The organism is Haliea salexigens DSM 19537, from assembly GCF_000423125.1.
Lineage (GTDB): Bacteria > Pseudomonadota > Gammaproteobacteria > Pseudomonadales > Halieaceae > Haliea > Haliea salexigens.
On the sequence record NZ_AUHJ01000014.1, the window covers coordinates 55,283 to 112,629 of the forward strand.

Annotated in this window: 50 protein-coding genes, 1 other RNA gene and 1 riboswitch (2 of these 52 running past the window's edge); of the genes, 36 read left to right on the plus strand and 15 right to left on the minus strand. The window is 63.1% G+C overall.

Going from position 1 to position 57,347, the window contains the following annotated elements; genetic code table 11:
• The 3 genes in view from G533_RS0115235 to G533_RS22245 are tightly spaced (at most 33 nt apart) and all read right to left on the minus strand, a layout consistent with a single transcriptional unit that may run on beyond the window.
• Positions 1 to 158: the beginning of a D-sedoheptulose-7-phosphate isomerase gene (locus G533_RS0115235; protein WP_051230428.1), read on the minus strand. It extends 445 nt beyond the left edge of the window; only the first 158 of its 603 coding nucleotides appear in the window; its start codon is at positions 156 to 158; its stop codon lies beyond the left edge, outside the window.
• 23 nt (positions 159 to 181) lie between these two features.
• Positions 182 to 541 (minus strand): YraN family protein, encoded by a 360-nt coding sequence (locus tag G533_RS0115240; RefSeq protein ID WP_027950709.1) that lies wholly within the window; start codon positions 539 to 541, stop codon positions 182 to 184.
• Positions 542 to 574: 33 nt separating this feature from the next.
• Positions 575 to 2,389, minus strand: a complete 1,815-nt coding sequence (locus tag G533_RS22245) for a penicillin-binding protein activator (protein WP_084639038.1) — start codon at positions 2,387 to 2,389, stop codon at positions 575 to 577.
• Between the two features lie 83 nt (positions 2,390 to 2,472).
• Here G533_RS22245 and rsmI point away from each other — a divergent pair, with 83 nt between their 5' ends.
• From rsmI to mutT, 22 genes are all read left to right on the plus strand, one after another.
• A complete protein-coding gene (gene rsmI / locus G533_RS0115250; protein WP_027950710.1) occupies positions 2,473 to 3,306 on the plus strand; it encodes a 16S rRNA (cytidine(1402)-2'-O)-methyltransferase in 834 nt (277 codons plus the stop codon).
• 84 nt (positions 3,307 to 3,390) lie between these two features.
• Positions 3,391 to 3,736, plus strand: an RNA gene (gene rnpB / locus G533_RS23630) — RNase P RNA component class A.
• 361 nt (positions 3,737 to 4,097) lie between these two features.
• On the plus strand, positions 4,098 to 4,553 hold the full coding sequence (gene mraZ, locus G533_RS0115255) for a division/cell wall cluster transcriptional repressor MraZ (protein ID WP_027950711.1): 456 nt from the start codon (positions 4,098 to 4,100) through the stop codon (positions 4,551 to 4,553).
• Between the two features lie 9 nt (positions 4,554 to 4,562).
• Positions 4,563 to 5,480, plus strand: a complete 918-nt coding sequence (rsmH, locus tag G533_RS0115260) for a 16S rRNA (cytosine(1402)-N(4))-methyltransferase RsmH (RefSeq protein ID WP_035528445.1) — start codon at positions 4,563 to 4,565, stop codon at positions 5,478 to 5,480.
• Positions 5,480 to 5,797, plus strand: a complete 318-nt coding sequence (gene ftsL / locus G533_RS0115265) for a cell division protein FtsL (protein WP_084639039.1) — start codon at positions 5,480 to 5,482, stop codon at positions 5,795 to 5,797. Before rsmH ends, ftsL begins: the two co-directional genes overlap by 1 nt.
• Positions 5,794 to 7,521 (plus strand): peptidoglycan D,D-transpeptidase FtsI family protein, encoded by a 1,728-nt coding sequence (locus tag G533_RS0115270; RefSeq protein ID WP_027950714.1) that lies wholly within the window; start codon positions 5,794 to 5,796, stop codon positions 7,519 to 7,521. Before ftsL ends, G533_RS0115270 begins: the two co-directional genes overlap by 4 nt.
• Positions 7,518 to 9,005, plus strand: a complete 1,488-nt coding sequence (locus tag G533_RS0115275) for a UDP-N-acetylmuramoyl-L-alanyl-D-glutamate--2,6-diaminopimelate ligase (RefSeq protein WP_051230432.1) — start codon at positions 7,518 to 7,520, stop codon at positions 9,003 to 9,005. The genes G533_RS0115270 and G533_RS0115275 overlap by 4 nt, the downstream gene beginning before the upstream one ends.
• On the plus strand, positions 9,002 to 10,351 hold the full coding sequence (locus tag G533_RS0115280; RefSeq protein ID WP_027950716.1) for a UDP-N-acetylmuramoyl-tripeptide--D-alanyl-D-alanine ligase: 1,350 nt from the start codon (positions 9,002 to 9,004) through the stop codon (positions 10,349 to 10,351). Before G533_RS0115275 ends, G533_RS0115280 begins: the two co-directional genes overlap by 4 nt.
• 1 nt (position 10,352) lies before the next feature.
• Positions 10,353 to 11,435, plus strand: a complete 1,083-nt coding sequence (mraY, locus tag G533_RS0115285; protein WP_027950717.1) for a phospho-N-acetylmuramoyl-pentapeptide-transferase — start codon at positions 10,353 to 10,355, stop codon at positions 11,433 to 11,435.
• A gap of 19 nt (positions 11,436 to 11,454) precedes the next feature.
• Positions 11,455 to 12,816, plus strand: a complete 1,362-nt coding sequence (gene murD, locus G533_RS0115290) for a UDP-N-acetylmuramoyl-L-alanine--D-glutamate ligase (RefSeq protein ID WP_027950718.1) — start codon at positions 11,455 to 11,457, stop codon at positions 12,814 to 12,816.
• Positions 12,813 to 13,967 carry a putative lipid II flippase FtsW gene (ftsW, locus tag G533_RS22250; RefSeq protein WP_051230435.1) on the plus strand — a complete coding sequence of 385 codons (1,155 nt, stop codon included), beginning with the start codon at positions 12,813 to 12,815 and terminating at the stop codon, positions 13,965 to 13,967. The genes murD and ftsW overlap by 4 nt, the downstream gene beginning before the upstream one ends.
• Positions 13,964 to 15,064: an undecaprenyldiphospho-muramoylpentapeptide beta-N-acetylglucosaminyltransferase gene (gene murG, locus G533_RS0115300; protein ID WP_027950719.1), complete on the plus strand. Its 1,101-nt coding sequence runs from the start codon at positions 13,964 to 13,966 to the stop codon at positions 15,062 to 15,064. The genes ftsW and murG overlap by 4 nt, the downstream gene beginning before the upstream one ends.
• Positions 15,057 to 16,493 (plus strand): UDP-N-acetylmuramate--L-alanine ligase, encoded by a 1,437-nt coding sequence (murC, locus tag G533_RS0115305; protein WP_027950720.1) that lies wholly within the window; start codon positions 15,057 to 15,059, stop codon positions 16,491 to 16,493. Before murG ends, murC begins: the two co-directional genes overlap by 8 nt.
• Positions 16,490 to 17,419 (plus strand): D-alanine--D-alanine ligase, encoded by a 930-nt coding sequence (locus G533_RS0115310; protein ID WP_027950721.1) that lies wholly within the window; start codon positions 16,490 to 16,492, stop codon positions 17,417 to 17,419. The genes murC and G533_RS0115310 overlap by 4 nt, the downstream gene beginning before the upstream one ends.
• On the plus strand, positions 17,412 to 18,251 hold the full coding sequence (locus G533_RS0115315; RefSeq protein WP_051230437.1) for a cell division protein FtsQ/DivIB: 840 nt from the start codon (positions 17,412 to 17,414) through the stop codon (positions 18,249 to 18,251). Before G533_RS0115310 ends, G533_RS0115315 begins: the two co-directional genes overlap by 8 nt.
• Before the next feature lie 22 nt (positions 18,252 to 18,273).
• Positions 18,274 to 19,512 carry a cell division protein FtsA gene (ftsA, locus tag G533_RS0115320; protein ID WP_027950723.1) on the plus strand — a complete coding sequence of 413 codons (1,239 nt, stop codon included), beginning with the start codon at positions 18,274 to 18,276 and terminating at the stop codon, positions 19,510 to 19,512.
• Positions 19,513 to 19,574: 62 nt separating this feature from the next.
• Positions 19,575 to 20,732: a cell division protein FtsZ gene (gene ftsZ, locus G533_RS0115325; protein ID WP_027950724.1), complete on the plus strand. Its 1,158-nt coding sequence runs from the start codon at positions 19,575 to 19,577 to the stop codon at positions 20,730 to 20,732.
• Positions 20,733 to 20,798: 66 nt separating this feature from the next.
• Positions 20,799 to 21,710, plus strand: coding sequence for a UDP-3-O-acyl-N-acetylglucosamine deacetylase (gene lpxC, locus G533_RS0115330; protein WP_027950725.1), 912 nt, complete (start codon positions 20,799 to 20,801; stop codon positions 21,708 to 21,710).
• Positions 21,711 to 21,846: 136 nt separating this feature from the next.
• On the plus strand, positions 21,847 to 22,779 hold the full coding sequence (locus tag G533_RS0115335) for a M23 family metallopeptidase (RefSeq protein ID WP_027950726.1): 933 nt from the start codon (positions 21,847 to 21,849) through the stop codon (positions 22,777 to 22,779).
• An 83-nt stretch (positions 22,780 to 22,862) separates the two neighbouring features.
• Complete coding sequence (gene secA / locus G533_RS0115340) at positions 22,863 to 25,583, plus strand: preprotein translocase subunit SecA (protein WP_027950727.1); 2,721 nt, start codon at positions 22,863 to 22,865, stop codon at positions 25,581 to 25,583.
• Positions 25,584 to 25,612: 29 nt separating this feature from the next.
• Positions 25,613 to 26,839: a bifunctional glutamate N-acetyltransferase/amino-acid acetyltransferase ArgJ gene (gene argJ, locus G533_RS0115345; RefSeq protein ID WP_027950728.1), complete on the plus strand. Its 1,227-nt coding sequence runs from the start codon at positions 25,613 to 25,615 to the stop codon at positions 26,837 to 26,839.
• The gene (mutT, locus tag G533_RS22255; RefSeq protein ID WP_051230439.1) at positions 26,840 to 27,253 is read left to right on the plus strand and encodes an 8-oxo-dGTP diphosphatase MutT; all 414 of its coding nucleotides are present in this window, start codon (positions 26,840 to 26,842) and stop codon (positions 27,251 to 27,253) included.
• A gap of 26 nt (positions 27,254 to 27,279) precedes the next feature.
• Here mutT and coaE read toward each other — a convergent pair whose 3' ends face one another.
• From coaE to pilB, 4 genes are read right to left on the minus strand one after another with little or no spacing between them, the layout of a single operon-like run.
• Positions 27,280 to 27,918, minus strand: a complete 639-nt coding sequence (gene coaE, locus G533_RS0115355; protein WP_338035409.1) for a dephospho-CoA kinase — start codon at positions 27,916 to 27,918, stop codon at positions 27,280 to 27,282.
• Complete coding sequence (locus G533_RS0115360; RefSeq protein ID WP_051230441.1) at positions 27,915 to 28,781, minus strand: prepilin peptidase; 867 nt, start codon at positions 28,779 to 28,781, stop codon at positions 27,915 to 27,917. The genes coaE and G533_RS0115360 overlap by 4 nt, the downstream gene beginning before the upstream one ends.
• A gap of 12 nt (positions 28,782 to 28,793) precedes the next feature.
• Positions 28,794 to 30,011 carry a type II secretion system F family protein gene (locus tag G533_RS0115365; protein WP_027950731.1) on the minus strand — a complete coding sequence of 406 codons (1,218 nt, stop codon included), beginning with the start codon at positions 30,009 to 30,011 and terminating at the stop codon, positions 28,794 to 28,796.
• 34 nt (positions 30,012 to 30,045) lie between these two features.
• Positions 30,046 to 31,764 carry a type IV-A pilus assembly ATPase PilB gene (pilB, locus tag G533_RS0115370; RefSeq protein WP_027950732.1) on the minus strand — a complete coding sequence of 573 codons (1,719 nt, stop codon included), beginning with the start codon at positions 31,762 to 31,764 and terminating at the stop codon, positions 30,046 to 30,048.
• 412 nt (positions 31,765 to 32,176) lie between these two features.
• Between pilB and G533_RS0115375 the strand changes: the two genes are divergently transcribed.
• From G533_RS0115375 to ald, 5 genes are all read left to right on the plus strand, one after another.
• The gene (locus G533_RS0115375) at positions 32,177 to 32,626 is read left to right on the plus strand and encodes a pilin (protein ID WP_027950733.1); all 450 of its coding nucleotides are present in this window, start codon (positions 32,177 to 32,179) and stop codon (positions 32,624 to 32,626) included.
• 140 nt (positions 32,627 to 32,766) lie between these two features.
• Positions 32,767 to 34,701, plus strand: a complete 1,935-nt coding sequence (locus G533_RS23620) for a hypothetical protein (RefSeq protein WP_144079905.1) — start codon at positions 32,767 to 32,769, stop codon at positions 34,699 to 34,701.
• Positions 34,701 to 36,581 (plus strand): tetratricopeptide repeat protein, encoded by a 1,881-nt coding sequence (locus tag G533_RS0115385; protein ID WP_027950734.1) that lies wholly within the window; start codon positions 34,701 to 34,703, stop codon positions 36,579 to 36,581. The genes G533_RS23620 and G533_RS0115385 overlap by 1 nt, the downstream gene beginning before the upstream one ends.
• Positions 36,582 to 37,454: a glycosyltransferase family 2 protein gene (locus tag G533_RS0115390; RefSeq protein ID WP_027950735.1), complete on the plus strand. Its 873-nt coding sequence runs from the start codon at positions 36,582 to 36,584 to the stop codon at positions 37,452 to 37,454. It begins immediately after the preceding gene.
• A gap of 102 nt (positions 37,455 to 37,556) precedes the next feature.
• Positions 37,557 to 38,681, plus strand: coding sequence for an alanine dehydrogenase (gene ald / locus G533_RS0115395; RefSeq protein ID WP_027950736.1), 1,125 nt, complete (start codon positions 37,557 to 37,559; stop codon positions 38,679 to 38,681).
• Between the two features lie 30 nt (positions 38,682 to 38,711).
• Here ald and G533_RS0115400 read toward each other — a convergent pair whose 3' ends face one another.
• Both G533_RS0115400 and G533_RS0115405 read right to left on the minus strand, forming a co-directional pair.
• Positions 38,712 to 40,889 (minus strand): malate synthase G, encoded by a 2,178-nt coding sequence (locus G533_RS0115400; protein WP_027950737.1) that lies wholly within the window; start codon positions 40,887 to 40,889, stop codon positions 38,712 to 38,714.
• A gap of 135 nt (positions 40,890 to 41,024) precedes the next feature.
• The gene (locus G533_RS0115405; protein WP_027950738.1) at positions 41,025 to 41,987 is read right to left on the minus strand and encodes a LysR family transcriptional regulator; all 963 of its coding nucleotides are present in this window, start codon (positions 41,985 to 41,987) and stop codon (positions 41,025 to 41,027) included.
• A gap of 164 nt (positions 41,988 to 42,151) precedes the next feature.
• Between G533_RS0115405 and G533_RS0115410 the strand changes: the two genes are divergently transcribed.
• Complete coding sequence (locus tag G533_RS0115410) at positions 42,152 to 43,921, plus strand: acyl-CoA dehydrogenase (RefSeq protein WP_027950739.1); 1,770 nt, start codon at positions 42,152 to 42,154, stop codon at positions 43,919 to 43,921.
• Between the two features lie 8 nt (positions 43,922 to 43,929).
• Positions 43,930 to 44,409, plus strand: coding sequence for a ribonuclease E activity regulator RraA (rraA, locus tag G533_RS0115415; protein ID WP_027950740.1), 480 nt, complete (start codon positions 43,930 to 43,932; stop codon positions 44,407 to 44,409).
• 18 nt (positions 44,410 to 44,427) lie between these two features.
• Here rraA and nadC read toward each other — a convergent pair whose 3' ends face one another.
• Positions 44,428 to 45,264 (minus strand): carboxylating nicotinate-nucleotide diphosphorylase, encoded by an 837-nt coding sequence (gene nadC / locus G533_RS0115420; protein WP_027950741.1) that lies wholly within the window; start codon positions 45,262 to 45,264, stop codon positions 44,428 to 44,430.
• Between the two features lie 122 nt (positions 45,265 to 45,386).
• Here nadC and ampD point away from each other — a divergent pair, with 122 nt between their 5' ends.
• The 4 genes from ampD to G533_RS23625 all read left to right on the plus strand — a co-directional run bounded on the left by ampD (position 45,387) and on the right by G533_RS23625 (position 49,905).
• Complete coding sequence (gene ampD / locus G533_RS0115425) at positions 45,387 to 45,953, plus strand: 1,6-anhydro-N-acetylmuramyl-L-alanine amidase AmpD (RefSeq protein WP_027950742.1); 567 nt, start codon at positions 45,387 to 45,389, stop codon at positions 45,951 to 45,953.
• Positions 45,950 to 46,789 (plus strand): regulatory signaling modulator protein AmpE, encoded by an 840-nt coding sequence (gene ampE, locus G533_RS0115430; RefSeq protein ID WP_027950743.1) that lies wholly within the window; start codon positions 45,950 to 45,952, stop codon positions 46,787 to 46,789. The genes ampD and ampE overlap by 4 nt, the downstream gene beginning before the upstream one ends.
• Before the next feature lie 117 nt (positions 46,790 to 46,906).
• Positions 46,907 to 48,487: a sigma-54-dependent transcriptional regulator gene (locus G533_RS22265; protein WP_051230447.1), complete on the plus strand. Its 1,581-nt coding sequence runs from the start codon at positions 46,907 to 46,909 to the stop codon at positions 48,485 to 48,487.
• On the plus strand, positions 48,484 to 49,905 hold the full coding sequence (locus tag G533_RS23625) for a serine/threonine-protein kinase (protein ID WP_027950744.1): 1,422 nt from the start codon (positions 48,484 to 48,486) through the stop codon (positions 49,903 to 49,905). The genes G533_RS22265 and G533_RS23625 overlap by 4 nt, the downstream gene beginning before the upstream one ends.
• A 1-nt stretch (position 49,906) precedes the next feature.
• Here G533_RS23625 and G533_RS0115445 read toward each other — a convergent pair whose 3' ends face one another.
• The gene (locus G533_RS0115445) at positions 49,907 to 50,830 is read right to left on the minus strand and encodes a 2-dehydropantoate 2-reductase (protein ID WP_035528451.1); all 924 of its coding nucleotides are present in this window, start codon (positions 50,828 to 50,830) and stop codon (positions 49,907 to 49,909) included.
• Positions 50,831 to 50,915: 85 nt separating this feature from the next.
• On the opposite strand from G533_RS0115445, the gene G533_RS0115450 reads away from it, so the two are divergent.
• On the plus strand, positions 50,916 to 51,398 hold the full coding sequence (locus G533_RS0115450; RefSeq protein ID WP_027950746.1) for a YajQ family cyclic di-GMP-binding protein: 483 nt from the start codon (positions 50,916 to 50,918) through the stop codon (positions 51,396 to 51,398).
• Positions 51,399 to 51,447: 49 nt separating this feature from the next.
• On the opposite strand, the gene G533_RS0115455 is transcribed toward G533_RS0115450, so the two are convergent.
• The 4 genes from G533_RS0115455 to G533_RS0115470 are packed head-to-tail and all read right to left on the minus strand — an operon-like array spanning position 51,448 to position 55,311.
• A complete protein-coding gene (locus G533_RS0115455; RefSeq protein WP_027950747.1) occupies positions 51,448 to 52,308 on the minus strand; it encodes a phosphotransferase in 861 nt (286 codons plus the stop codon).
• Complete coding sequence (gene pnuC, locus G533_RS0115460; RefSeq protein WP_051230448.1) at positions 52,293 to 52,928, minus strand: nicotinamide riboside transporter PnuC; 636 nt, start codon at positions 52,926 to 52,928, stop codon at positions 52,293 to 52,295. The genes G533_RS0115455 and pnuC overlap by 16 nt, the downstream gene beginning before the upstream one ends.
• Entirely contained in the window at positions 52,925 to 53,182 is a 258-nt protein-coding gene (locus G533_RS0115465) for a YkoF family thiamine/hydroxymethylpyrimidine-binding protein (RefSeq protein WP_027950749.1), read from the minus strand. Before G533_RS0115465 ends, pnuC begins: the two co-directional genes overlap by 4 nt.
• A gap of 20 nt (positions 53,183 to 53,202) precedes the next feature.
• Positions 53,203 to 55,311, minus strand: coding sequence for a TonB-dependent receptor (locus tag G533_RS0115470; protein WP_027950750.1), 2,109 nt, complete (start codon positions 55,309 to 55,311; stop codon positions 53,203 to 53,205).
• 50 nt (positions 55,312 to 55,361) lie between these two features.
• A riboswitch (TPP riboswitch) is annotated at positions 55,362 to 55,463 on the minus strand.
• A gap of 143 nt (positions 55,464 to 55,606) precedes the next feature.
• Here G533_RS0115470 and G533_RS0115475 point away from each other — a divergent pair.
• On the plus strand, positions 55,607 to 56,749 hold the full coding sequence (locus G533_RS0115475; protein WP_027950751.1) for a sensor domain-containing diguanylate cyclase: 1,143 nt from the start codon (positions 55,607 to 55,609) through the stop codon (positions 56,747 to 56,749).
• A gap of 21 nt (positions 56,750 to 56,770) precedes the next feature.
• Positions 56,771 to 57,347: the 5' portion of a carbonate dehydratase gene (gene can, locus G533_RS0115480; protein ID WP_027950752.1), read on the plus strand. Its footprint extends 71 nt past the window's final position; only the first 577 of its 648 coding nucleotides appear in the window; it begins with the start codon at positions 56,771 to 56,773; its stop codon lies off the right edge, out of view.

A 57,347-nucleotide genomic window follows, 5' to 3' on the forward strand; every position in this document is an offset into this window, starting at 1 on the left:
CCATTGCCGCAAGCCATCACCTTGCCCTCCCGCAATAGCGTCGCCACCATACTGGCGGCGGCCCGCTGAATGGGGTCGGCCAGCTCATCTACCGCCATCGCCAGCGTGCTGATGGTGTCCTGCACGGTATCGGCGATCAGCCCGTAGTCATCATCCATGCACTATGTCCGTCGCTGGGGAGTCAGGCACTGAAAGCGCTGCGAATCCACTGCGGCGCCGGTTCAGGCAGGGATTGTCGCGGGTTGAAGGCAAGCACGTCAAATCGACAGGGCCTGGCTTGCCAGTGCGCGTTGTGTTGCAGGAATACGCGGGCGGCACGCAGCAGTTTGCGCTGTTTTCGCCTGTCCACCGATGCGGCGGCGGAGCTGAAGCGTGGGTTGCTGCGCGCGCGTACTTCCACGAACACGAGGCACTCGCCGTCGAAGGCGATAATGTCGATTTCCCCCAGTTTGCAGCGAAAGTTGCGCTGCACCACCTGCCATCCCCGCGCACAGAGCCAGCGTGCTGCCGCGTCCTCATACCAGTCTCCCGGGCTCTGCATACCGAAGCCTCCCTGCCTCGGTGGCAGTATAGGTCACGGCTGGGCCAGGTCGCTGCCATCAAATACCGCCAATACAGGCTCACGCTGCAAGCGCAGGCTGGGGTCCAGTCGCAGCAGCCCCGTGTCCCCTCGCAGCAGGGCATCGGCGCCGGCCTGCAGCTGGGCGAAGCGGGACTGCACCAGCCACGCATCCGCCCCCAGTGCGTTGAGGCGGGCGAGACTGTCGCTTCCGGTGTCGCCGGCGGCAATGGCAACCCGCAGCCCCGGGTTGCTGCCGAGCAGCCAGGGTATCTCGGCGAGACGCAGGCCGTTCAGGTCGCGATCTTTCGGGTCGGGAACTCCGCTGTAGGCGCTGGATGTGGCGTACACGGGGACTGTACCCGCATAGTGAAATGCCAGCAGGGGCTTGAGGGAGCGCGCCTCAACCGGGGAATCCGCAAGCAGGAAGATGACATCGATATCCTGTCGCCGGCGCGGGGTGAATTCGATGTTGGTGGCCAGCATACTGCGGATGTCGCTGGCACGCTGTTCGCTGGCGTTGAGGTTGAGCGCATTCTTGATGTTGTCAGAGTAGGCCTCGGCACTGGCGTAGCTCGCGGTGCTGACAGTCTGGCCCCCCAGTGCCTGCCAGCGTTCCTGCAGGACGTCCTCGAGCCGCGCGCCGCGCTCGCCGGCGGGGCGCAGCAGCAGTGCCTTCCGCGCACCGGAACCGTAGGCCAGTTCGGCGATGCGTTGTGCATCATCCTCGGGTGCCAGCGACAGCTGCACCAGTGCGCTGCCACTTTGCAGGGCGTCACTGTCGGTGCGGTTCAGGGCCAGGATGGGTACGGGGCGTTCGGGTATCTGCCCCAGCTCAGCGACCGCTTCCTTGCTCAGTGGTCCTACGACGATCTCCGCACCGTCGGCAATTGCCTGGCCGTACGCGGCGGCAGCGGATTCATGGGCGGTGGTATCGATGACGTCGAGCGTATAGGGGGTCTCCCCGCGCGCCCGGGCGGCAAAGTAATGGGCCAGGTAGCCGTCCTGCACCGCTCGTGCGGCAGGCGCCAGGCGCCCACTGAGTGGCAACAGCAGTGCCACCTTCCGCGGTGCGCGCACGCCCCGGGCAATATACTCAAGGCCTCCCGGCAGCTGCATGGCAGCGGGGTGAGAGGGGTGTTGGTTGCGCCACTCTAACAGCGCTTCCTGCAGAGATTGCGGGTTTTCGGCGCGCCGGTCCCGTAACGCCAGTTCCAGCCAACCGCGCCAGTCAGCGTCGGGCGCGTCGGCGAGGGCTGTTGCCATAGCGGCCTCGCTGCTGCGGTTGAGGTCGCGCCAGATAGCGCGGCGCAGACCTGCATCGGCGGGTTGCTGCGTCAGTATCCCTGCCCCAATCCGTGCGCTTGTTAGCCAGTCCCCGGCGAGCTGTGCAATCTCCCGGGTGAACTCGGCCTGCTCCAGGCGCAGTGCCGCGGGAACGTCTTCCTCTGGCCCGGCGGTGAGCAGGGCGTCTGTGCGCTCGAGGTCGCCGCGCAAAAATGCCGCACGAGCAAGCAGGAAGTCCCGTCGGCTGCGGTCAGCCGCGTCCAGGTCCTCTGGAAGGCTTGCCAGGGTCTGCTCGGCAGTCATCCAGTCGCGCGCCCGCAGAGCGGCGCGGGTCTGCTCGAAGGTCGTGTCCCAGCGGCTTGTGGGCATGGGCGGGAGCAACGTGGGCGAGGGCTCCGCTGGAGCCTCTGGCACCGCTTCCTGTGCGCCGGGCGCGACCGGCTCAGGGGGCGCGGTGGTGCAGCCAGTGGCCAGGGCCAGCAGCAGAATGGCCGCCGCTGCTGCTTTGCCGCCCGCGGTGGTCTGGGTCATTGTACGCGTCATGCTATCCTTCCGGCTGCAACGGGACCGCAGCCACCAGCGGTGAGGTCCATGCCAGGTAAATGATACAGGGCCAGGGGTGATCAGTGGAGTCCGGACTATATGTTGTTGCCACGCCAATCGGCAACCTGGGAGATATAACCTCGCGTGCCCTGGCGGTACTTACTGCGGCGGATATTGTCGCAGCAGAGGATACGCGGCACACCGCGCGCCTGCTGCAGCATTTTTCCATCACGGCGACGCTGTTGGCTTACCATGAGCACAGCGGCGAGCGGGCGCAGGCGCGCATATTGGAGTGCATCGCCGCTGGTGGGGTGGTGGCGCTGGTGTCGGATGCCGGCACACCACTGATCTCCGACCCCGGTTATCGCCTGGTGCGCGACGCGCAGGACGCCGGTCACCGAGTGATTCCACTGCCCGGACCCTGTGCCGCGATCGCCGCGCTCAGCGCCTCTGGCCTGCCCACTGACCGCTTCCTGTTTGAGGGCTTTCTGCCCGCCAAGGCGGGCGCCCGTGCGCGCCGCCTGCAGGACCTGGCGGCGGAATCGGCCACTCTGGTGTTCTATGAGGCACCGCACCGGGTAGCAGAGACCCTGCAGGACATGGTGACGGCTTTTGGTGACCAGCGCGAGGCGCTGTTGGCGCGGGAGTTGAGCAAAACCTTCGAAACGCTGAAGCGGGCGCCCCTGGTTGACCTGGCGGGTTTCGTGGCAGCCGACAGCAACCAGCAGCGTGGCGAGATTGTGCTCGCTGTTAGCGGCCAGCGCGGGCGCGATGAGGCGCTCACGCCCGATGTCACCCGTATGCTGCTGCGACTGGCTGAAGAGTTGCCCGCCAAGCGCGCTTCCGCTGTGGTTGCCGATCTCACCGGGCTGCGCAAGAAGGCGCTGTACGACTATCTGCTGGGGCAAAAGGGCTGACCACAACCCCGGCGCTCCCCACGCACCCTTCGCGCCAGGGAAGTTTGTGTTGCCCGGCGGCCGCGCAGCGGGTAGGCTTGCCGCCGAGTCGGTCAGGCGATCGCTTCTGGTTTCGGCCAGGGGAGGAAAGTCCGGGCTCCACAGGGCAGGGTGCCAGGTAACGCCTGGGGGGCGCGAGCCTACGGAAAGTGCAACAGAAAGGATACCGCCCGGCGCGAGTCGGGTAAGGGTGAAAAGGTGCGGTAAGAGCGCACCGCGCGGCTGGCAACAGGCGTGGCGATGGTAAACCCCACTCGGAGCAAGACCAAATAGGAATCCGTATGCTGCGGCCCGCAGTGGATTCGGGTAGGTCGCTACAGGCCGGCGGCGACGCCGGTCGCAGATGAATGATCGTCCACGACAGAACCCGGCTTATCGACCGACTCACTTATCCCCTTGCCAACGCGGCGGCACCATTTGCCGCCGCGTTGCTTGCGCCCCACGTTGCCGCTTATGTTTTTTTCTACTAAAACGTGGCTGCTGGCAGAAGAAAATAACCTTTAACTTAAAGTGAATCCTTAATATACGATGTTAGCGGTCTGTTTTAACGTATTTTTTGTTTTCACGTACCCTCTCAGAAGCTGAAGAATCATCCGTCAATCAGCGCTAATTAGCTGAAATTAAAACGTTTTTCGCGACTGGCTCGCTTGACACTCCAATTGCTGCGCCCCTATAGTGTCGAAAAGTGGGAAGAAGTGGATATATCTGGTTTTTTGTGGTTTTTAAGGGCCGGATAAGCGGGGGAAACTGGCGTGTTTCGCGGGGTACAGCACATCAATATGGACGCCAAGGGGCGACTGGCCATGCCAGCGCGCCAGCGCGAGCCGTTGCGTGCCCTCTGTGACGGCCAGATCGTGGTGACCATCGACACGCAGGCGAAATGCCTCGTCATCTATCCGCTGCCCGACTGGGAGCGCATCGAAAAGCACATACAGGCCCTGCCCGCCCTGAAGCAGGCGGTCAAGCGCTTCCAGCGCCTGGTGCTGGGCTACGCCACTGACATCGAGATGGACAGTAACGGCCGCTGCCTGCTGCCTCAGCCGCTGCGTGATTACGCGCATCTGGACAAGAGGCTGGTGCTGGTGGGGCAGGGCAACAAGATGGAGTTGTGGGCGGAGGAGCTGTGGCTGGCAGAGTGCGAACAGGCGCTGCTGGAGTCCGGTCCCGAAGCGGAGTTGCCCGACGAACTCGTGTCTCTCCCACTGTAGGTGAGCGACATGCATCAAACAGTTTTGTTACGAGAGGCGGTGGATGCTCTGGTGACGACAAGCGATGGTATCTATGTCGATGGCACGTTCGGTCGTGGTGGTCACAGCCGCGCCCTGCTGCAACAGCTGGCGCCCAATGGCCGGCTGCTGGGTGTCGACAAGGATCCGGCAGCCGCACTGGTGGCGTCCGAACTCAGCGCTGCAGACGCACGCTTCAGTTTCTTTCATGGCTCTTTTGCGGCGTTGCCTGCCCAGCTGCGCTCGCGTGATATCGAGGCTGTCGACGGCATCCTGCTCGACCTCGGGGTCTCCAGCCCGCAACTCGACAACAGCGAGCGCGGTTTCAGTTTCCAGCACGATGGTCCGCTGGATATGCGTATGGACACCAGCAGCGGCGAGACCGCAGCGCAGTGGCTGGGGCGAGCGGCGCAGCAGGATATCGCCGCGGTATTGAAAGAGTTCGGCGAGGAGCGCTTTGCACGCCGGATCGCCGGTGCCATCGTTGCAGCGCGCGCCGAGGCACCTATTGTGACCACAGGTCGCCTGGCGAAGATTGTCAGTGAGGCCAACCCGCGTTGGGAGAAGCACAAGCATCCGGCGACGCGGGCATTCCAGGGTATTCGAATCTATATCAACCGCGAGCTGGATGACCTGGTTGAGCTGCTGGCGCAGGCACTGGGCTTGCTCAAGGTGGGAGGCCGGCTGGTCGTGATCAGCTTTCATTCCCTGGAAGACCGGCTGGTGAAGCGTTACATGCGCGATATGGCACGTGGTGATGCGCTGCCCGCCGGTGTGCCGGTGCGCGACAGCGCGCTCAACCGGCATATGCGACTGGTCGGCAAAGCGGTGCGCGCGAGCGCCGACGAAGTCGCTGCAAACCCGCGTGCGCGCAGTGCCATCATGCGCGTCGCCGAGAAGATCAGCTGATGGCTGGCCGCACCACATCCCCGGCAATCGCCCCGGAGCGCAGCATCAGCCTGCAATCCCTTGCGCTGCTTGGCGCCCTGCTGACGCTGGTGCTGGGTTCTGCGTTTGGTGTTATTCACAGCTCACATGGCTGCCGTCAGCTCTATGCCGTCTTGCAGCAGCTGGAGGCGGATCAGTGGTACCTGCAGGAAGATTACGGGCGTCTGCTGCTGGAGCAGAGCACCTGGGCATCGCACTATCGTGTTGAGCGCGTGGCCACTCGCGAGTTGCAGATGCAGGCGCCGGTGCTGGAAAGCCTCAAGGTGGTGCGTCCATGAGTCGGTCGCGTCTTGCTGCCGTAGCGCCCTGGCGCTTTTACCTGGTGGCTATCGCATTGCTGGCCATGCTCGCATTGCTGGTGGGGCGCGTGCTGTCGCTGCAGGTTCTGGATGTCGAGCATGGCCGCAGTTTCCTGCAGGACCAGGGCGAGAGTCGTGCCATGCGCAACGCGGAAATTCCCGCCTACCGGGGCGTGATTGCAGACCGTCGCGGTGAGCCCCTCGCCGTGAGTACCCCCGTGATTTCGCTGGTGGCCGATCCCCGCTTGCTCACCGCAGTAGAAGATCTCTCGCCGCTGGCCACAGCGCTGGACATGCCCCTTGCGGACCTGCAGGCACGCCTGGACCGCTTCACGGGCCGTTCGTTCATGTATCTGCGCCGCCATATGGTGCCGGCAGCCGCACGTGAAGTCCTTGCACTCAAACTGCCCGGCGTATCCGGGCGCCGTGAATACCAGCGCTATTACCCGGCGGGAGAAGTGGCGGGCCATCTGGTGGGCTTCACCAATCTCGATGGGCGCGGCATCGCCGGGCTGGAATTGGCGTACGACGACTGGCTCAAGGGCACGCCCGGCAAGAAGCAGTACATCAAGGACCTGCGCGGTGATGTTGTGCGCGACATCGGTGTGCTCGAACCCGCACGGTCCGGCAAGGACCTGCGGCTGAGCATCGACCTGCGCCTGCAGTACCTGCATCACCAAGAGCTGCAACGCGCCATGGCGCTCACCGGCGCCGCCTCCGGCAGCATCGTCACCCTCGACAGCCATACCGGCGAAGTGCTGGCCATGGTCAATCACCCGGTGTACAACCCCAATGGCCGCCGCGGCATCAGCCCCGATCAGACCCGCAACCGTGCGGTGACCGACATGTTCGAGCCGGGCTCTACCATGAAAACCTTCACGCTGGTTGCAGCGCTGGAGAGCGGCCGCTATTCCACCGAAAGCATGATTGATACCTCGCCGGGACGTATCCGCGTGGGTCGCAAGACGTTACCGGATCCCCGGAACTACGGCGAGATTTCCGTTTCGCGCGTGATCGAGAAGTCCAGCCAGGTGGGTGTGACCAAGATCGCCCTCGACATTGGCCATGAGCCGATACAGGACGTGTTCCGCCGTTTCGGTTTCGGTGCTGCACTGGGCACGGGTTTCCCGGGCGAAAGTGCCGGCCAGTTGCCCAACCGGCGCCGCTGGAGCGATATCGAAAAAGTGACCCTGGCCTTTGGCTACGGCCTTACCGCGACACCACTGCAGCTCGCGCACGCCTACGCATCGTTCGCCAATGACGGGGTGATGCCGCCGGTGTCCCTGCTTGCGGCGAATGAAACGGCGCCCGTGGGAATACGCGTGGTGGAAGCCGATATCGCACGCGAAGTGCGCAAAGTGCTGCAGCGGGTGACCGAAGAACACGGCACCGCACGGCGCGCCCAGGTGCCCGGTTACGCGGTGGGCGGTAAAACCGGCACCGTGCGCAAGGTGGGCCCCGGCGGCTACCAGGACAACAAGCATATCGCTTTCTTTGCTGGCATCGCGCCGATTGCCGACCCACGTTTTGTCACCGTGGTGGTGATCAATGAACCCCAGGGTGAAGCGACCGGCGGTGGCGCAGTGGCCGCCCCGGTGTTCTCGCGGGTCGCGCAGGGCACATTGCGTTTGCTGAATCTGCCGCCAGACGAGCACGACGCCGCGCTGGTACTCGCGGCGCAGGGCGCGGGGGTGTCGGGATGAGCGCACTCGCAGCCTCTCAGCCACGCATGCCGCTGTCTGATCTGCTCGGTGCCCGGGCCGCGGCCTGGGCAGACGTTCAGGTGACTGGTGTGCAGCTGGACAGCCGCCGCGTAGGTCCCGGCGATCTGTTCCTGGCCTTGCCTGGCGCGTCACATGATGGCCGCCAGTTTATCGAGCAGGCAGTGGCGCAGGGTGCCGTCGCCGTCGTGGCGGAGCCACCGGTAGCCGGCTTTGTCGATGCACTGCATGTACCGTTGCTGGAGCAGGCGGAGCTGGCGCAGGCGGCAGGTGAAATCGCCGCTCGCCTGTATGGCGATCCCAGCGCGGCGATGATCACGGTGGGGGTGACCGGCACTAACGGCAAAACCACCACCAGCCGGTTGCTGGCGCAGTTGCTGCGCGCCACCGGCTACCGGTGTGGCGTTATCGGTACGCTGGGCGCCGTGCTGGATGACAGCGCAACAGAAGCCCGCAACACCACGCCGGATGCTGTCGCGCTGCAGCAGCAGCTCGCAGCCTGGCGTGACCAGGGGGTGGATGCCGTATGCATGGAGGTGTCATCCCACGCGCTGGACCAGGGGCGCGTGCAGGGTATGCAGTTTGACGTTGCCGTGTTTACCAATCTCTCGCACGACCATCTCGATTACCACGGCAACATGGCGGCCTACGCGCGCAGCAAGCAGCAGCTTTTTTCCCAGCGTGGCCTGCGCTTTGCGGTGGTCAATGCCGATGATCCCTACAGCGCGCAGATGCTCGCTGCCCTGCCGGCTGACGTCGAGTCGCTGACTTTTTCCAGTCGCGGTGAGCCGGCAGATGTGCGTGTCGTGGAAGTGGAGTTTTTCCCCGGTGGCGCCCGCGCCCAACTGCAAACCCCCTGGGGCGAGGCGACCCTGTCGCTGCCCCTGCCCGGTGACTTCAACCTGTCCAACGCGCTGGCAGCGCTCAGCTGCGCGGTGTTGCTCGGCGGCGACCTGCCGTCGGTGCTGGCAGCGGTAGCGAGCCTGCAGCCCGTGCCGGGACGCATGCAGAGCGTGGCGAACACCCTGGGTGTACAGGTGGTCGTGGACTATGCGCATACGCCCGACGCGCTGGAGAAGGCGCTGCAGGCCCTGCGGCCGCAGGTTGCGGGTCGTTTGCTGGTGGTGTTCGGCTGTGGCGGCGACCGCGATCCGGCCAAGCGTGCGGTTATGGGGCGCGTGGCCTGTGCGGCGGCGGATGCCGTGGTCCTGACCTCCGATAACCCGCGCAGCGAAGATCCGCAGGCGATCCTCGACGAAATCCAGCGGGGCTGCCAGGGGGTGGCGCTTGTGGAGACGGATCGGGCGGCAGCCATCAACCTGGCCATCGATCAGGCGCAGCCGGGCGATTGCGTGCTGATCGCCGGCAAAGGGCACGAAACCTACCAGATCATCGGTGATCAACGCTGTGCGTTCAGCGATGTGGACTGCGCGGCAGGCGCCCTGCAGCGGAGGGCAGCGTCATGATGCGCGACTTCCATCTCGGTGAGTTGTGCGAGCCCTTGCAGGCGCGTCTGCGCGGCGGCGACCTTACAGTAAGCGGTGTCACCACCGATAGCCGCAAGGTGGCAGCGGGCGATTTGTTCGTTGCGCTTCAGGGCGAGCATTTTGATGGCCACGACTTTCTGGCAAACGTTGCGAGTGCCGGCGCTGTCGCCGCTGTGGTCGGTCGTGACCTGGATACGCCGCTGGCGCTGTTGCAGGTGACTGACACACAGCGCGCATTGGGCCACTTGGGTGCGTTCAACCGCGGATTGTTCAAGTCACCGGTGGTGGCGATTACCGGCAGTGCCGGTAAAACAACCGCCAAGAACCTGATTGCTGCCGTGTTGTCGCGCCGCGGCCCGGTATTGGCAACCGAGGGCAACCTCAACAACGAAATCGGCGTGCCTTTGACGCTGTTGCGCCTGACCCCTGAGCACGCTTTTGCGGTTATCGAGATGGGCGCCTGTCGCGAGGGTGATGTGGCCTGGTTGTGCGAACTGGCGCGTCCGAACATCGCCGTGTTGCTCAATGCCATGCCTGCCCACCTTGAGGGCTTCGGTAGCCTGGAGGGTGTCGCGTCCGCCAAGGGTGAAATCTACACGGGCCTGGAAGGTGCGGGTGTCGCGGTTGTCAACGCGGATCAGCCCTGGGCGGCGCGCTGGCGCAGCCGCGCCGCAGGCGCCACGGTGCTCGACTATGGCCTGGAGCAGGCCGCTGCCATCAGTGCGCACAGCATACAGCCACGTGGTGCGGCGGGCATGACGTTTGTCGTCACAACGCCGTCTGGAGAAGCACCGGTGCGCCTGCAGCTGCCCGGTCGGCACAACGTGTCCAACGCGCTCGCTGCCGTCGCCGTGGGCCTGGCCTGTGAGCTCAGTCTTGCCGATATCACCGCGGCGCTCGCCAGTGTCGAGCCCACGGCCGGGCGCGGCACACGGGTGCCCGGCCTGGGTGGTTCGGTATTGATCGACGATACCTACAACGCGAACCCGGGCTCCGTACGCGCGGCCATCGATGTGCTCGCCGGTTGTCCCGGACGCCGCACGCTGGTGCTCGGTGCGATGCTGGAACTGGGGGAAGGCAGCGAGCAGCTGCATCGAGACGTCTGGGCCTATGCCAGAGAACGGGGTATCGAGCGGCGGTATGCCGTGGGGTCTGATCTGCGGGGTGCGGTGGAGAAGTTCGGTGGTGAATGGTTTGCCGATTGCGACGAGGTGGCTGCGGCGCTGCGCGCGGACCTCGGTGCCGAAGATACAGTACTGATCAAGGGTTCTCGCGGCGTTGCCATGGAGCACCTGCTGGCTACCTTGCGCGAGACGGGGAACTGACATGCTGTTATTTCTGGCCGAATACCTGACCCACTTTGCCGGCGGCTTCCAGGTCTTCCAGTACCTCACGCTGCGCAGCATTCTTGCGGCCGGCACAGCGCTGGCTATTTCCCTGTTGGTGGGCCCCGCCATGATCCGGCGGCTCAATTTCTATCAGGTCGGGCAGTCCGTGCGCAGTGACGGGCCGCAGTCACACCTCAGTAAATCCGGCACCCCGACCATGGGCGGTGCCCTCATTCTGATCGCCATCGGTATCAGCAGCCTGCTGTGGTCGGATCTGCGCAATCCGTATATCTGGGTGGCGCTGGGCGTAACCGCGGTATTCGGTGCGGTTGGCTGGGTAGACGACTACCGCAAGGTGGTCGCGCGTGATTCACGCGGCCTGCCCGCGCGCTGGAAATATTTCTGGCAATCGCTGGCCGGCCTTGCGGCGGCCCTCTATCTCTATCTTGCTTTCGATACTCCGGTGACCACCGAGCTGTACATCCCCTTCTTCAAGGACTTTGCCTGGAGTATGGGCCCGCTGTTCATCCTGCTCACCTATTTCGTCATTGTGGGGGCGAGCAACGCGGTCAACCTGACTGATGGGCTGGATGGTCTGGCGATTCTGCCCACTGTGATGGTGGGGTCAGCGCTGGGGATCATTGCCTACCTCACCGGCAACGTGAACTTCGCCGACTACCTGCATATTCCCTATGTCGCAGGTAGCGGTGAGCTGGCCGTATTCTGCGGTGCCATCGCCGGTTCCGGCCTGGGCTTTCTCTGGTTCAACACCTATCCCGCACAGGTGTTCATGGGTGATGTGGGTGCCCTGGCACTGGGTGCGGCGTTGGGTACCGTCGCTGTTATCACCCGCCACGAAATCGTGTTCTTCATCATGGGCGGCATCTTCGTGCTGGAGACAGTCTCCGTGATTCTGCAGGTGGCGTCGTTCAAGTTGACCGGCCGGCGGATTTTTCGCATGGCGCCCATACACCACCACTTTGAACTCAAGGGCTGGCCGGAACCGCGGGTCATCGTTCGGTTCTGGATTATCACAGTCATGCTGGTCCTGTTCGGGCTGGCGACGTTGAAACTGCGCTAGGCAAGGAGAGAGCGGAGCAATGACACAGGGGCTTATAGCAAGCAGCGGCGACGAGGTGGTTTTCGGCCTCGGCGCTACAGGCTTGTCCTGTGCGCGCTTTCTGCACCGCAACGGTCGGCGTTTCGTGGTGATTGATACCCGTGACAATCCGCCCGAGCTGGCTGTGCTGCAGCGCGAAATGCCCGAGGTGCCCGTGTTTGCCGGTGCGATCCCCGACGCGGTGGTAGAGCAGGGTGGCGCCTGGGTGGTCAGCCCCGGCATCGCTCTGGATCACCCGGTGGTAACGCGCGCGCTCGCGGCTGGCGCGCAGGTAAGTGGCGATATCGACCTGTTCATGCGCGCAGCCAGTGCGCCCGTGGTGGGCATCACCGGCTCCAACGCCAAATCCACCGTGACGGCACTGCTTGGCGTTATGGCTGCAGAGGCAGGCCTTAACGTGGGCGTGGGCGGTAACCTCGGTGTGCCGGCCCTGGATCTGCTCGCAGCGGAGCGCGAGCTCTACGTGCTGGAGCTGTCCAGCTTCCAGCTGGAACGAGCGGGCAGCCTTGGGCTCGCCGTCGCCACGGTGCTCAATGTGTCGGCAGATCACCTGGATCGTCACGGCAGTCTGCAGCACTACCACCAGGCCAAGCACCGTATTTTCCGCGGTTGCGCACACGCCGTTGTCAATCGCGATGACCCGCTGACGCTGCCGCTGGTTGGCGCGGAGACGGCAGTCTCCAGCTGGCGCATGAAAGAGCCCGAGCTGCACGGCTTTGGTTTGCGCGTAATGGACGGGCAAGAGATGTTGTGCCTGGGCTTCGATGCCCTGTTGGCGGTGAACGAGCTGGGTATGCCGGGTCGCCACAACGTCGCCAACGTCCTCGCCGCGCTTGCGCTGGGCCACGCCGCCGGTTTGCCCATGCCCGCGATGCTGTCGGCAGCGCGTTCCTTCGGGGGGCTGCCACATCGGTGCCAGTTGGTGGCAGAGCGCGCCGGGGTGCGCTTCGTGAATGACTCCAAGGGTACCAATGTGGGCGCGACCGCGGCGGCGCTGCGCGGCTTTGGCGAGGGCGCCCAGGTGGTGCTGATCGCGGGCGGTGTGGGCAAGGGTCAGGACTTCCGGCCCCTGCGGCAGGCGCTGCAGTCAACCGCCAAGGCATTGATCCTGATCGGTGAGGCGGCCGATGAAATCGCGCGCGCCGTGGGTGATCTGCTGCCGGTACAGCGAGCGCAGGATATGGCAGATGCCGTGCGTCTGGCTTCTGACTGTGCCGCGCCGGGTGATGTGGTCTTGCTTTCGCCCGCCTGTGCCAGCTTCGATATGTTCAGCGGCTATCCGGCCCGCGGAGACGCGTTTGCGGCCGCAGCAAAGGGCCTGGACCGGGGAGGTGAGGCATGAGGCTCGCACAACCCGTGACCCTCGCGCTGGACCCGACCCTGTCACTGCTGGCACTGTCACTGTTGCTGGTTGGCCTTGTGGCGATTGGTTCGGCGTCGGTGGAATACGCGGACTGGCACTATCAGGACGCCTGGCAATTGACCCGACGCCACCTCGTTTACATTGTGATTGCAGTGTTGGCCGCGACCGTGGTCTACCGTTTTCCATCCAGTTTCTGGCTGCGAACAGGCTGGATGTGGCTGCTGGTCGGGCTGGCGTTTCTGGTGCTGGTACTGCTGCCCGGCATCGGCAAGGAAGTGAAGGGAGCACAGCGCTGGTTGCCGCTGGGCCCGTTTACCTTTCAGCCATCCGAGTTCGCCAAGCTTACGGTCGTGATCTACATGGCGGGGTACCTGGTGCGCCAGGCGCGTGAGGTGCGTGAGCAGTGGAGTGGCTTCTTCAAGCCCATGGGTGTCCTCGCGCTGGTGGCGTTGCTGCTGCTTGCCGAGCCGGATTTCGGCGCCACGGTCATTGTGGTGGCGACATCGTTTGGCATGTTGTTTCTCGCCGGGATGAAAATCACGCATTTCCTGTCGATTGTGCTGCTGAGCCCGGTAGTGGTCGGTGCTCTGGTCTTTGCCGCGCCCTATCGTATGCAGCGGTTGACCTCGTTCACGGACCCGTGGGCGGACCCGTATGGCAGCGGTTTTCAGCTTATTCAGTCCCTGATCGCCTTTGGGCGCGGTGAATGGCTGGGTGTCGGCTTGGGTAACAGTGTGCAGAAACTGTTTTATCTGCCGGAAGCGCACACGGACTTTGTGTTTTCCATCTGGGCCGAGGAAACCGGTTTCGTGGGAGCTCTCGCCGTCATTCTGCTGTTTACGGCACTCATTGCCCGCATCCTGTGGATTGCGCGACAGGCGGAGGCCGCGGGCCAGCTGTTTGGCGCCTATGTGTGCTACGGCGTGGCTCTGGTGTTTTCCGGTCAGGCTTTCGTGAACATGGGCATGAGCGCCGGGTTGCTGCCCACCAAGGGCCTCACCCTGCCGTTTGTCAGTTATGGCGGCACCAGCCTCATTATCTGCTGCTGCATGCTGGCGCTGGTTCTGCGCGTCGGCAATGAGTTGCCCGCAGCAGCGCCCCGCGCCGCCGGCAGAGGAGGTCGCTCATGAGTGAGGCTCCTCTCGTGTTGATCATGGCCGGTGGTACCGGAGGTCATGTGTATCCGGCGCTCGCCGTGGCCGACACCCTGCGCGAGCGCGGCTACCGGATCGCCTGGACGGGCACGGCGCGCGGACTTGAGGCGCGGGTTGTGCCAGCGGCGGGCTATCCGTTGCACCTGCTGCCTGTGCGCGGTGTGCGCGGCAAGAATGTCGCGGCAACGGCACTCGGCGCCATTCTGCTGCTCTGGTCCTGCCTGCGGGCGGTGTATCTGGTGTGGCGGCTTGCGCCGGCCTGCGTTGTGGGCATGGGCGGCTATGTGGCGGGGCCCGCGGGGCTGGCTGCCTGGCTGTTGCGCAAACCCCTGTTGATTCACGAGCAGAATGCTGTGGCCGGCACCACCAACCGCCTGCTCGCACCGCTGGCCAGCCGGGTGGCTGCCGGTTTCCCCGCGGCCTTCCCGCGTGAGCGGGCGGTGGCCGTGGTGGGTAACCCGGTGCGTGGGGCGCTGTTGCAAGCGGCAAACGAACAGTTGTGGGATTACCACGGGCAGCGTCCGCTGCAGGTGCTGGTGCTGGGTGGCAGTCTGGGTGCGCAGCCGCTGAATAACCTGATGCCCGAAGTGTTGCGGCATGTGCGCAAGCGCCTGGGTGAAGACGCCGTGCGGGTGTGGCACCAGTCCGGGCAGGCGCACGTGGAGACCCTGCGCGCCGACTATGGTGTGCAACTCGACGAGCGCATCGAAGTCAGCGCCTTTATTGAAGATATGGCGGCAGCTTATGCCTGGGCTGATGTGGTGATCTGCCGTGCCGGGGCACTGACCGTGGCCGAGCTCGCGATCATGGGGCGCCCCTCGCTGCTGATTCCACTGCCTCATGCCATCGACGACCACCAGACTGCCAATGCGCGTGCGCTGTCCGATCGCGGCGCGGCGCTGATGCTGCGCCAGGCAGAGCTCTCCGCCAAGGAAGTCGCCGCTACGCTGGCTGGCTACATCACCAATCCCAGGCGTCTCGCGGCGATGGCGGCAGCGGCCTCGGCCGCTGCACAGCCGCACGCGACGGCGCAAGTCGCCGACCTGTGTGAGGAGCTGATTCGCCATGACTGAACGCAGCGCCTATGCGGTACCCGAAATGCGTCGTATCCGCAGGATCCACATGATCGGTGTGGGCGGCACGGGGATGAGCGGGATTGCCGAAGTGCTGGTTAACCTGGGGTATCAGGTGTCCGGCTCTGACCTGCGTCCCAGTTCGGTGACTGCGCGGCTGCAGCAGCTGGGTATCGAGGTATTTATCGGACACGCTGCTGAGCACGTGCGCGATGCCGATGTGGTGGTCAGTTCCAGCGCCGTGCGTGCGGACAACCCGGAAGTTGTGGCCGCACGCGGCGCTCGCGTACCGGTGGTGCCGCGCGCCGAGATGCTCGCGGAACTCATGCGTTATCGCCACGGCATCGCGGTGGCGGGCACGCACGGTAAAACCACCACCACCAGCCTGATCGCCGCGGTGTTTGCCGAAGCGGGGCTGGACCCGACTTTTGTCATTGGTGGCCTGGTGAACTCCGCCGGTAGCAACGCCCAGCTGGGCGCGAGCCGTTTCCTGGTGGCAGAGGCCGACGAAAGCGATGCCTCGTTCCTGCACCTGCAGCCCATGGTCACTGTGGTGACAAATATTGAAGCCGACCACATGGAAACCTACGGCGGTGACTTTGCCACCCTGCGCGGTACCTTCCTGGAGTTCCTGCACAACCTGCCTTTCTACGGCCTGGCAGTCATGTGCATCGACGACCCCGTGGTCGCCGGGATGCTGCCGGATCTGTCGCGCCAGTTCCTGACCTATGGTTTTGACGACGCGGCAGACTACCGCATTACCAACGTGCGCAAGCTGGGCCTGACGACTGAGTTTACCGTGTTGCGTCCCGGTGATTTGCCGCCGCTGCCAGTGCAGCTGAATATGCCCGGCGAGCACAATGTGCAGAACGCAACCGCAGCGATCGCTGTGGCCTGTGATGAAGGCGTGGATGATGCGGCCATCCAGCGCGGGCTGGCAGGCTTTGCCGGCGTTGGGCGCCGCTTCAGTGTGCTCGGCGACCTGCAGATTGCGCAGGGCAGCGTGCTGCTGGTGGATGATTATGGCCATCACCCCACGGAAGTGCGCGCCACGCTGGAGTCCGCGCGCCAGGCCTGGCCAGAGCGTCGCGTGGTCATGGTTTACCAGCCGCACCGCTATTCGCGTACGCGCGACCTGTATGAGGATTTTGTCGCGGTGCTCTCGCGCTGTGATGCGCTGTTGTTGCTGGACGTCTACCCGGCGGGCGAAGAGCCCATCTCCGGCGCAGACAGCCGCAGCCTGACCCGCAGTATCCGCCAGCGCGGGCAGGTAGAACCGGTGTTTGTGGAAAGTATTGAGGAAGTGGCACAGGTGCTCGGCGGTATTCTTCGCGACGGTGACGTTGTGCTCACCCAGGGCGCTGGCAACATCGCGCGGCTGGCTCAGGACCTGCTGGCCCTGGGTAACCTGGCGGAGGTGCGCGCATGAGCTGGCAGCAAGCGAGTGCTGGCACCGTGGCGGTGCTTCTGGGTGGGCGCTCTGCCGAGCGCGACGTATCGCTGCAGAGCGGTGCGACGATTGTCACTGCCCTGCGTGCACTGGGCTGTGAGGTGCGCGAGGTGGACCCTGCAGTGCCCGGATGGGTGACACAGCTGGACAACGTGACCTTTGCCTTCAATGCCCTGCACGGGCCGGGTGGTGAGGACGGTGTGATCCAGGGTGCGCTGGAAACCCTACAGATTCCCTATTCCGGCTCCGGCGTCCTGGGCTCTGCGCTGGCCATGGACAAACAGCGCAGCAAGCTGCTCTGGCAGGGTGTTGGCGTCAGCACCGGCGGCTTTGTGATGCTCGACGCACACAGCGATTGGGAGGCGGTGATAGCGCGCTTCGGCAAGGTATTTGTCAAGCCGGCCTGTGAAGGTTCCAGCGTTGGCATGGCGCCGGCCGCGTCTGCGGAGGCGCTCGCCGGGGCATGGCAGAAGGCCTCCGCGTTTGGCGGCACCGTGCTGGCGGAGCAGTTTATCCAGGGCCCCGAATACACCGTGGCGGTGCTCGGTGAGAGCACGCTGCCGTCGATCCGCATGGAAACCGATCGCGAGTTCTACGACTACGAGGCGAAGTATCTGTCGGACGAAACGCGCTACCACTGTCCCAGTGGCCTGAGCGCCGCGGATGAAGCAGAAGCGGGCGCTCTGGCGCTGGCGGCGTTCCGCAGCCTCGGCTGCTCTGTGTGGGGCCGCGTGGATCTGATGCGCGACAGCGATGGGCGGTTCTATGTGTTGGAAGTCAACACCATTCCCGGCATGACCTCGCACAGCCTGGTGCCGATGGCCGCGCGCGCGGTGGGCATGTCCATCGAAGCGCTGGTACAGCGCATTGTCGAATTGAGCTGGGAGGGCCGTGCGCATGGTTGAGCCGCGCAAGGCAGCGACCACACGGCGCCGCAGTTCAGCAGGGGCGACACGCCGGCGGCCCGCGCGTGCGCCGCGTCCGCGCGTGCAGCCGGGCCTGCGCCTGCTCGACGGCTGGGTCAACCGCCTGCTGGTCCTGCTCGCCACCGGTGTGGTGTGTGTGGTCGGCCTGCGTGGATGGATTGCCCTGCAGGAGATACCGGTGCAGCGCATCGCGGTGACCGGTTCGCTGCACCGCACCCAGACCGAGGTGGTGCAGGACATGGTCCAGCCCGCTCTGGTGGGCGGGTTCCTGAGCGCGAACCTGGACGAGGTACGCGCCCGGCTGCAGGACCTGCCCTGGATCTATCGGGTCAGTGTGCGCCGGCGCTGGCCCAGCACCCTGGAGATCAGTGTGCAGGAGCAGTTGCCCATCGCCCGTTGGGGGCAGGGGGGCTTTTTGAATCACGAGGGTGAGGTATTCCAGTCTGCCAGCGTGACAGGTGAAGACTCGCTGCCGCGACTCGAGGGCCCGCCGGGCTCAGCGCGCGAGCTGATCGTCAACTACCAGCAGCTGGGTGACCTGCTGCAACCGATGGGGCTGGTGCTGCACGCCCTGTCACTCGACGATCGCGGGCATCTGAGCGCCGAGCTTGATAGCGGCACACGACTGGCTCTGGGTAACGTGGATTTTGCCGATCGCCTCGAGCGGTTTGCAACGGTCTACCACCGCGAGCTGGCGGCGCGCTGGAGCGAAGTGGAGCGGGTGGACCTGCGCTACGAGAGCGGACTGGCGGTGGCGTTCCGCGAGCCGGAAGCAGAAGCCGCGCAACTGGCCAGTGTGGTCGATAAATAATTCAGTGGGGAGTGTCACTGCCATGGGCAGCGTTCAGGACAAAAGGATGATCGTAGGGCTGGATATCGGCACATCCAAGGTGGTGGCCCTGGTAGGGGAGATCGGCGCTGAAGGTGGGCTGGAAGTCGTGGGCATCGGCTCTCATCCGTCCAAGGGCATGAAGAAGGGCGTGATCGTCAATATCGAGTCAACCGTGCAGTCCATTCAGCGCGCCGTGGAAGAGGCGGAGCTGATGGCGGGTTGCCAGATTCACTCGGTGTACGTGGGCATCGCCGGCAGTCACATCCGCAGCCTGAACTCGCACGGCATTGTGGCAATTCGCGATCGTGAGGTGCAGCCGCCCGACCTCGAGCGGGTGCTGGACGCGGCGCAAGCAGTAGCCATTCCCGCCGACCAGAAGGTGCTGCACATCCTGCCCCAGGAATACGTCATCGATAACCAGGAGGGCGTCAAGGAACCCCTGGGCATGTCCGGCGTGCGCCTCGAGGCCAAGGTGCACCTTGTGACCTGTGCGGTGAATGCGGCACAGAACATCGAAAAATGCATTCGGCGCTGTGGCCTGGAAGTGGAAGAGGTGATTCTCGAGCAGCTGGCTTCCAGCTACTCCGTGCTGACGGAAGACGAGCGCGAGCTGGGCGTGTGCCTGGTGGACATAGGCGGCGGCACCACAGACATCGCCATCTTCACAGAAGGGTCCATTCGCCACACCGGCGTAATCCCCATTGCCGGTGACCAGGTCACCAACGATATCGCCACCGCGCTGCGCACGCCCACGCAGCACGCTGAAGAGATCAAGATCAAGTATGCCTGCGCCCTGACGCAGCTCGCCGGCCCGGACGAAACCATCAAGGTGCCGAGTGTGGGCGACCGCCCGCCGCGGGACCTCTCCCGGCAGTCGCTGGCCGAGGTGGTGGAGCCACGTTACGACGAGCTGTTCACGCTGATCCAGGGCGAACTGCGCCGCAGTGGCTACGAAGAAGCCATTAGGGCCGGTGTTGTGCTCACCGGTGGCACCTCGAAGATGGAAGGTGTGGTTGAACTGGCCGAAGAGATTTTTCATATGCCGGTGCGGGTGGGTTACCCGCAGTCGGTGAAGGGATTGAACGACATTGTGCGCAACCCGATCTACTCCACCGGGGTAGGCCTGTTGCAGTACGGGCAGAAGCAGGCGGGAGAGCGCGCCGGCAGTGCCCAGCGCAGCGCGGCCAGCGGCGAGGGCCTGGTGGCCCGTCTGCGCAACTGGATCCAGAGCAATTTCTAGAATTTTTTGCGGTAAACCGTCACGCCACGGCGTGGCAACATAAAGGAAAGGGGAGAAACGCTATGTTTGAACTTATCGACAACGTACCACAGAACGCGGTCATCAAGGTCATTGGTGTTGGCGGTGGCGGCGGCAACGCGGTCAAGCACATGATCGAGAATTCCGTGGAAGGTGTGGATTTCATCTGTGCCAATACCGACGCGCAGGCGCTGTCGGACATCCGTTCGAAGACCGTGCTGCAGTTGGGCGGTGCTATCACCAAGGGGCTCGGTGCCGGCGCGAACCCGGAAATCGGGCGCGCTGCAGCGCTTGAGGACCGCGAGCGCATTGCCGATGCCCTGCGCGGAGCCGACATGGTGTTTATCACCGCCGGCATGGGCGGCGGTACCGGCACGGGCGGTGCACCGATTGTGGCCGAAGTGGCCCGTGAGATGGGTATTCTCACGGTTGCTGTAGTCACCCGGCCGTTCCCGTTCGAGGGCAAGAAGCGCCTGGCGATTGCGCTGGACGGGGTGCAGGAATTGCAGCAACACGTTGATTCTTTGATCACCATTCCCAACGAAAAGTTGCTGGAAGTGCTCGGAAAAAGTACCAGTTTATTGGATGCCTTCAAAGAAGCGAATGATGTATTGTTGGGCGCAGTTCAGGGTATCGCTGATCTGATTATCCGCCCCGGCATGATCAACGTGGATTTTGCCGACGTGCGCACGGTCATGTCCGAGATGGGTATGGCGATGATGGGTACCGGCTCTGCCCGCGGTGAAAACCGGGCCCGGGAAGCAGCGGAACGCGCCATCAACAGCCCGCTGCTGGACGATATCGATCTGCGCGGGGCGCGCGGTATCCTGGTGAATATTACGGCAGGCCTCGATTTGTCGCTCGGTGAGTTTTCCGAAGTTGGCGACACAATCGAGGAATTTGCGTCGGATGACGCCACAGTAGTGGTCGGCACCGTGATTGATCCGAACATGACCGACGAGCTTAAAGTGACGGTTGTGGCGACGGGTCTGGGCAGCGAGGTGGCGCGAGCGGCACCGCTGCAGGTGGTGAATTCGGCTCCACGCGCGGCTGTTGCAGCGGCGGATGAAGAGCCCGATTACCGCGATCTGGAGCGGCCGACCAAGATGCGTCGCGCCATGTCTGCCGGTGGCGAGGCCGCGGCGATGGCGAGCGACGATTATTTTGACATCCCCGCATTTTTGCGGCGCCAGGCGGACTAGCGAGGCAGGATCGACACACCGATCGGCTGCCTCGGTGGGTTCGGGGCAGAGGAGATGGGTGAAGGCATGATTCGACAGCGCACATTACGCAACGCCATCAAGGCAACAGGTGTTGGCTTGCACACGGGCGAAAAGGTGTACCTCACCCTCTCGCCCGCGCCAGTGGACGCCGGGATTGTATTCCGCCGGGTGGATCTCGACCCGGTGGTGGAAATTCCGGCCCGCGCGGAAAATGTGCGGGAAACCACGCTGTCTACCACCCTGATCGCCAATGGCGAGAAGGTGTCGACGGTCGAGCATCTGATGTCAGCCATGGCGGGGCTGGGTATCGATAACGCGTTCGTCGATGTCAGTGCGTCGGAAGTGCCTATCATGGATGGCAGTGCGGGCCCGTTTGTATTCCTCATCCAGTCCGCGGGGATCGAGGAGCAACCGGCGGCGAAGAAATTCATCCGCATCAAGCGTCCGGTCACGGTGGAAGACGGGGACAAGACAGCCAGCTTTCTCCCCTTTGATGGCTTCAAGGTCTCGTTTTCCATCGAGTTCGATCATCCCGTGTTCCGCGAGCGCTCGCCGCATGCGGAAATTGATTTTTCCAGCACTTCGTTCGTCAAGGAAGTCAGCCGTGCGCGCACTTTCGGCTTCATGCACGAAATCGAGTATCTGCGCTCCCAGGGCCTGGCCCGTGGCGGTAGCGTGGACAACGCGATCGTGGTGGATGAATACCGCATCCTGAACCAGGACGGCTTGCGCTACGATGATGAATTCGTGAAGCACAAGATTCTCGACGCCATCGGTGACGTCTACCTGCTCGGCTACAGTGTTATCGGCGAGTATCGGGCGCACAAGTCCGGCCACGCACTCAACAATGCCTCCCTGCGCGCCCTGATCGCCCAGCCGGATGCCTGGGAAATGGTGACCTTCGAAGACGAAGCGACGGCCCCCATCTCCTTCTCCCTGAGTCCTGCTGCGGCCTGATAGTCTGCCAGCCCGTAGGGACCTTGCTGCGGGGCGCTGTCACTGCCGCCCCCAGTGCCTGACGCGGAAATTGTCATTGGTAATATTCCCGTGACTATGGCACACTCGCGCGTCAGTTCATTGCAACCGGTTGCCAATGAAAGTCATTCTGATAAGCCGCAAGCACGGCGGGTCCCGCTCCCTGGAGTTGGGTCGCTGGTCCCGTGCCCTGCTGTCCCTGTGCTGTCTGGGGCTGCCGCTGGGTATGGTTGCGCTCGGGTACTTTGTGGGCCAGGAGACGCAGGCGCGCGATGTGCGCGACAACTCCCTGGACAGCCTGCAGGACGAACTCGCCACCCAATCCACTGAACTCGAAGGGCTTCGGTTAGAGGCCGAGCGCAAGCTGCAGGCCATGACCCTGAGCCTTGCCGAGCTGCAGGCGCGCATGACACGCCTCGACGCGCTGGGCGAGCACCTCACCGTCATGGCCGACCTGCAGGACGGTGAGTTCGATTTCAGCCAGCCGCCCGCCGTGGGTGGTCCTCTGGCCGCAGACTTCAGCGTGGAGTACTTGGCGCCCGATCTGACGGGCGAGCTGCAACATTTTGCCGAGCGTCTGACAGAGCGCGAGCAGCAGTTGGAGATACTCGAGTCGCTGCTGACCCATCGCAAGCTGGACGACGAAGCCTGGGTTTCCGGTCGACCAGTGGAGAAAGGCTGGGTGTCTTCCGGCTTTGGCGTGCGCACAGACCCCTTTTCCGGCAAGCGCTCCGCGCATTACGGTATCGACTATGCGGGCAAGGCCGGCTCTAATGTGATCGCCGTAGCCGGTGGCGTCGTGACCTTTGCCGGTAACGACAGCAACGGCTACGGGATGCTGGTCGAGGTCTCTCACGGCGATGGTCTGCTAACGCGCTACGCACACAATCAATCCAACCTGGTTGAGCCTGGCGATCTTGTGCGCAAGGGGCAGGCTGTCGCCCTCATGGGTTCCAGTGGCCGCGCCACGGGGCCGCATGTGCACTTCGAGGTCTACAAACACGGCCGCCCGGTCGACCCCTCCAGCTACGTGCATCGCACCCGACGCTGAATTTTCACCACCGCTGAATTTGTTCCCCGCCGGGTGTTGAGCCGGGTGGGTGATGCCCTGATGTCTAACGCAGTGATTTCCTAATGATTACGACTACGATGAAGAAAATCTTCGGCACCCGCAATGACCGGGAGCTGAAGCGCATGGGCAAGATCGTCCGCCAGATCAATGCACTGGAAGAAAGCATGCAGGCACTGGACGATGCGGCGCTGGCGGCAAAAACTGCCGAATTCCGCCAGCGGCTGGCGGACGGTGCCACCCTGGACAAGATCCTGCCGGAGGCGTTTGCCGTGGCCCGCGAGGCCAGCCAGCGCACCTTGGGCATGCGGCACTTTGATGTCCAGCTCATCGGTGGCATGGCTCTGCACGAAGGCAAAATTGCGGAAATGGGTACGGGTGAGGGTAAGACGCTCGTGGCCACGCTGCCGGCCTATCTCAACGCGCTGTCCGGCAACAGCGTGCACCTGATTACCGTCAACGACTATCTCGCCGGGCGCGATGCGGCATGGATGGCACCGTTGTACCGTTTCCTCGGCGTGTCGGTCGGCGTGGTGCGTTCCGGCCAGAGTCAGGAGCAGAAACGTGACGCCTACCACGCGGACATCATCCACGGCACCAACAACGAATTCGGTTTCGATTACTTGCGGGATAACATGGCCTTTCGCCTCGAGGACAAACTCCAGGGTGACTTGAGCTTTGCCATTGTCGACGAAGTGGACTCCATCCTGATTGACGAGGCGCGGACGCCGCTGGTGATCTCCGGCGCCTCCGAAGACAGCTCGGTGCTCTATCAGCGCATTAACAAGCTCATTCCCCTGCTCAAGCGAGATACCGAAGGAGAGGAAGGCCATTTCACGGTCGATGAGAAACAGCGCCAGATCGAGCTGACCGAGGGGGGGCACGAGTACGTGGAGGAGCTGCTGACCGGCGAGGGCCTGTTGCAGGAGGGCGACAGCCTGTATGCCGCCACCAACCTCAACCTGTTGCACCACGTGTATTCGGGGCTGCGCGCGCATGCCTTGTTCCACCGCGATGTCGAGTACATTGTGCAGGGTGATCAGGTGGTGCTGATCGACGAGCATACCGGGCGCACCATGGCCGGTCGCAGGCTGTCCGAAGGTCTGCACCAGGCCATTGAGGCCAAGGAAGGGGTGCGCATCCAGAACGAGAGCCAGACCCTGGCCTCGACCACCTTCCAGAATTACTTCCGTCTATACAAGAAGCTGGCGGGCATGACCGGCACAGCGGATACCGAGGCGTTTGAGTTCCGCCAGATCTACGGTCTGGATGTGTTGGTGATTCCCACCAACAAGCCGCGTCAGCGCAAGGACCTGAACGACCTCGTGTACCTCACGCGCGCGGAAAAATTCGACGCCATTGTCACCGACGTGAAGGATTGCATCGAGCAGGGCGCGCCCGTGCTGGTGGGTACCGCATCGGTGGAAACCTCAGAGGAGCTGTCCCAGCGCTTTCGCACCGCGAAGATTCCGCACAAGGTGTTGAACGCCAAGTACCACGAGCAGGAAGCGGAGATTATCGCCCAAGCCGGGCGGCCCGGTGTGGTAACGATCGCCACCAATATGGCCGGTCGCGGCACCGACATCGTGCTGGGTGGCAGCCTTGAGGCTGAGCTCGAAGCGCTGGACGAGGTGTCCGAGGCGCAGCGCGCGGAATTGACGGCCGCCTGGCGTGAGCGGCATGAGGCCGTGCTGGCGGCGGGTGGCCTGCATATCCTGGGTACCGAACGGCATGAATCGCGGCGCATCGACAACCAGCTGCGTGGCCGTGCCGGCCGTCAGGGTGACCCGGGGCTGTCGCGATTCTACCTGTCACTGGAAGACAATCTCATGCGCATTTTCGCCTCCGACCGGGTGAAAGGCTTCATGCAGAAATTGGGTATGGAGAAAGGCGAGGCGATTGAGCATCGCATGGTCACCAACGCCATTGAGAAAGCGCAGCGCAAGGTGGAAGGCCGCAACTTCGACATCCGCAAGCAACTGCTGGAATATGACGACGTCGCCAATGACCAGCGCCAGATCATCTACCAGCAGCGCAATGAGTTGCTCAGCGAAGCCGATATCGCCGAGACCATCACCGCCATCCGCGAGGATGTAGTGAACGAGGCGATCTCCAGCTATATCCCGCCGATGAGTGTGGAGGAGCAGTGGGACGTGCCCGGGCTTGAGCGGCAGCTGGAGGCGGAGTTTGCCGTGACCCTGCCGGTGCAGGCCTGGCTGGACGAGGATGACAGCCTCCACGAAGAGGCGCTGCGTGAAAAGATCGTCGCTGCGGTGCAGGCCGCCTACGACGCCAAGAGTGCGGACGTGGGCCCGCCCATGCGCAAGATCGAGAAGCAGATCATGCTGCAGGTGCTCGACACCCTGTGGAAGGACCACCTCGCGACCATGGATCACCTGCGCCAGGGTATTCACCTGCGCGCCTACGCGCAGAAGAATCCCAAGCAGGAGTATAAGCGGGAATCCTTCGCCCTGTTCGAGCAGCTGCTGCAGAACCTCAAGTACGAGGTGGTGAAGTTCCTGAGCCACGTGCAAATCCAGCACCAGGATGAATCGGCGTTGATTGAGGCGCGGCGGCGCGAAGCAGCGGAGCGCGAAAAGCTGGCCTTCCAGCACGCTGCGGCCTCCGCCATGGCCGAGGAGGCGCTGGCCAGTGCTTCAGCCGAGCCGGCACCCGCTGAAACGCCACAAACCTTCACCCGTGAGCAGCCCAAGGTGGGGCGCAACGAACCCTGCCCCTGCGGCAGCGGGAAAAAGTTCAAGCAATGCCATGGGCGCATTGATTAACGCAGGCAGCGTAGCGGGAGAAAACGCGTATGGCGGTGGGTGAAGCAAACCTCGGTGAATTGCTGCCGGTCGCGGGCTTGCGCCTGGCCACGGTGTCGGCCGGCATCAAGAAACCCGGGCGCAGGGATGTTGTGCTGATGGGGTTGACGCCTGGCAGTCATGTCGCCGGCGTGTTTACCCGCAACGCATTCTGTGCGGCACCGGTGGTGGTGGCCAGGGCGTACCTCGCGGCCAGCCAGCAACAGCCCGCCTACCTGCTGGTGAATACCGGCAATGCCAATGCGGGCACCGGCGAGCCCGGCCTGGCGGACGCGCGGCGCTGTGCCGCGGCCGTTGCCGAACTTTCCGGGGTGCCCAGTGAAGCGGTATTGCCATTCTCCACCGGCGTGATCGGTGAGCCGCTGCCGGTGCAGAAGATTGTGGATGTGTTGCCACAGGCGCTGGCCGAACTGCGTGAAGACGGCTGGCTCGATGCGGCGCACGGCATCATGACCACGGACACCCGGCCCAAGGCTTGCTCGGTGCGTTTCAGCTGTAACGGACGTAGCCATGTACTCACGGGTATTGCCAAGGGCGCGGGCATGCTGCGGCCCAACATGGCCACCATGTTGGCCTATCTGGCCACGGATGCGGCGGTAAGCCCGGCATTGCTGCAGACCCTGCTGGCAGAAGCCGTGGACATGTCGTTCAACCGGATAACGGTAGACGGCGACACCTCCACCAACGATGCCTGCATGCTGGTGGCCACCGGCGCGGCCGGCAATACCCTGCTGGAGTCGACCGACGAGCCACTCTATGCCGCGCTGCGCGATGCACTGCAGGAGGCCTGCGTAACGCTGGCACAGGGACTGGTGCGTGACGGCGAGGGCGCCAGCAAATTTGTCACGGTGCAGGTTAACAGTGGTGGCGATGAGCAGGAGTGCCTTGATGTGGCCTTTACCATTGCCCACTCGCCGCTGGTGAAAACCGCCCTGTTTGCCTCCGACCCCAACTGGGGCCGCCTGCTGGCCGCAATCGGCCGCGCCGGGTTGGAGGATCTTGATGTGACGCGTGTGGCCGTCTACCTGAACGATGTGCTGATCGCCGAGCAGGGCTGCCGGGCGGCCAGTTATACCGAGCAGCAGGGCGCCGCTGCCATGGCCGCAGAGGACATCACTATACGTGTTGAACTGCAGCGCGGGCCGGCCGCAGCCACCGTCTGGACCAGCGACTTCTCCTACGACTACGTGCGCATCAATGCGGAGTACCGTACCTGAATGGCGGCAGTGCATGTCGCCGTCGGTGTGCTGCTGGACGAGCAAGGTAATATTCTTATCAGCCGTCGCGCCAGTGCGGCGCACCAGGGCGGGCTGTGGGAGTTCCCGGGCGGCAAGGTCGAGCCCGGGGAATCTGTGGAGCGTGCCCTGGCGCGCGAGTTGCGTGAAGAGCTCGGCATTGGTTTTGCTGCTTCACAGCCTTTGCTGCTGGTACCGTTCAACTACGGCGACAAGGCCGTATTGCTGGATGTGCATCTGGTCACGGAGCTAGCGGGCGAAGCGCGCGGGCTGGAGGGCCAGCCGCTGCGTTGGGTCAGCGCTGATGAATTATCGCGCTATGAGTTTCCTGCAGCCAATACACCGATCGTGTCTGCCGTGCGCCAGCATTTGGCGCACGCCTCCTCAAGCACATAAACTGGTGCATCAGGTCTGGCGCATCATCAGATTCGGCGCGCTTCCTCCGCGCGCTGCAGGAACTCCTTGTGAAGCTCAGCCACTACCCCATCCAGCGCGTCCAGCGGGCCGCTGTTATCAATCACGATGTCCGCCAGCGCCAACCGCTGGTCCCGGGGTAGCTGTGCCGCCATGATGCGCTTGACCTGATCCGCGTCATTGCTGTCGCGCTGCACGGTGCGGGCGAGTTGTACCGCTTCCGGCACATCCACCACCACCACCAGCGATGTCAACGCGCGCTGCGTGGCGGACTCCAGCAGCAGGGGTGAACTGAGCAGGGTATAGGGGCTGCGCGAGGCGGCCAGCTGACGCTGAATTTCCTCACCGATGAGCGGGTGCGTCAGTTGCTCCAGCCATACGCGTTGCGCCGGATCAGCGAACACGATGCGACGCAGGGCTGCGCGGTCCAGGCCGCCATCGGGCTGCAGCAGCTCGGCGCCGAAACGCTCGGCGATCGCCGCCAGTGCCGGTGTGCCCGGCTCGACGACGATGCGTGCCACGATATCGGCATCCACCACGGTAATGCCGTGGCGCGCGAAGCGGTCGGTCACCGCAGTCTTGCCGCTGCCGATACCGCCTGTGATACCCACAATAAAGGCCATGGGCTCTCCGCTAACCTGCGTCACGGTTGCAGCCCGTTGGCACCCAGCCAGGCGGCGAGAATGGGCTCGCCCCAGATCAGCGCCAGCCAGCCCGCGGCCGCCAGATAAGGGCCGAAGGGCATGGGGATGTCGCGCCCACGCCGTTTTACCACAATGAGCACAATGCCAACCGCGGCGCCCACCAGAGAGGAGAGCAACACCACCAGCGGTATTGCCTGCCAGCCGAGCCAGGCGCCCAGCGCAGCGAGCAACTTGAAGTCGCCATAGCCCATGCCTTCCTTGCCCGTGGCCAGCTTGAACAGCCAGTACACGCTCCACAGAATGCCGTAGCCCGCCATGGCGCCGAGGACAGCGTCCGCGATGGGCACGAACGTGCCCTGGAGGTTGAACGCGAGGCCCAGCCAGAGCAGCGGCAGGGTAATGTCATCGGGCAGCAGCTGGGTGTCGAAGTCGATGAGGGTGAGGCTTATCAGCGCCCAGGTCAGCAGCACAGCGCCGGCCAGCTGCAGCGTGGGGCCATAGTGCAGGCCCAGCCACAGGGTCGTCAGCCCGGTGACTGCTTCCACGATGGGGTAGCGCGGGGAAATACGTACGCGACACTGGGCGCAGCGCCCGCCGAGCAGCAGGTAACTGACGACCGGTATATTCTGCCAGGGGCGCACGGGCGCCTTGCATTGGGGGCAATGGGAGTTGGGAACTGCCAGGCTGAGGGGCGGGGCCTCGGGTGTGGGTTGCTCCAGCAATTCGCAGCAGTCCCGGCGCCATTGCGCCTGCATCATCAGGGGCAGCCGATACACCACCACATTGAGAAAGCTGCCGACGACCAGCCCGAACAGCAGCAGGCAGGTGGCCAGCCACCCGGGCTGCTCAAGGAAGACGTCAAGCACGCGGCGATGTCCTCAGATGACCGAGCCCAGCATAAAGATCGGCAGGTACATGGCGATCATGAGTCCGCCCACCAGTACGCCGAGTACCGACATGATGATCGGCTCCATCAGAGAGCTCAGGCTGTCCACCGCATTATCAACCGCTTCTTCATAGTGCTGTGCAACCTTGTCCAGCATGTCATCGAGGGCGCCGGACTCCTCGCCAATGGATACCATCTGCAGGAGCATGTTGGGAAACAGGCCGGTAGCGCGGATGGCCTGGTAGAGCGTGGTACCGGTAGTAACGTCATCGCGGATTTGCAAGATAGCCTTGCTGTACACCGAGTTGCCGGCAGCACCGGCTGTGGAGTTCAAGGCATCCACCAGCGGCACGCCCGCGGCGAAGGTTGTGGCCAGTGTGCGCGAGAAGCGGGCCACGACGGCATCGTGTACGATGCCGCCAACCACAGGCAGGCGCAGTGCCAATCGATCCAGTGCTTCGGAAAAAGCCACGGAGCGGTGCTTGGCTTCCTTGAAGCCAAAGCCAGTGGCGACCAGGCCAATGAGGATGATGAACCACCAATCCTGCACAAAATTCGATAGCCCCAGTACCATCAGTGTAAACGCCGGCAAGTCCGATCCGAAACTGCGGAAGGTTTCCGCAAACTGCGGCACGACCTTGATCAACAGGATGGCCGTCACAACAATGGCCACGACCACCACAGCGGTGGGGTAAGTCATGGCCTTCTTGATCTTGGCCTTGAGCTGCTCGGTTTTTTCCTTGTAGGTCGCCACCCGGCTCAGCATCACTTCCAGCGTACCAGAGGCTTCACCCGAGGCCACCAGGCTGCAGAAGAGATCGTCGAACTGCCGTGGATACTTGGCCAGTGAGGGCGCCAGGCCAGAACCGGAGGCCACATCGTTCTTGATGCTGACCACCAGTTCGCGCATGCGCGGCTTGTCCAGGCCCTCGGCAACAATGTCGAAACTCTGCACCAGGGGTACACCCGCCTTCATCATGGTGGCGAGCTGCCGGGTGAAAATGGCAATGTCCGCGGGCTTGATCGGCTTGCCGCTGCCACCGAACAGGGGCTTGGCCTTTTTCTTTACCGTTTTCGGTTTGATACCCTGGGTGCGCAATTGGGCGCGGGCCACCCCGGAACTCTGGGCGGTAATTTCACCCTGCGTGGTGCGTCCGTTGCGATCGACGCCGTTCCACACAAATACGTTTTTTGCCGCGTTGGTTGCCATAGTCTCGTCCGTTCAGCACGTGGTTCCGCAGTTTCTAATCGGTGGTCACCCGGTGTACTTCTTCCAGGCTGGTCATGCCCTTGAGCACCTTGACCAGTGCCGCCTGGTGCAGGTCGTTGAAGCCCTCGGCCCTGGCCTGCTTGTGGATTTCCATGGCATTGCCCTGGGACAGGATCAGCTGGGCGATGGTCGGGGTGACGCGCACTACCTCGTAAATGCCCACCCGACCCTTGTAACCGTCCGTGCAGAGGTCGCAGCCCACGGCGCGGCGAATATCGGCTCCTTCCAGCTGCTCTTCGGTGAAGCCGGCGTTCAGCAGAACCTCAGTGGGCAGCTCGGCCGGGGCACTGCATTCCTTGCACAGGCGGCGGGCAAGACGCTGGGCGATGATCAGGTTGACGGAGGTGGCCAGGTTGAACGAGGGCACCCCCATGTTGAGCAGACGGGTCACGGTTTCCGCGGCGCTGTTGGTGTGCAGGGTGGATAGCACAAGGTGACCTGTCTGCGCTGCCTTGATGGCAATTTCAGCGGTTTCCAGATCGCGGATCTCACCCACCATGATCACGTCCGGGTCCTGGCGCAGGAAAGAGCGCAGGGCTTCGGCGAAGTTGAGCCCCACCTTGGGGTTCACGTGTACCTGATTGACGCCTTCCATATTGATTTCCACCGGGTCTTCCGCGGTGGAAATGTTGCGTTCCGGCTGGTTCAGCAGGTTGATCCCCGTGTACAGCGACACCGTTTTACCCGAGCCGGTGGGGCCGGTGACCAGAATCATGCCCTGCGGTTTGCTCAAGGCGTCCAGGTACATCTGCTTCTGGTCTTCCTCGTAGCCCAGCGCGTCGATACCCATTTGTGCGCTGCTCGGGTCCAGAATACGCAGCACCACCTTTTCGCCAAACAGGGTGGGCAGGGTGTTAACCCGGAAATCGATGGCCCGGTTGCGTGACAGCTTCATCTGAATGCGCCCGTCCTGCGGTACGCGGCGCTCGGAAATGTCCATCTGCGACATGATTTTCAGGCGCGCCGCCATGCGTGCGGACAAATTCTTGGGTGGCTTTACCACCTCGCGCAGAATGCCGTCGGTGCGGAAGCGCACCCGGTAGTTCTTCTCGTAGGGCTCGAAGTGGATATCCGAAGCGCCCTGCTTGATGGCGTCGATCAGCACTTTGTTGATAAAGCGTACGATGGGGGTTTCATCCAGCGCCTCGGACCCTGAATCCTCCTTGCTGCTGTCCTCGCCGCCGGAGATATCGATGTTTTCGAAGTCCTCGGATTCCAGGTCACCCAGGCCTTCGGAGAGATTGTCCTGTGATTCCGTCCACTCGGTAATGACCGTGTTAAGGCTTCGCTCCTCCACCAGGATGGCATCGGTGTTGACGCCGGTGTGGAACTTGATCTCGTCCAGCGCGGCCAGATTGGTGGGGTCGGAGACGGCGATGAACAGGCGGTTGCCGCGGCGAAACAGCGGCAGTGCGTGGTGTTTGGTGACGAGGTTGATATCGACGAGGCCGCTGGGCAAGGAGGCCGTGTTGAAAGCGTGGATGTCGAACAGGGGTACGCCAAACTCATTGGAGGCGACTTCGGCAATTTTGTGGCTGTCCAGGTCGAGCTTGTCAACGAGGTACTTGACCAGCGGCACGCGCTGATAGGTTGCCTCGCGCTGGGCTTCCTTGGCTGCCTCCGCGCTCAGCAGCCCCTCAACGACAAGGCGCCCTGCCAGGCCACTCAGTTGCCCAATTGCTCTCTCGTTCATCCTGCCTGCATCCCTGGGGGTCGCATTATTTTCGTTGACTCTTGCTTAAGTATACCCACAGAAAGTTCATGCTAATACCCTGAATGCGCCGTAAAAGCATGATTTTATATGGATTTTTGCCGATTTCGGCGGTCGGGTTGCGCGTTCGAAGCCAAACCGTGTGCTGCACAATCATGACAAAAATCGTCACATCCGGTCGCTCTATGACCCAAAATGGTCAGGTGGATGCTAAGCTCTCTGCTATTGTTGGTCGAGAAATTCTTTTAAGGTATTGTTTTAACTGTAGAATTTTTCGATTTTATTGGTTTGAATGCATGTGGCACGTTTTATGCTTCAAGCTGGGGGCTACGCGCTCTCCGAGCAAGCGTGCGGACCAAACACCCCGCAGGGGACAGGAGTAAGGAACATGAAAATGCAGAATGTACAAAAGGGTTTCACCCTGATCGAACTGATGATCGTTATCGCGATCGTGGGTATTCTGGCTGCCATCGCGCTGCCGGCGTATCAGGACTATACAGTGCGTGCGAAGATGTCTGAGCCGCTGGCGGCTTTGGCCGAGGCGAAGACTACTATTGCCGAATATTATTCAGCGACCGGTAACCTGCCCTCACTGGCAGCGGCGGGGATCAACTCTAATCCAGACCGAGAGGTTGTTGCATCGATCGTTTACACTAGCCCGGCGGCAGGTCCGCTTTTGACTGCCCGAGTCAAGGCAGCTGTAATTCCCGGAGGTGGTTCGGGAACCGCTCTAGAGTTCTTGCTTTCCGGGACCACACGGTCTGATCGCAGTATTGATTGGAAGTGCAAGCCCCAAACCAGCGGCATCGAGCCTAAGTATTTGCCGGCCAACTGCCGCGGCTAATATTTACCTGAGCACCAAAAGCCCGGCACCGCCGGGCTTTTTTTCGCCCACGGTTTCTGCCTGCCCCCTAAAGCGTTATACACTCCCGTTCCACCGCAGTATGAGAGTGCCACGTGCAACCCAGTCCCCTGGCAGCCGTTGTGACAAATCCCGAGCCCCGCTGGTTGGTGGTGCTGCTGTTGTTTGTCGCGGCAGTTGTTTACGCCGGCAACGCGGGCAATGACTTCCTCTTCGACGATATACCGGCACTCAGCGGCAACGAATTGGTACAGATCTCCGGCGCGCGCTTCGACGAGTGGCGCACGGCGGCTTTCAGCTCTAACGCAGGCCCGCTCAGCCGCCCCTTGAGTATGGCCTCGTTCGCCCTGCAGCATGTGCTTGACGGGGGATTCAGCGCACGGTCCCTGAAGCTGGGTAACCTCGCGATTCACCTCACCATCGGCATCTTGCTGTTTTTTCTTTTCCGCGGGCTGCTTGGGGCGCTAGTACTGCAGGGTAGGGTGCAGTGTCATGCCGGTTGGGTGGCGGCGGTGGCGGCGGGGCTGTGGCTGCTGCATCCGCTGCATGTGTCCACTGTGCTCTACGCCGTGCAACGTATGGCGCAGTTGTCGACGCTGTTCGTCGTGCTGGGTCTTTTCCTCTTTGTGCGCTGGCGTTCGCGCTGGGCGGTGCAGGGCGCGGGTGTTGAAGAGGTGTTCGCCGCGGCGCTCTGGCTGTTCTTGGTGGTGATTTTCGCCGTGCTGAGCAAGGAAAATGGTGCGCTGCTGCTGTGGCTGGTGCCGGCGGTGGAGGTTGCGGTATACCGGGGCCGTTGGGCGGGGCGGCGCCTGCCGCTACTGGCCTCCGCGGGCTGGTTCCTGCTGTTGCTGCCGCTGGCGCTGATTGCGCTGATTTTCTGGCTATCGCCCGAGACGTTTCTGGGGGGGTATGCACAGCGCAATTTCACGCTGGAGGAGCGTCTGCTGACACAGTCCCGTGTGCTGTGGCAGTACGTAGGCTGGATTGTCTGGCCCAATATTCTGAGCATGGGGTTTCAGCACGACGATACAGTGCTGTCGTCGGGCTGGCTCAATCCCATGTCGACGCTGATTGCGGTGCTCGCCTGGTTGGCAGTGCTTGCGCTGGCCGTCTGGCAGCGCGCACGCTGGCCACTGCTGTTGCTGGCGGTATTGGTCTATCTCGTTGGCCACAGCATGGAGTCCAGCTTTCTCGCCCTGGAGATGGTCTACGAGCATCGCAACTATCTGCCGAGCATCGGCCTGTGCCTGCTGCTGGGTGTTGCGCTGGTTGAGCTGCTGCGCCGTTTATCGTTTGCTCGCTGTGCAGCAGCGTCATGTGCATTGGTGGCGGTGTTTGCCCTGCTGTTGGGTGTGCGCAGCCACACCTGGTCCGACGACCTCACCTTGTCGCGTACGAACGTTGCGCGTCATCCCGCCTCCGTGCGCTCCAACTATTTCTATGGCAATGCTTTGTTGCGCCAATATCGCTTGCGTGAGTCGCTGGGGCTTTCCGAGAAGGATGCAGAGGCAAGCCTGGCCGTTGGGCGACATTACATGGAGTTGATGCACCAGCGGGACCCGGCGGATATCGGTGCCCTGGTGATGCTCTATTACCTGGACAGCCTGTTCTTCCCGGAACTGGGTGCGCAAACCGACTGGCTTTCAACGCTGCAGGCGGCCTTGCCCGGCCGCGTACTCAAGGCATCGGACAGGAATGCCTTGCAGGTGTTGGCCGAGTGCATGGGCGACGGCAAGTGCGCTACGGAGGAAGTCGAGGTAGAAAAGCTGTTTGCAGCGCTGGGGCGCTATTCTCTTACGCCGTCAGATCTCGATAGCCTCAGTTACTCGTACCTGCAGGCCAGTGGCGCACCGCCAAGTGAGTTACTCGCCGTTCTCAGGGATGCGCTTGCACGCGCGCCCGGCCAGCTGAGTTATTACCCGTATCTACTCGCCCAGTACGGCGAGCTTGGTGACGCCGAGGGACTCTTGCGATCCGCCGGGCAATGGATGCACTACGACACAAATCGTCGGCAGCTACCACTGCAACGCAAGCTCTTTGCTGGGGCGAAACCCTGATGTCAGTTCGTCTTGCCAGGTTCTGCCTGATTGCGACGTTCGGCTTGCTACTGGCTGCGACCGCATGGCTTTACGCCCCGGGCATTCACGGCCCGGCATTGCTCGATGACCGGACCAGCGTCACCTTGCTGGAAACGGATGTGGATTCCCGACAGCTTGTTGAACAGGTGCTGGGTGACGGCTCAGGGCCGCTAGGGCGGCCCGTAACAATGGCCACCTTTGTCGCGGAGCGGGCGCTGCTGGGTGCGGATTTGCGCTGGAGCAAGGCGATCAACATTGCCCTGCATGTGGTCAATGGCGCGTTGCTTGCATGGTTCATTCTTTTGCTGCTGCGTGGCTCCGGGTATTCGCGCAGTCTGGCGGTCGCACTGCTGGCAGCTGGCCTGTGGCTGGTGTCCCCGCTCTGGGTGAGCACGGTGCTCTATGCCGTGCAACGCATGGCCATGCTCGCGTGCACCTTCATGCTGCTGACCTTGATCGCCTATCTGCACTGGCGAGCGGCTTACGTTCGCGGGCAGTCTGGCATCTGGCGGTTATTGGTTGTTTGCGGTTGTGCAGTGCTGGCGGTATTCGCCAAGGAAAACGGCATTGTGGTACTGCCTGTATTGCTGCTTCTCGAGCTGCTCTGGTTTGGTTGTCGGCGAGCGGGGGGTGTTGATCGCCGACTGCTTGCCATCGCGCTGGGTCTTCTGGCGCTGGGGACGTTGTTTGTTGTTTCTGTGTTCCTTATGGTTCCGGAGCGCTTTCTAGCGCACTACACCCTGCGTGAATTCACGCTTGAGGAGCGGGTGCTGACGCAGGGCAGAATTCTCTGGGATTACCTCGGGCAGTTGGTGTGGCCGCAGACAGCGCGCATGGGGCTTTATCACGACGATGTTCTGCTATCTCATTCATTAACGGACCCCGTCGCAACGCTCCATGCGCTGCTCGCCTGGGGTGGGGTTCTGGTTGCAGCCGTAGTGTCGTCGGGCTTCGTGCTGGGGCGCCGCGTGGCCTTCTGCATTCTCTTTTATCTGGTGGGTCACAGCGTCGAGTCGACCGTACTGCCGCTGGAGCTGTATTTTGAACACCGCAACTATTTCCCGGGGATCGCGGTTTTCCTGCTAGCGGCACTTTTGCTCGCCGAGCTTCAGCAGCGGTGGCGCAGGGTGGCAGCGCCGGTCATGGCGTATTTTGCGCTCGGTCTGGTTGTGTTGAGTTTCAATACCAGCTCTCAGGTGGAGATCTGGTCAAACAGTTACCTGCTGCGTTTCAATCAGATCAATGCACACCCCACTTCTTTTCGTGCCAATGCCGATATGGCTGTGATGTTTGCAAGAGCGGGCAGCCTTGAGCGTGCGCTTGAATACTCCGCTCGTGCGCACGAGCACACACGAGAACGGGCAGGCGACCACTACATGCGCAATCTTGCGCTCAGTTGTATTGCCGGCCAACCGCTGTCGGCAACACAGGCGCCGAATCGGCAGGCACTCGTGGCCGAGCGACCACTGAGCTCCGTGCCCACGTTGCATACCCTGGTGAAGATGTTGCAAAACGACGAGTGTCGGCACCTGGATCGTTCTGCGCTGGCAGACACATTTGCAGCGGTATATTTGCGGCCCCAGGCAGAAGCGACCGCTTCGGGGAATATCTACGCCTTGCTCGCGGTGCTGGAAAACGCGCTGGGCCGCTATGCCAATGCCTATGAATACACGGCACGATTTCTCGCCGAGTCGCCCCAGGCAACGAGGGGGCTCTTAATGCAGCTGCATTTCAGTACCGCATTGGGTAAAGTAGACGAGTCTGACGAGCTCAAGCAGCGGTTGTTGACGCTGCAGGACGCTGGAGCATTGTCTGTTGTAGACCAAGAGACACTCGCGCTTTACCTGGAGACTGACTAGTTGCGAATTTCCATTGTAATACCCGCCAGGAATGAGCAACTCGGGCTCGCGCCTCTCCTGCCACGCCTCCGCACTCTCTACCCCGATGCCGAGCTGATTGTCGTCAACGATGGCTCCGAGGACGACACCGCAGCGGTGGCTCGCGGTGCCGGTGCAACCGTGGTTTCGCACCCCTACCCCAAGGGCAACGGGGCTGCGATCAAATCCGGCGCGCGCGCCGCAACAGGCGACGTGCTGGTGTTTATGGACGGCGACGGTCAGCACGACCCGGCGGACATCGCCAGCCTGCTCACGCCCGTGGCGCAGGGCTACGACATGGTCGTGGGTGCGCGCTCGGGGCGGTCGTCTCAAGCGAGCATGGCGCGCTGGAGTGCCAACACGCTGTACAATCGCCTGGCCAGCTGGATGGTAAATCGGCGCATTGACGACCTCACCTCGGGGTTCCGTGCGGTGAACCGGCGCAAGTTCCTGAGCTTCCTCTATCTGCTGCCCAACGGCTTCAGTTACCCCACCACGTCGACCATGGCCTTCTTCCGCGCGGGCTATTCGGTCGGTTTCGTTCCAATCACGGTAGAGCAGCGGGTGGGCAAGAGCCACATCAGCCCCCTGCGTGACGGGGTGCGTTTTTTCCTGATTATCTTCAAGATCGGCACGTTGTACTCCCCACTCAAGGTGTACTTTCCGCTGTCAGTGCTGCTGGCGGGCCTGGGGCTGGCGAACTATCTGCTGGGCGCGTTCGGCAGCGGGCTGTTGCGTTTCAGCAACATGAGCTCTCTGCTGCTGCTGGCCGGGCTGGTGGTGTTTTTCATCGGTTTGATCGCCGAGCAGCTGACCAACCTGCAGTACAAGGACATCGATCACGACCTGGATTGAGTGTCGCTGCTCTTTCGGGTTTCGATTCAGGCATATTTGCAACAACGCAACCAGCCCGATTAGCATGCCGGGTAGTTGGATCTGCTTCTGGAGGGTGGGCACATGCTGATTGGCGTACCAAAGGAAATCAAGAATCACGAGTATCGCATTGGTCTCACGCCGGCCGGCGTGGGAGAGCTGGTGCACGATGGCCACCGCGTGCTGGTACAGCGCGATGGCGGCGAGTCGATCGGCTTTGACGATGCCCAGTATCGGGAGGCGGGTGCCGATATTGTCGCCGACGCGGAAGCGCTCTTCGCCGAGGCGGAGATGATCATCAAGGTCAAGGAGCCACAGCCGGTTGAATGCCGCATGCTGCGCCCCGGCCAGTTGTTGTTTACCTACCTGCACCTCGCGCCTGACCCGGAGCAGGCCAAGGCGCTGCTGGCCTCCGGCGCCACCTGCCTCGCCTATGAAACCGTTACCTCCGCGAGCCGTGGCCTGCCCCTGCTGGCACCCATGAGCGAGGTAGCGGGTCGCATGGCCATTCAGGCCGGTGCGCACAATCTGGAAAAGGCCCAGGGCGGCAATGGCGTATTGCTGGGCGGCGTGCCGGGGGTGGAGCCGGCGCAGGTCATGGTGATCGGTGGGGGCGTAGTAGGCATCAACGCCGCGCGCATGGCCATGGGCATGGGCGCGGATGTCACGCTGCTGGATCGCGACCTCAACCGCCTGAAAGAACTGGACATGCTGTTTGGCGGCCGCTTGAAAACGGTCTACTCCACCAAGGAGGCCGTGGAGCGCTATGCGTTGCAGGCGGATCTGGTGGTCGGGGCGGTGCTCATCCCGGGCGCTTCAGCGCCCAAGCTGATCAGTCGCGACCTGGTGGCGAGAATGAAGAAGGGCGCGGTGATGGTGGATGTGGCCATTGATCAGGGTGGCTGTTTCGAAACCAGCCGCGCGACCACGCATCAGGACCCGACCTATGTGGTGGACGGCGTGGTCCACTACTGTGTGGCGAACATGCCTGGCGGTGTGGCCAGAACTTCCACCATGGCATTAACGAATGCCACGCTGCCCTATGCGGTGAAGCTGGCCCGGCACGGTGTGTTCGCGGCACTGGAACAGGATGAGCACCTGCGCAACGGCCTCAATGTGCATGCCGGGCAGGTCACCCATGCGGCAGTGGCAGAGGCCCTGGGGCTCCCGTTCATGGAGCCAATGCAGGCACTGCGCAATCTGGTGTGATCTGGCCCCGCGTTGGCGGGGCCGCTTCCCTCAGCCGCCGTATTTTGCTTTGGCCTCACGGCGCCGTGCGTGCAGCACGGGCTCGGTGTAGCCGCTGGGCTGCTCACAGCCCTGCAGCACCAGCTCCAGTGCGGCCTGGAAGGCGACGCTGTTGTCGAAACCCGGTGCCATGTTGCGGTAGGCCGGGTCTCCCGCGTTTTGCTGGTCAACCACAGCCGCCATGCGCTGCAGGGTTTCCAGTACCTGCGCCTCACTGCACACGCCATGGCGTAACCAGTTGGCAATGTGCTGACTGGAGATGCGCAGGGTGGCGCGGTCTTCCATCAGCCCCACGTCGTGGATGTCCGGGACCTTGGAGCAGCCCACCCCCTGATCAATCCAGCGCACCACGTAACCGAGAATGCCCTGGGCGTTGTTGTCCAGTTCGCGCTGGATGTCGTCAGCGCTCAGGCCAGCAGCGCCCTTCAGCGGAATGGTCAGGATATCGTCCAGCGAGGCGCGTGGCCGCGCCTGCAGTTCCTGCTGGCGCGCGGCCACGTTGATGTCGTGGTAGTGCGTGGCGTGCAGGGTGGCAGCGGTGGGTGAAGGCACCCAGGCCGTGCTCGCACCCGCCCTGGGATGCGCTACTTTCGCCTGCAGCATGTCCGCCATGAGGTCTGGCATGGCCCACATGCCCTTGCCGATCTGCGCTTTACCAAGCAGCCCGCAGGCCAGCCCCGTATCCACGTTCCAGTCTTCGTAGGCGTTGATCCAGGGTTCCTGTTTCATTGCGCCCTTGGGCGTCATGGCGCCGGCTTCCATGCTGGTGTGGATTTCGTCCCCGGTGCGGTCCAGAAAGCCGGTGTTGATGAACACCAGACGCGCTTTGGCGCGCTCAATGCAGGCTTTCAGGTTGACCGTGGTGCGGCGTTCCTCGTCCATGATGCCGAGCTTGATCGTGTTCCGCGGCAGGCCCAGCGCGTCCTCGATGCGGTCGAACAGCGCGCAGGTAAAATCGACTTCATCCGGGCCGTGCATTTTCGGTTTGACGATGTAAATGCTGCCTTTGCGGGAGTTATGCAGGGGCCCCTCGCCGCGCAGGTCGTGCAGGGCGATCATGGCGGTGAACATGCCGTCCATGATGCCTTCGGGGATTTCGCGCCCATCGTCGTCGGTGATCGCATCGTTGGTCATCAGGTGGCCCACGTTGCGCACAAACATCAGGCTGCGGCCTGGCAGTACCAGCTCGTTGCCATCGGCCGCGGTGAATACACGGTCCGGGTTCAGGCGACGGGTCAGCGTCTCCTCGCCCTTGCGGAAGGAATCCTCCAGGTCGCCACGCATCAGCCCCAGCCAATTTCGGTAGACCACCACCTTGTCGGCGGCATCCACGGCGGCGATGGAGTCTTCGCAGTCCTGAATGGTGGTCAGTGCCGCCTCCAGCACCAGGTCCTTGACGCCGGCCGGGTCGGTAGCACCGATATCACTGAGGGGGTCGATCAGGATCTCGATGTGCAGGCCATTGTGCTGCAGCAGCACGCTGGTCGGTGCGTTGCCTTCGCCGCGGTAGCCGCGAAACTGTGCCGGCGTGGCCAGCGAGCTGATCTGGCCGCCGTTCAGTACCACCTGCAGGGCGCCGTTGACCACGGTGTAGGCAGTGGCCTGGCTGTGGTCCCCGGTTGACAGCGGGCAGTGGGCGTTGAGGAATTGCCGCGCCCAGGCAATAACGCGCTCGCCGCGCACGGGGTTATAGCCGCCGGCGCGCTCGGCACCGCCGGTCTCGGGGATCACATCGGTGCCATAGAGTGCATCGTAGAGGCTGCCCCAGCGTGCATTGGCGGCATTCAATGCGTAGCGCGCATTCATGACCGGCACCACCAGCTGTGGCCCGGCGAGTGTGGCGACCTCGGGGTCGACATTCTCGGTGGTGATTGTGAAGTCTGCCGGTTCGGGCAGCAGGTAGCCAATGTCTTCGAGGAATGCCTTGTACTGAGCCCGGTCGTAGTCGGCACCCGGGTGGGCCCGGTGCCAGTTGTCGATCTCCTCCTGCATGGCGGCGCGGGTGGCCAGCAATGAGCGGTTGCGGGGCGCGAAGTCTCGCACGATAGCATCCAGCCCTTGCCAGAACTGTGCGGGGCTCACCCCGGTACCGGGTGCAATGTCCTGTTCCAGGAGGTTGTGCAAGGCCGTTGCAACATGCAGGCCGCCTTCGATGATGCGCTCGCTCATGGGGGTTCATTCCTCTGGCTGTGGGGCGCGCTCTGCGCCCACCGGAAAAGGGCTAGTCTACGGCCTGAGGTGATAATTTATCCAATTTATCGTTTTTATCGCGGTCATTCGCATGTTGAATAAAGGTGTCTGCGCTTACGGCAGCGGTGGCTGGTTGTCCATTTCGCGTGCCGTGTCGGCAATAAGTTTACGCAGCCAGCGGTTGGCGGGATTGTGCTGCAACAGCGGGCTCCAGGCCATCTTCAATTCCAGCGGCGGGATGTCCAGGGGCGGATCGCGTAGCACCACGCGCGGGTTGTTGCGTTTCAGGCGTGCGGCGCGTGTCGGCAGGGTCACGATCAGGTCGTTCTGTTCCGCCAGCGTCATGGCGGCCTGGTAATGGCGGGTAAACACCCGTATCTGGCGCTTCTTGCCCAGCCGTGCCAGCGCACTGTCTACCCAGCCGAGGCGCTGCACATCATCGGGGTCCACGCCCACCCCGACGCCCATGCCGGTTTTACTGACCCAGATGTGCTTCGCCTGCAGGTAGTTTTCCAGGGTGAAGTCCTCCAGCACCGGGTTTTCCGGGCTTAGCAGGCAGGAGAAGCTGTCGTTCCAGAGGTGAATCTGGTGGAAGGATTGGGGCATCGAGTCGAAGCGGTTGATCACCATGTCCACCTTGCCGCGTTCCACGTCGAGGAAGCTCACGTCGGAAGGCGTCATGATATCCAGCGTCAGGCCCGGCGCCTGCACCCGCAGCTTGCCCAGTACCGCCGGCAGCAGGGTGGACTCCGCGTAGTCACTGGCCATGATGCGGAAAACACGCTGTGCCTGTTCGGGTGCGAACGCCGAGCGCGGCTGCACGGCCTGTTCGATGTTCATCAATACTTCGCGGACCTGGGGCTCGAGCTCGAGCGCGCGCTCTGTGGGTGTCATGCCGTCAGAGGTGCGCACCAGCAGCGGGTCGTCGAACAGGTCCCGCAGCCGGCGCAGGCCGTTACTCATGGCGGGTTGCGACAGGTTCAGCTGGTGCGCGGCCTGGGTCACGTTGCGCTCACGCAGCAGGGCATCCAGGTAGACGAGCAGGTTGAGATCGATGCGGTTCAGTTTGGTGGACATAGTGTATTCATCTTGAGAATGGCGGGGATGCAGACGATAGATTGTGAAAATTATAGGCCCTTCGCTAGAATTGCCAAGGGGCATTGTTGCGCTGTCCGTGACGCGGGCGCTCAGGCGCTATACTTTGCCATTCTCGCTACCTCACCTATAAGGAATGCATTGCCATGAGCAGCTACCGCGCCCCGATTGAGGACATGACGTTTTTGATTGATGAGTTACTGGATGTAGGGCAGGTCCTCGGCGCATTGCCCGCCTTCGAGGACCTTGGGGTAGGGGCGGAGCTGAGTACTGCACTGCTCGATGAAGGGGCGCGGCTGGCCGGCGATGTGTTGGCACCGCTGCGTCGGGTGGGGGACGTACACCCGGCAACCTGCGCCGACGGTGCGATTACCCTGAGCCCCGGATACGGCGAGGCATTGCAACAGCTGGGCGCTGGCGGCTGGATGGGCATTTCCTCGGATCCCGCCTACGGTGGTCAGGGTTTGCCGGAGCTCTATGCTACAGCCGCCTGCGAGATGTGGAACAGTGCCAACCTCGCCTTCGGCCTGGCACCCATGCTGAGCTCGGGTGCGGCGCTGGCGATCCACGCCCATGCCAGCGAGGCGTTGAAGCAGCGCTACCTGCCGAAGATGCACTCCGGGGAATGGGCCGGCACCATGAACCTTACGGAATCCGGCGCCGGCTCCGATCTCGGGGTGATGAAAACCCGTGCCGTTCCCGAAGGAGACCACTACCGCATTCACGGACAGAAAATCTACATTACCTGGGGTGACCACGACGCGACGGACAACATCATCCACCTGGTGCTGGCGAAATTGCCTGATGCGCCCGAAGGCAGCCGCGGTATCTCCCTGTTTCTGGTGCCGAAGTTTCTCGTTAACGACGATGGCAGCCTGGGTGAGCGCAACGACGTCTACCCGGTGTCCACCGAGCACAAACTGGGCATTCATGGCAGCCCCACCTGTGTGATGGCGTTTGGCGACAATGAAGGCGCCCTGGGCTACCTGGTGGGCGAAGAGAATCGCGGCCTTGCCTGCATGTTCACCATGATGAATGAAGCGCGCCTCAAGGTGGGTGTGCAGGGGTTGGGCGCCGCGGAGGGCGCCTACCAGAAGGCGGTGGCCTACGCGCGTGAGCGCGTGCAGGGCGGCGTCGCGATTATTGAGCACCCGGATGTGCGGCGCATGCTGCTCACGATGCGCGCGCTGATCGAGGCGATGCGTGCGCTGGTGTATACCGAAGCGGTCACCATGGACCTGGCGCACCGTGGCGCGGAAACCGAACGCGCCCGGCACCAGTTTCGCATTGACCTGATGATTCCGGTGATCAAGGGGTGGATGACCGAGGTCGGTCAGGAGCTGACCTCACTCGGCGTGCAGGTGCACGGTGGCATGGGGTATATAGAAGAAACGGGCGCGGCGCAGTTCCTGCGTGATGTGCGCATTACCTCGATCTACGAGGGCACGAACGGCATTCAGGCGGCGGACCTGGTGTCCCGTAAGCTGGGGCGCGATCAGGGCGGTGCCATGCGCAATGCGCTGGCCGACGTTGCGGCGACGGTGGATGCCTTGCGTGCGACGGAACAACCGGCCCTGGCGGCTATTGCAGACGCTCTGGCAGCAGCCCTCGCGGGCGCGGAGGAAACTACGGGGCAGCTTGTTGCTGCACTGGATGCGGCACCGGAGCAGGCGCTGGGCGCATCTTTCGATTACCTGATGCAGTGCGGTTATCTGTTTGGCGGTTGGCATTTGGCGCGCTCCGCCCTGGTGGCGCAGGCGCGACTGGCCGACGGTTCGGATAACCCCTTCTACGAGCGCAAGATCGCCACAGCACGCTTCTACGCTGACCAGGTGTTACCCCGTTGTCGGGCGCACGCCAGCGCCATCGCCGCGGGACCCGAAGCGCTTGCCAGCTATCCTGTCGACTGGCTCTAGGAGGCAATATGCCGCTTTTTTCCACGCCGGACCTGACTGATGCCGCCCCCGAGGCGTTGGTGATTGAATTGCAGTTCCGCGATTTTGGCGCTCATCCATGCTTTGCCGGACGGGCGGTCACGATCAAGTGCCACGAGGACAACTCCCTGGTGAAGCAGGCCGTTGCCGAGCCCGGTGCAGCGCGGGTGCTGGTCGTGGACGGCGGCGGCTCCCTGCGTCGCGCGCTGTTGGGCGACATGTTGGCGGAAGAGGCGGCACGTAACGGCTGGAGCGGCCTGGTGATCAATGGCGCCGTGCGCGATGTGGACGAGATCGCCGCAACCCCGCTGGGCGTCAAGGCCCTCGGCGCGACGCCACTAAAAACCGAGAAGCGGGGAGAAGGGCAGCGCGATATCACGCTGCAGTTCGGCGGCGCACGTATCGCGCCGGGGGACTATGTCTACGCCGACAACAACGGCATCGTGATCAGCGCTGTGCCGCTCATCTAGGCGGCAAAAACGCCCACTTCAGTCCAGCAGGCGCATGGAGAGGTCCAGGGCCCGGGTGTCCTTGGTAAGTGCCCCAATGGAGATAAAGTCGACACCAGTTTCCGCGACACTGCGCAACGTGGTTTCGGTGATGTTGCCAGACGCCTCCAGTTCCAGGCGTTTGGCCACCAGCGCCACCGCATCGCGCATGGCCTGCAGTGTGAAATTATCGAGCATGACCCGGTCTGCGCCCGCCCCGAGGGCCTGCTCCAGTTCGGCCATGGTTTCCACTTCCACTTCCACGGGCTTGCCCGGAGCCACCTTGTGCGCTTCGCGCACGGCAGCGGCGATACCCCCGCAGGCGTTGATGTGGTTTTCCTTGATCAGAAAGGCATCGTACAGGCCGATGCGGTGATTGTGGCAACCGCCGCAGCGCACGGCGTACTTCTGGGCCTTGCGCAGTCCGGGAATGGTTTTGCGGGTATCCAGCAGGCGCACGCCGGTGCCGGTAACCAACGTAGCATAGTGGTGGCAGCGGGTCGCGGTACCGGATAACAGCTGCAGGAAATTCAGCGCGCTGCGCTCCGCGGTGAGCAGGGCGCGTGCGGGCCCGCGCACCGTGAACAGTGTGCTGCCAGCGGTAATCAGCTCCCCATCTGCGCTGGACCACTCCGGTTGCAGGTCGGGGTCCACTGCGGCGAACACGGCGTCGACCCAGGCGCGTCCGCAAAGCACGCCGTCCTCACGGGTGATGACGCGCGCCGTCGCCAGCGCAGCGGCGGGAATCAGTGCCGCCGTGATATCGCCACCGCCCACGTCCTCCGCCAGCGCGGCGCGCACGTTGTCTTGTATATCGTTGTCGGTAAGCGCGGGCATAGGGTGTGCGTCCATGATGATTGAGCGGGTGAGAACAGGGCGCAATTGTAGCAGCCCGCCGGCGGTGCGTTGAGCCCCCGCCGGGGCTGCATTATGATGGACGCTTACGCAGTGGGGTTCGCATGCGCTATACGCTCGATAAGGGTTGGGTCCAACAGGCGCGCGCAGTGCCCTCGCCGAACTGCGGGCCGCGCCCGCCTGGCACGGTTGTCGACCTGCTGGTGATCCACAATATTTCCCTGCCGCCGGGCTGCTTCGGCGGCGACGCTATTGAGCAGCTGTTTACCAACTGCCTGGACTGGACGGCGCACCCTTTCTACGCCGAGATCTGCGGGCTTGAGGTGTCCGCGCACTTTCTGATTCGCCGCGGTGGCGAGTTGGTGCAATTTGTCGCCACCGATTTGCGCGCCTGGCACGCCGGCCTGTCCTGCTGGCGTGATCGCGAGAACTGCAATGACTTCAGCATCGGCGTCGAGCTGGAAGGGGCCGACGAGGTGCCTTACACCGACGCGCAATATGCAACGCTCACGTCCCTCACCGATGCACTGATCGCCTATTATCCCGGCTTGTGTCACGATCACCTGGCCGGCCACGCCGACATTGCGCCGGGACGAAAAACGGACCCCGGCCCCGCTTTCAACTGGTCGCGCTACCGCGCCAGCCTGGCATCCGCAGGAGATACCGCATGACCTTTCTCGCCCTGATCCTTGCGCTGGCGCTGCGACAATTTGGCGGCGCCGAGCCCTGGCTGCATCGCGACCGCTGGTGGCAACACTACCGCGAGCGAATTGCGGCGCATGGGCTGTTGGATGCGGTACAGCTGGTGCTGGTGGTGTTGTTGCCCGCGCTGATTTTGAGCCTGTTGCTGGCCGCGCTGGCACCGCTGCTGTTCGGCTTGCCCTGGATACTGCTCGCGGCGCTGGTGTTGCTGTTCAGCTTTGGTCGCGGTGACTTCCAGGCGCTGGTGGCTCAGTACTGTGGTCACTGTGAACGCGGAAACGTGGAAACGGGTTGGCTCTATCTCTGTGATGCACTGGGGGCAGATGACCTGGCACTGGCCTCCGGCCCGGATGAAATCGATGACGCGTATGCGCAGCTGCAGGGCCGACTATTGTACGAGGGTTATCAACGCTGGTTTGCCGTGGTGTTGCTGTTCATCGTGCTGGGGCCCGCCTGGGCCTTTGCCTACCGCTTGCTGCAATTGTATGCGCAGCAAGCCGCCGGGCCGGGTGCCGCGCGCGTGCTGTTTGTGGTTGACTGGGTGCCTGCGCGGCTGCTGGGGTTGACCTTCGCATTGGTCGGCAACTTTATGCATAGCCGTGACGCGATGCGCGATGCGTTAATGGATTCCTCGCGTGACGCCAGCGCAATGCTGGGCGCGGTCGGCGCGGCGGCGGCGCAGACCGCGGCTGACGGTTTTGATGCGGGAACGGCGGCCGATGAAGCGCGGGCACTGGGTGCGCTGCTTGCGCGCAGCGCTGTGGTTTGGGTGCTGGTTATCGCACTGGTGGCCATTGCCGGCTGATGTCTGCCAGTCGGCTGGCGCGATGCATCAGATGTGACCGCACAGGCGCAAACAGGCGCAGCAGCTGCTAGACTTCCGGTTAAACCCAGCGGAGTGCACAGAACGCCAGGTCTGCCTATGCCGGAAGATATTCGCGCTGATACCACGTTACCCTCGGTATTTGCGCAGCTTACCCCCAGTCCGGCGCGTCGGGTGCGTGCGTTGACGCTGGTATTCCATCCCGACGTTGCGCGCATCGGCGAGCGCGTACTGTGGCAGGGGGTGAGCCGCAAGGCTGCGGTCCTGGGGCGGCAGTCTCCCGTGTTTACCCGCCCAGGCAGCGCCAGTGGCGCCCCGCTCGCTGACCCCTACATCAGCCGACAGGCGCTGCGCATCCAGTTTCACAAAGAGGGTGTTACCCTCACGCCCCTGCCCGGTGCCTGCCGTTGCCGCTTCAATGGGGAGTGGGCGCAGGAGGCACGTGAGTTTTCCGCTGCTGATCTGCGCCGGGGTATCGTGCTGCAACTTGCTCACAGCGTCGTTCTGCTACTGCGCGAGCTGCCGGCTTCCGCTGGCGCATCATCATCGCCCGCGGCGTCGGTCGCCGATACAGACGACGAACTGTGTGGCAGCAGCGATTATATGCAGGGCTTGCGTCGCGACATCGCGCGGGTTGCCGCTTGCGGCCTGGACGTGCTTATTCGCGGTGAAACCGGCAGCGGCAAGGAGCTGGTAGCGCGCGCCCTGCACGCGCAGAGTGAGCGCGCAGTCGGTCCGTTGGTGCCGGTGAATATGGCGGCGATTCCTGCGGGTGTAGCGGCTGCTGTGCTCTTTGGTAGCGCCCGGGGTGCGTTCACCGGTGCAGAGCGCAACAGTGTTGGTTATTTTCAGCAGGCGGAGGGTGGCAGCCTGTTTCTGGATGAAGTGGGAGATACACCGGAAGAGGTGCAACCGCAGCTCCTGCGCGCCCTGCAGGAACGCGAGGTACAACCCGTGGGCGGGCCGCTGCGCAAAGTGGACGTGCGGATTATCTCGGCAACGGATGCCGCCCTGGACGAGCCCGATAGCCGCTTTCGCAGCGCTCTGCGACACCGGCTGGCTAGTGCGGAAATCCGCGTTGCCCCGCTGCGCGAGCACCCTGAAGACATCGGTGAATTGCTCTGCCTATTTCTGCAGCGGGCCTGTGCGGAAACCGGCTCAATATCCATGTTGCCCACATCATCGGAGGACCCGCTGCGTATTGCCCGCTGGGCCGAGCTGTTTTACCACTGCCAGCGCCACGCGTGGCCCGGCAACGTGCGCGAGTTGAGTAATTGCGCACGTCAGCTTGTTCTGCATGCGGAGGACGGCCTGCCCCCGGCGCTGGTGTGGCAGGAGGTGGCGGAGGGCGTGGCTGATACCCCGGCGGCGGAGCCAGCCTCAGCTCCGGTAGAACTCGGTGACGAAGCCCTGCGCGCCCTGCTCAAACAGGAGCGCTATGAGGTGAGCGCTGCAGCGCGGCGCGCGGGTATGAGTCGGCAGGCCCTGTATCGGCGGTTGCCTTCTTTGGGCTTGCGGTTGGCCGCACAGGTGCCCGACGTGGAACTGGACGAGGCGCTTGCGCGCGCCGGGCAGGATGTCACCGCCGCTGCACGGGCCTTGCGTGTGTCGGCGATCGCACTGCGCAGTCGACTGGCGCACCGTACCGTTGCGCGGGCCGGGATGGATAGCGCAGATTGAGGGGCGCTGATCGCATCGGGCCTTACCGCATCCTCCGGCTTATCCGGCGCGGCGGTCAGGGTTCGGTGTTCCTGGGTGTAGATGAACGCCTGGGTCGACGCATCGTCGCAAAGATACACGCGCTGCCAGCAGAGCCGGCGCACAGCCGCAAAGTCCTGCGCGAGGCTCAGGCCGTCGCCGCTTTGGACAGCTCGCGTGTGGTCAAGATGCACGACGTGATCGTTGGCGATACGCATCTGGCCATGATTATGGAATACGTGCCCGGGTGCGACCTGGAGGAGCTGCTCGCTGAGCGGGAGCTCTCCCTCGCCAGCATTCTGATTGTGGCCAGTGACGTGGCAGCGGCGATTGCGGCGGGTCGCCAGCGCGGTATTGTGCACGGAGACATCAAACCGGGGAACGTGCTGGTCACGGCGGAAGGGCGCGTCAAGCTGACCGACTTTGGTCTCGCAGCGGAGCAGGGCTCTGTCGCTACGGCACGTGGCAGCCTCTCCTGTATTTCGCCCGAGCAGTTGTTGGGCAAGCCGCAGGATGTTCGCTCGGATCTGTTTGCCTTGGGTTGCCTGCTCTATCGTCTGGTAGCGGGTCGCCATCCCTTTCAGGGGCGTCACGGTCTGGATGCCGATGCCCTGTTGCGCGGCGCTGCGCCTCCTCTGCCGGCGGCGCTGCCGGATGGCGCCTCGCTGCCCAGTGGCATGGCGCCGCTGGTCGCAAGCCTGTTGGCGGCGAATCCTGAAGACAGGCCATCGAATACGCACGCGGTGCGACGTCAACTACAGACGATGGCGGCGGCACAACCACGGCAGTTGCGCTCGCCCTTGCGCGATGAAGCCGAGCCGTATTTTCGCCAGGAGGCCAGTGACGATCTGCCGTTGCAGATTCCCCGCAGCCTCAGCCGACAGGCGCGCTCGCGTATGCCGCCGCGGCCGGGGGAGTGGGCGTTATTCGGTTTTGGCCGGTATTGGCGGCGGCGGCACTGGCTCACGGCGGCCGCTACAGTGGCCTGTGTGCTAACGGTTACGCTGTTTGCGCTATGGCCCCGGGATCAGCGGCTTGCCGTGCCGCGGCCGCTGGTTGTGCTGGAGCCCGCGCACGCGGCCCTGCCCGGCAGTGATGGTGTTGAGGGCCTGCTTTTGACCCTGCGCGAACAACTGCTGGCGGTGAGGCCGGGGCTGCTGTTCCAGGGAGAGTCGGCGCCGTTCTATCCCAGCACACTTAACTATACGCGGCGACCGCCGGAGGAAACGCTGCAGATCTCGCTGCACTGTTCTCCGGCGCTGTGCGTGCTGGGCCTTGAGCGGGAACGTGGCGGGGCGTACCGCTACCGTCAGGCGCTGGTGCCGCAGGGGTCGCCCGCACATCGCTGGCAGGAGCTGACTGGCAGGGCCGTCGCGGAGCTGTTCGCGGCGGACCCCTGATTCAGTCGGCCTGCGGCATAGCCGTACTCGCTGTGCGCAGGGCGGCGAGTACGGCGCTGTTATGCGGTACGGCAAGGCCCAAGCTGTCTGCCGTTGCCACGAGGAAGGCGGTGAGATAGTCGATCTCTGTGCGACGCCCGGCGAGGACATCCTGAAGCATGGAGGAGCGGTTGTGTGCGGTGGCGGCAACCACCTCCATCACCGACGGATACAGGTTGGACACGGCTTCGTGCTCCCCCGCCGCCTCGCCAACGGCGGCAATTTCCAGGCACAGGTCCTGCACCTGATCGGTGAGTGCGCTGTCGTCCGCGAGCAGCCCGTTGCGGCAGCGATGTAGCGCGGTGAGCGGGTTGATTGCGCAGTTGATGGCAAACTTGCGCCACAGGATGGTGTCGATGTTTGCTGCCCAGCTGCAATCTGCGTCCAGTGCCTGCCAGTCGCTGAACCACGCGGGTGGGCGCATCAGGCCTCTGCGGCCAAGCCAGGTGGTTCCCCGCCCGGCGCGACGTACGCAGTCGCCGCCTTCGCGGAACGCTCCCTCGGTGGTGCTGCCGCTGAACACGGTAAGCTGCGGCCACTGCTCGCTGATGCGCTGCTGGTATCCGAGGCCGTTGGCGAGCAGCAGCACAACGGCGTCCTTGGCCAGGCGCGGCTGCACGCGGGTGAGCGCTGCAAGGAGGTCGTAGGCCTTGGTGCACACCAGCAGATAATGAATGGGTTCGGGGCCTGCGGTAGGGCCTGCCTCGAATGTGTGCGCGCGACTGTGCTCGCCTTCGTGCAGGCGTATTTGGCGGGTGCCGTTGTCCGGTGCCGCATGCCCCTCTCGCAGCAGCAGGGAACAGCGAATGCCGGCCTCCTGAAAGAGGCAGGCGAACAGGCTGCCGATTGCGCCGGCGCCAAGGATATGCCAGTGGCGCTCGTGCATATTAGCGGTCTGCAGGGATTGCAATGCGGTGCCGGCCGATTACCATGTTGATCCTGTCTCATCGCCTGAATTGGGGAAATGCACTATGCCATCTTTCGACGTTGTATCGGAAGTCGACCTGCACCAGTTGACCAACGCCGTGGATCAAGCCTCGCGCATTGTTGCCAACCGCTTCGACTTCAAGGGTATTGATGCCGGTTTCGAGCGCGACGGGCACACTGTCGCGGTGCATGCGGAGGTGGAATTCCAGCTGGCGCAGATGGAGGACATGTTGCGCAGTGCGTTGATCAAGTGCGACATCGACCCGCAAGCGATGGAAGTCGGTGATGCGGTTGTCAGTGGCAAGTTGGTGCGAGAGACCGTGACCTTGCGCAACGGGCTCGATAGCCAGCAGTGCAAATCCATCGTTAAGCAGCTCAAGGAAGCAAAGCTCAAGGTGCAGGCACAAGTACAGGGCGATCAGGTGCGGGTCACAGGCAAGAAGCGTGACGACCTGCAGCAGGCCATTGCGCTGCTGCGAGCATGCGACATCGACCTCCCGCTGCAGTTCACCAACTTCCGCGATTGAGGCGAGGGTGCCTCTGGCGCTGAATCGTTCAGCGCTACCGCGCTGCCGTTCAGTGGGCGTCAGTAGCGTCTATACACCGCGCAAGACGAGACTGTTTTTCCACCAGTGACGCAGCAGCGGGGTCGGTTGCAGTCTCGATGTGCCAGAGTAATTCCAGATAGCGGTAGCCGCACTCGAACAGGTTCAGGCGTTGCCAGTCCGGCGCCGCAGGCGCGGTGCCCAGGTAGCCCGTCAGCAGCGCGCGGCGTGCCGGACTGTCGAGCTCATCCCCCGCGCACACCGCGGCAAGGTCGAACCACACGGGGCCGGTGGCGGCATATTCCCAGTCGATTGCCCACAGCTCGCCGCCACTGGTAACGCGATTGGCGCGCAACAGGTCGTTGTGACAAAGCCCTTGCGGGCCCGTGTCTTCGAGCCGGGTGAGCAGCGGTCCTACGCGTGCCGCCAGAGCTTGCAGCTGCTGCCAGGTGCCAGGTTGTGCATAGCGTACGGCGCTGGCAGCAGCCTCGCAGCGCGCGGCCAGTGTCGGCCCTGGAGTGAGTTGCGGCAACGCGTGGATTCGACGCAGCAGGGCGCCCACTGTCACAAGGTTTTCCGCAACGTTCGTATCCGGGGACAGGTAGTCGCACACGAGCACGCCGGCGTTGGTGTCGAGATGGCGCGGTGCGGGCGCGAGACCGGCGCTGTGGGCCAGGGCCAGCGCCTGCCATTCCGTGCACTGCCATGCGGGGTTTGCCGCCAACTTCTTGCCCGCGAGGCGCAACGCAAATCGCTGGCTACCGCTGGCTACGAGATAGCTGTGATTGTTCAGGCCGCAACCCAGTTGCCGCAGCGGGCGTGGCGCGGCTTGCAGGCCCTCGACCTGCCAGTCACGCCAGGTCTGCAGGGCCCGGGTCAGCCGCTCGTACATTGCAGGTGGTATTGCTTGCGCCACTGTCGGTAGCCGAAAATGACGATAACCAGATACACAGCGAACAGCGCGGCGGTAAGAAACAGCCCGCGCTCCAGATAGAGGTAAATGGAAACGCTGTCTATCACCAGCCAGTACAGCCAGTTCTCCAGCAGTTTTCTCGCCACCATCCACGTGGTGAGAATGCTGCCCCAGGTGGTAAATGAATCCACATAGGGCAACATCGCATCCGTGTGGCGTTCCAGGAGAAAGCCGCTGGTCGCGCTGGCAACCAGGATTGCGGCAACAGCCAGCAGGTGATGGCGCACGGGCCATGTGCCGATGGGCAATGGCTGCAGGGACGCCGCAGCTGGTGTGCTGGCGCCGCCACGCCACTGATACCAGCCGTAGAGTGCCATCGCCAGATAGTACACCTGCAGTGCTGACTCCATCAGTAGCCCGACCTGCCAGAATAGCCACAGGAAAATGGCCGTGCTGGCGAAGGCTGCGTACCAGCACCACAGACTTTCCCGCACTGCCAGCAGCAGGTAGGCGACGCCCAGCAGAACGGCAACCAGCTCCCACCCGGAGAGGCTGGCGGCTGCTGCCGTCAGCTGTGCGAGCCAGGCGTCGATTGTCATGGCGACTGAATGGGTAGCAATCCGGGGATGAACTTGCAGACCAGGACCTGCTTGCCGAAGTCGCGATAACTCGCCTCCAGCGCCGCCTGCACGATACCGAAAACGGCACTGGCATCGCCGCTGATTTGCGTACTCATCGCGTTGGTCACGACGGCGATATCTCGCGTCGCGGCCAGTTGCTCAATAAAGCGCTGAATGACGGGAATGTAGTCCTCCTGCAGCGGGTACAGGCTGAGTTCTGCGGTAACGTCCATGGTAGGAATCCTCTCTGGCACTAGAATTGGTAGCTCGCGCTCACACCAACGCGACGTGGTTCACCGAACTGGTAGTAGGGTTCAACCGCATAGCCATTGCGGGGGTCGTTGCCGAAGGCGCCGAAGCCTCGCGTGGCGTAATCCCTGTCGCCGAGGTTGCGGGCCCACAGCGCCACGTCCCAGTTGCCGGCGGCCCAGCCCAGGCGCAGGTGCACCAGTTCGTAGGCCTCCGAGCGCACGTCGTGACGGTCAGAGAAGTAGAAACTGTCGCGTGCCTCCACATCGATGCGCGCATAAACGTGTTCGGTCAGCGCGAGGCGGCCTCCCAGCGCCGCCTGGTAGCTCGGCGCATGGGCTTGCTCGCGACCCGCAAGATCGACGCCGTCGGCGTTGATGTAGCTATCGAAGCTGGCGTCCAGTAGCCCCAGGTTGGCGTAGAGCTCCAGCGACGCGTTCACCAGCCAGTCGAGTTCAAGCTCCAGCCCGTAGTTGTGCCCCCGGGCGGCGTTGTTGATGTAGTCGAAGAACGCGGTACTGCCGTCCTCCCGCGGCAAAGGTACGGAACCTTTCACCTGCTGGTCGTCGCGGTCCATGTAGAACAGGGCCAATCGACTCCGCAAGCTGCCGTCGAGTGCCTCGGCCTTGTATCCGAGCTCGTAGTTGAGCAGTGTCTCTTCGTCAAAACGGCCGAGTCCAGCCAGCAGAGCCTCCTGCTCGGGGTTGGCGGTCGTGCCCGCGCTGGCGAGAACGACGGCATTTACGCCGTTGCCGCGGTAACCGCGCGAAATGCTGGCATACCATAGCGCGCCGTCAGCGGGCTGATATTCGAGTGCCAGGCGCGCGCCCCACAGGTTCTTTTCAACCTGTTCGTCAACGCCATTGCTATCGGTGTAATCCGTGCGGCGCTGCTCCAGGCGCAGGCCACTGGACAGTATCAGGCTGTCGCTGAGGCGGGTATCCAGCTGGCCGAACACGGCCGCTGTGTCAGTGTCGTAACGGCTGTTGAACGGCGCGTCGAGGTAGGTGTACTGGCGATCCAGGTCCTCGCGGTCGCCCAGGTAATAGAGGCCGGCGACCCAGTCCGAACAGCCACCAAACAGGCGTGACTGCTCGTTGGACAGCAACCGCAGTTGGCCGCTGACGCTGTCGCGCTCGCGCAGATAGCGGTCGAAAGAGCTGTACTCCAGCTCCGGGGCGATGCCGACAAAGCTCCAGTCCTCGTCGAAGCTGTACTCGGTGTCGGTTGTGGCGACGGTCAGCAGCGCCTCGATGTCCAGCGACGAGCGCGCGGCTTTCCAGTTGAGGCTGCCAGCGCTGGTCTCCTGCCGGTCGCGACCGGGCTCATCGGACAGCGTGCGACGCGTGTTATCCAGCGAGAAAGCGTCATAACCGTTGTCGATGTCGGCCAGCACAAGGCTCAGGTCGAGTGTGTCCGAATCCGAGGCCAGCCAGCGCAGGCGCGCACGCACGGTCGTTTCGTCGCGCTCATTGGTATCGTCGCGTTGCAGGAAGTCATTGCTGTAGTAGCCGTCGCTGCGGTATTGCTGCACGGCCACCCGGTATAGCAGCTGTTCACCCGCCAGCGGGCCGGTGCCGACCACACCCAGTGCCTGGGTGTTGTAGTCGGCGACGGTGGCCTCCAGGCGCAGCCCTGCGGTGGCCTCGGGCGCTGCGCTGCGGATGTTCACCAGGCCGGCGAGGGCGTTGGCGCCATGCAACGTGCCCTGGGGTCCGCGCAATACCTCGACCTGGGCGATATCGAACAAAGTGCCGATGCCACCCAGCCCACTGAAATCAATGCCGTCGATCAGCAATCCCACAGATGGGTTGAGGGGTTCCTGAAACTGACTGCGCTCACCAATGCCGCGGATCTGGAAGTAGCGTGCGCGCGCGGCGCCGCTCGCATAGTTGAGGTTCGGAATGACATTGAACACCTCCTCAAGATGTTGTGCAGCGCGCTCGCGCAAGCCGTCGGCGGTTAGCACGCTGGTCGACGTGGACTGGCTCAAAAGCGGTGTGTCGCGCCACTCAGCCGTGACCAGAACCTCGCTCAGTTCTTGCGACGTGGCCGTGGTAGCGGCGAGCAGGGTGGTGAGGAGCGTGGTGCCAAACGTGTAAGATGTCTTCATCGGGTTCTCCATTCAGAACAGCAAGAGAACCGGTTGGATATGCGGAATGAACAGGAGACGTGCACCTATCCCTACGCCGGTCCTAACCGGGTCAGGTTCAAAGGGTTTACCGCAAGCGGTATCTCAGGCCGAAGCCACCCCCAGGTTTGCAAACATGCCCGCCGACTCTGGGTAACAGATTGTTACATTGCAAGGCGGGCTGTGTTTGCAACGCGAGTATAGGCCGCTTACACTGACAAGCCAATAATTGTGTCCATCGCAGGCGTATTTTGTCCTGCTAACGGCGGGATCCCGAATGTCGGATGACTCTGTGTACGATGTGTTGCCTGGTGAGGAAATTGAAGCGGCGCCAGCACCTGCCAGCCCTGCGGAAGTGCGCGAACAGCGCCGTTCCGAAACCATCCAGCTGAACCGCTGGCTGGTCGACCAGGCCAGGCAGATGCAACGCATGATGCTCGACGCGCCTGATCTCGGCGCACTGCTTGAAGTGCTGCTGGTCAGCATGCCCCGGCATTTCGGGTTCCGTATTGCCGAGCTCTGGCTCTATGATCCCGAGAATGTGCTGGCCAGCCTGATGGTATCGGGTCATCGCTACGGCCAGTACCTGCAGCTGCATCACGATGTATTCGAAATGCAGGAGCTCTATGACATGGAGCCCGAGGTGATGCTGCTGGACGCCACCGACTCTCGCATGTTTGAGGTGTTGAAAACGGACCAGGGTATCCAGCATGCGCTGCTGGTACCCCTCATGGATTCGGGCAGGCTTCTGGGAAGCTATCACTGTGGTTTTGTCGACCGGCCCATGGAAACCACACCGGCGGATGGCGAGGTGGTAACCCATCTGGCCTCGGTGGTATCCCAGAGCTTCAAGAATGCGGTGAGTCGACAGCAGATTTCCCGCCTGACCATGCTGGACCCGCTCACCCAGATCAGTAACCTGCGCGGCTTCGAGAAAGATATCGCACGCGAAATCGCCCGCGCCAGGCGCGGCAATGAGGCCCTGTCCGTACTCATGCTGGAGGTCGATGAGTTTGAAGAGCTATATCGGCACTACGGTGAGATCACGGGCCGTTTCGTGTTGAAAAAGGTCACCGAGCGTGTCTCATCAGGCCTGCGCGCCACCGACTACCTCGCCCGCCTGTCGGACTCCCGCCTGGCGGTGCTTCTGCCCGGCACCAGTGAGTCACCCTCCATCGATGTGGCAGAACGCATTCGCCGGGACATCGAAAATTTCCTGATAGATGATGGCCGTGGCGCGGTGCTTCAGGTTACGCTTAGCCTCGGTCTTGTCACGTGGGAGCCAGAGCAGTACCCCGCGGTTGACATGGCGCAGCTGGCGCGGCAAATGCAGAGTGCCAGCTCGAAAGCTGTGCAGAGCGCGGTCGCGGGTAATGGTAATCAACTCAAACTCGGCCGTCTCTCCACCCTGATGATCTGACCTTGGAGACAGGCTGTGCCCTTGAGGAGTATCGACGACCTTTTTGATAACAACCGAGCCTGGGCGCAGTCCGTAAAAACCTCTGATCCCGATTTCTTCGAAAAGCTGGCAAACCAGCAAAGCCCGGAGTACCTGTGGATTGGCTGTTCGGACAGCCGCGTGCCGGCCAACCAGATTGTCGGCCTCCTGCCAGGCGAGGTGTTTGTTCATCGCAACGTCGCCAACATGGTGGTGCACACAGACTTCAATTGCCTGACCGTGTTGCAGTACGCGGTGGATGTGTTGCGGGTAAAACACGTTCTGGTGGTGGGGCACTACAATTGCGGCGGCGTGCGCGCCGCGTTTGAGAATCGCGACAACGGCCTTATCGACAACTGGCTGCGCAACATCAAGGATGTTCAGCAACGCCACCGTCGGCGTATTGCGGCACTCGAGAGTGACGAAGAGCGGGTGAACCTTCTCTGCGAGCTCAATGTCATCAGCCAGGTTTCGAATGTGTGCCATACCACCATTGTGCAGAATGCGTGGGCGCGCAATCAGGCGCTGTCGGTGCACGGTTGGGTGTACAGCCTCAAGGACGGCCTCATCCAGGATCTAC

Coding starts and splice junctions, on each gene's coding strand:
- G533_RS0115385 (WP_027950734.1), top strand. CDS start 34,701: ATGTCAGTTCGTCTTGCCAGGTTCTGCCTGATTGCGACGTTCGGCTTG.
- G533_RS0115275 (WP_051230432.1), top strand. CDS start 7,518: ATGAGCGCACTCGCAGCCTCTCAGCCACGCATGCCGCTGTCTGATCTG.
- G533_RS0115455 (WP_027950747.1), bottom strand. CDS start 52,308: ATGTACGAGCGGCTGACCCGGGCCCTGCAGACCTGGCGTGACTGGCAG.
- G533_RS0115240 (WP_027950709.1), bottom strand. CDS start 541: ATGCAGAGCCCGGGAGACTGGTATGAGGACGCGGCAGCACGCTGGCTC.
- nadC (WP_027950741.1), bottom strand. CDS start 45,264: ATGCCCGCGCTTACCGACAACGATATACAAGACAACGTGCGCGCCGCG.
- ald (WP_027950736.1), top strand. CDS start 37,557: ATGCTGATTGGCGTACCAAAGGAAATCAAGAATCACGAGTATCGCATT.
- rsmH (WP_035528445.1), top strand. CDS start 4,563: ATGCATCAAACAGTTTTGTTACGAGAGGCGGTGGATGCTCTGGTGACG.
- rraA (WP_027950740.1), top strand. CDS start 43,930: ATGCCGCTTTTTTCCACGCCGGACCTGACTGATGCCGCCCCCGAGGCG.
- G533_RS0115315 (WP_051230437.1), top strand. CDS start 17,412: ATGGTTGAGCCGCGCAAGGCAGCGACCACACGGCGCCGCAGTTCAGCA.
- G533_RS0115465 (WP_027950749.1), bottom strand. CDS start 53,182: ATGGACGTTACCGCAGAACTCAGCCTGTACCCGCTGCAGGAGGACTAC.
- G533_RS0115335 (WP_027950726.1), top strand. CDS start 21,847: ATGAAAGTCATTCTGATAAGCCGCAAGCACGGCGGGTCCCGCTCCCTG.
- G533_RS0115450 (WP_027950746.1), top strand. CDS start 50,916: ATGCCATCTTTCGACGTTGTATCGGAAGTCGACCTGCACCAGTTGACC.
- G533_RS0115475 (WP_027950751.1), top strand. CDS start 55,607: ATGTCGGATGACTCTGTGTACGATGTGTTGCCTGGTGAGGAAATTGAA.
- ampE (WP_027950743.1), top strand. CDS start 45,950: ATGACCTTTCTCGCCCTGATCCTTGCGCTGGCGCTGCGACAATTTGGC.
- G533_RS0115365 (WP_027950731.1), bottom strand. CDS start 30,011: ATGGCAACCAACGCGGCAAAAAACGTATTTGTGTGGAACGGCGTCGAT.
- pilB (WP_027950732.1), bottom strand. CDS start 31,764: ATGAACGAGAGAGCAATTGGGCAACTGAGTGGCCTGGCAGGGCGCCTT.
- secA (WP_027950727.1), top strand. CDS start 22,863: ATGATTACGACTACGATGAAGAAAATCTTCGGCACCCGCAATGACCGG.
- G533_RS22245 (WP_084639038.1), bottom strand. CDS start 2,389: ATGACGCGTACAATGACCCAGACCACCGCGGGCGGCAAAGCAGCAGCG.
- ftsA (WP_027950723.1), top strand. CDS start 18,274: ATGGGCAGCGTTCAGGACAAAAGGATGATCGTAGGGCTGGATATCGGC.
- pnuC (WP_051230448.1), bottom strand. CDS start 52,928: ATGACAATCGACGCCTGGCTCGCACAGCTGACGGCAGCAGCCGCCAGC.
- murG (WP_027950719.1), top strand. CDS start 13,964: ATGAGTGAGGCTCCTCTCGTGTTGATCATGGCCGGTGGTACCGGAGGT.
- ftsW (WP_051230435.1), top strand. CDS start 12,813: ATGAGGCTCGCACAACCCGTGACCCTCGCGCTGGACCCGACCCTGTCA.
- G533_RS22265 (WP_051230447.1), top strand. CDS start 46,907: ATGCCGGAAGATATTCGCGCTGATACCACGTTACCCTCGGTATTTGCG.
- G533_RS0115470 (WP_027950750.1), bottom strand. CDS start 55,311: ATGAAGACATCTTACACGTTTGGCACCACGCTCCTCACCACCCTGCTC.
- ftsL (WP_084639039.1), top strand. CDS start 5,480: ATGGCTGGCCGCACCACATCCCCGGCAATCGCCCCGGAGCGCAGCATC.
- G533_RS0115375 (WP_027950733.1), top strand. CDS start 32,177: ATGCAGAATGTACAAAAGGGTTTCACCCTGATCGAACTGATGATCGTT.
- ftsZ (WP_027950724.1), top strand. CDS start 19,575: ATGTTTGAACTTATCGACAACGTACCACAGAACGCGGTCATCAAGGTC.
- G533_RS0115445 (WP_035528451.1), bottom strand. CDS start 50,830: ATGCACGAGCGCCACTGGCATATCCTTGGCGCCGGCGCAATCGGCAGC.
- G533_RS0115280 (WP_027950716.1), top strand. CDS start 9,002: ATGATGCGCGACTTCCATCTCGGTGAGTTGTGCGAGCCCTTGCAGGCG.
- ampD (WP_027950742.1), top strand. CDS start 45,387: ATGCGCTATACGCTCGATAAGGGTTGGGTCCAACAGGCGCGCGCAGTG.
- G533_RS0115270 (WP_027950714.1), top strand. CDS start 5,794: ATGAGTCGGTCGCGTCTTGCTGCCGTAGCGCCCTGGCGCTTTTACCTG.
- murD (WP_027950718.1), top strand. CDS start 11,455: ATGACACAGGGGCTTATAGCAAGCAGCGGCGACGAGGTGGTTTTCGGC.
- mraY (WP_027950717.1), top strand. CDS start 10,353: ATGCTGTTATTTCTGGCCGAATACCTGACCCACTTTGCCGGCGGCTTC.
- mutT (WP_051230439.1), top strand. CDS start 26,840: ATGGCGGCAGTGCATGTCGCCGTCGGTGTGCTGCTGGACGAGCAAGGT.
- argJ (WP_027950728.1), top strand. CDS start 25,613: ATGGCGGTGGGTGAAGCAAACCTCGGTGAATTGCTGCCGGTCGCGGGC.
- murC (WP_027950720.1), top strand. CDS start 15,057: ATGACTGAACGCAGCGCCTATGCGGTACCCGAAATGCGTCGTATCCGC.
- G533_RS0115400 (WP_027950737.1), bottom strand. CDS start 40,889: ATGAGCGAGCGCATCATCGAAGGCGGCCTGCATGTTGCAACGGCCTTG.
- G533_RS0115310 (WP_027950721.1), top strand. CDS start 16,490: ATGAGCTGGCAGCAAGCGAGTGCTGGCACCGTGGCGGTGCTTCTGGGT.
- lpxC (WP_027950725.1), top strand. CDS start 20,799: ATGATTCGACAGCGCACATTACGCAACGCCATCAAGGCAACAGGTGTT.
- G533_RS0115410 (WP_027950739.1), top strand. CDS start 42,152: ATGAGCAGCTACCGCGCCCCGATTGAGGACATGACGTTTTTGATTGAT.
- G533_RS0115405 (WP_027950738.1), bottom strand. CDS start 41,987: ATGTCCACCAAACTGAACCGCATCGATCTCAACCTGCTCGTCTACCTG.